56 protein-coding genes (1 of these 56 cut by a window edge) are annotated in these 54,757 nt (G+C 65.1%); 24 read left to right on the top strand and 32 right to left on the bottom strand.

The window, feature by feature from the left end:
- From AB4Y40_RS30620 to AB4Y40_RS30600, 5 genes are all read left to right on the top strand, one after another.
- Positions 1–568, top strand: partial view of an efflux transporter outer membrane subunit gene (locus tag AB4Y40_RS30620; RefSeq protein WP_368691043.1) — the 3' portion only. The gene continues 857 nt to the left of window position 1, outside the view; 568 of the gene's 1,425 nt are visible here — the last part of the coding sequence; its start codon lies beyond the left edge, outside the window; the stop codon is at positions 566–568.
- Between the two features lie 136 nt (positions 569–704).
- A complete protein-coding gene (locus AB4Y40_RS30615) occupies positions 705–905 on the top strand; it encodes a copper chaperone (protein WP_324150412.1) in 201 nt (66 codons plus the stop codon).
- A 295-nt stretch (positions 906–1,200) separates the two neighbouring features.
- The gene (gene ilvB / locus AB4Y40_RS30610) at positions 1,201–3,066 is read left to right on the top strand and encodes a biosynthetic-type acetolactate synthase large subunit (protein WP_368691042.1); all 1,866 of its coding nucleotides are present in this window, start codon (positions 1,201–1,203) and stop codon (positions 3,064–3,066) included.
- Positions 3,067–3,253: 187 nt separating this feature from the next.
- Complete coding sequence (locus AB4Y40_RS30605) at positions 3,254–3,895, top strand: DsbA family protein (RefSeq protein ID WP_368691041.1); 642 nt, start codon at positions 3,254–3,256, stop codon at positions 3,893–3,895.
- A gap of 101 nt (positions 3,896–3,996) precedes the next feature.
- Complete coding sequence (locus AB4Y40_RS30600) at positions 3,997–4,359, top strand: nuclear transport factor 2 family protein (protein WP_368691040.1); 363 nt, start codon at positions 3,997–3,999, stop codon at positions 4,357–4,359.
- 66 nt (positions 4,360–4,425) lie between these two features.
- Here the strand turns inward: AB4Y40_RS30600 and AB4Y40_RS30595 are convergent, their stop codons facing one another.
- A complete protein-coding gene (locus tag AB4Y40_RS30595; protein WP_368691039.1) occupies positions 4,426–5,133 on the bottom strand; it encodes an SDR family NAD(P)-dependent oxidoreductase in 708 nt (235 codons plus the stop codon).
- A 627-nt stretch (positions 5,134–5,760) separates the two neighbouring features.
- Positions 5,761–7,176 carry a PLP-dependent aminotransferase family protein gene (locus tag AB4Y40_RS30590; protein ID WP_368691168.1) on the bottom strand — a complete coding sequence of 472 codons (1,416 nt, stop codon included), beginning with the start codon at positions 7,174–7,176 and terminating at the stop codon, positions 5,761–5,763.
- 433 nt (positions 7,177–7,609) lie between these two features.
- Between AB4Y40_RS30590 and AB4Y40_RS30585 the strand changes: the two genes are divergently transcribed.
- The 6 genes from AB4Y40_RS30585 (at position 7,610) to AB4Y40_RS30560 (ending at position 11,950) form a co-directional block, all read left to right on the top strand.
- Positions 7,610–7,813, top strand: coding sequence for a DUF2970 domain-containing protein (locus AB4Y40_RS30585; RefSeq protein WP_368691167.1), 204 nt, complete (start codon positions 7,610–7,612; stop codon positions 7,811–7,813).
- Between the two features lie 187 nt (positions 7,814–8,000).
- A complete protein-coding gene (locus tag AB4Y40_RS30580; RefSeq protein ID WP_368691038.1) occupies positions 8,001–8,165 on the top strand; it encodes a hypothetical protein in 165 nt (54 codons plus the stop codon).
- A 184-nt stretch (positions 8,166–8,349) separates the two neighbouring features.
- Positions 8,350–8,661, top strand: coding sequence for a DUF485 domain-containing protein (locus AB4Y40_RS30575; protein ID WP_368691037.1), 312 nt, complete (start codon positions 8,350–8,352; stop codon positions 8,659–8,661).
- A complete protein-coding gene (gene actP, locus AB4Y40_RS30570; RefSeq protein WP_368691036.1) occupies positions 8,658–10,331 on the top strand; it encodes a cation/acetate symporter ActP in 1,674 nt (557 codons plus the stop codon). Before AB4Y40_RS30575 ends, actP begins: the two co-directional genes overlap by 4 nt.
- Positions 10,332–10,354: 23 nt before the next feature.
- Entirely contained in the window at positions 10,355–10,909 is a 555-nt protein-coding gene (locus tag AB4Y40_RS30565) for a cytochrome b (RefSeq protein WP_368691035.1), read from the top strand.
- 3 nt (positions 10,910–10,912) lie between these two features.
- Positions 10,913–11,950: an NAD(P)H-dependent flavin oxidoreductase gene (locus tag AB4Y40_RS30560; RefSeq protein WP_368691034.1), complete on the top strand. Its 1,038-nt coding sequence runs from the start codon at positions 10,913–10,915 to the stop codon at positions 11,948–11,950.
- 24 nt (positions 11,951–11,974) lie between these two features.
- On the opposite strand, the gene AB4Y40_RS30555 is transcribed toward AB4Y40_RS30560, so the two are convergent.
- Positions 11,975–12,925: a LysR family transcriptional regulator gene (locus AB4Y40_RS30555; protein WP_368691033.1), complete on the bottom strand. Its 951-nt coding sequence runs from the start codon at positions 12,923–12,925 to the stop codon at positions 11,975–11,977.
- A 101-nt stretch (positions 12,926–13,026) separates the two neighbouring features.
- Between AB4Y40_RS30555 and AB4Y40_RS30550 the strand changes: the two genes are divergently transcribed.
- From AB4Y40_RS30550 to AB4Y40_RS30540, 3 genes are all read left to right on the top strand, one after another.
- Positions 13,027–13,704 (top strand): MOSC domain-containing protein, encoded by a 678-nt coding sequence (locus AB4Y40_RS30550; RefSeq protein WP_368691032.1) that lies wholly within the window; start codon positions 13,027–13,029, stop codon positions 13,702–13,704.
- An 82-nt stretch (positions 13,705–13,786) separates the two neighbouring features.
- Positions 13,787–14,239 (top strand): MarR family winged helix-turn-helix transcriptional regulator, encoded by a 453-nt coding sequence (locus AB4Y40_RS30545; protein ID WP_368691031.1) that lies wholly within the window; start codon positions 13,787–13,789, stop codon positions 14,237–14,239.
- Between the two features lie 14 nt (positions 14,240–14,253).
- Positions 14,254–15,477, top strand: coding sequence for an MFS transporter (locus tag AB4Y40_RS30540; protein ID WP_368691030.1), 1,224 nt, complete (start codon positions 14,254–14,256; stop codon positions 15,475–15,477).
- Between the two features lie 22 nt (positions 15,478–15,499).
- Here the strand turns inward: AB4Y40_RS30540 and AB4Y40_RS30535 are convergent, their stop codons facing one another.
- Positions 15,500–16,849, bottom strand: a complete 1,350-nt coding sequence (locus tag AB4Y40_RS30535) for an MFS transporter (RefSeq protein WP_368691029.1) — start codon at positions 16,847–16,849, stop codon at positions 15,500–15,502.
- Positions 16,850–17,267: 418 nt separating this feature from the next.
- Between AB4Y40_RS30535 and AB4Y40_RS30530 the strand changes: the two genes are divergently transcribed.
- Both AB4Y40_RS30530 and AB4Y40_RS30525 read left to right on the top strand, forming a co-directional pair.
- A complete protein-coding gene (locus AB4Y40_RS30530) occupies positions 17,268–18,827 on the top strand; it encodes a methyl-accepting chemotaxis protein (protein ID WP_368691028.1) in 1,560 nt (519 codons plus the stop codon).
- A 53-nt stretch (positions 18,828–18,880) separates the two neighbouring features.
- Positions 18,881–19,978 (top strand): lactonase family protein, encoded by a 1,098-nt coding sequence (locus AB4Y40_RS30525; RefSeq protein WP_368691027.1) that lies wholly within the window; start codon positions 18,881–18,883, stop codon positions 19,976–19,978.
- Between the two features lie 25 nt (positions 19,979–20,003).
- Here the strand turns inward: AB4Y40_RS30525 and AB4Y40_RS30520 are convergent, their stop codons facing one another.
- The 4 genes from AB4Y40_RS30520 to AB4Y40_RS30505 form a co-directional block, all read right to left on the bottom strand.
- On the bottom strand, positions 20,004–21,296 hold the full coding sequence (locus tag AB4Y40_RS30520; protein WP_368691026.1) for an MFS transporter: 1,293 nt from the start codon (positions 21,294–21,296) through the stop codon (positions 20,004–20,006).
- A 134-nt stretch (positions 21,297–21,430) separates the two neighbouring features.
- Positions 21,431–22,645, bottom strand: a complete 1,215-nt coding sequence (locus AB4Y40_RS30515) for an MFS transporter (protein ID WP_368691025.1) — start codon at positions 22,643–22,645, stop codon at positions 21,431–21,433.
- Positions 22,642–23,433: a DeoR/GlpR family DNA-binding transcription regulator gene (locus AB4Y40_RS30510; protein WP_368691024.1), complete on the bottom strand. Its 792-nt coding sequence runs from the start codon at positions 23,431–23,433 to the stop codon at positions 22,642–22,644. The genes AB4Y40_RS30515 and AB4Y40_RS30510 overlap by 4 nt, the downstream gene beginning before the upstream one ends.
- A gap of 127 nt (positions 23,434–23,560) precedes the next feature.
- A complete protein-coding gene (locus AB4Y40_RS30505; RefSeq protein WP_368691023.1) occupies positions 23,561–24,595 on the bottom strand; it encodes a LacI family DNA-binding transcriptional regulator in 1,035 nt (344 codons plus the stop codon).
- A gap of 250 nt (positions 24,596–24,845) precedes the next feature.
- On the opposite strand from AB4Y40_RS30505, the gene AB4Y40_RS30500 reads away from it, so the two are divergent.
- The 4 genes from AB4Y40_RS30500 to AB4Y40_RS30485 all read left to right on the top strand — a co-directional run bounded on the left by AB4Y40_RS30500 (position 24,846) and on the right by AB4Y40_RS30485 (position 28,638).
- A complete protein-coding gene (locus AB4Y40_RS30500; RefSeq protein WP_368691022.1) occupies positions 24,846–25,904 on the top strand; it encodes a fatty acid desaturase in 1,059 nt (352 codons plus the stop codon).
- 55 nt (positions 25,905–25,959) lie between these two features.
- Positions 25,960–26,283 carry a non-heme iron oxygenase ferredoxin subunit gene (locus AB4Y40_RS30495; protein ID WP_368691021.1) on the top strand — a complete coding sequence of 108 codons (324 nt, stop codon included), beginning with the start codon at positions 25,960–25,962 and terminating at the stop codon, positions 26,281–26,283.
- A 112-nt stretch (positions 26,284–26,395) separates the two neighbouring features.
- Positions 26,396–27,373 carry a sugar ABC transporter substrate-binding protein gene (locus AB4Y40_RS30490; protein ID WP_368691166.1) on the top strand — a complete coding sequence of 326 codons (978 nt, stop codon included), beginning with the start codon at positions 26,396–26,398 and terminating at the stop codon, positions 27,371–27,373.
- Positions 27,374–27,390: 17 nt separating this feature from the next.
- Positions 27,391–28,638 (top strand): NAD(P)/FAD-dependent oxidoreductase, encoded by a 1,248-nt coding sequence (locus tag AB4Y40_RS30485; protein WP_368691020.1) that lies wholly within the window; start codon positions 27,391–27,393, stop codon positions 28,636–28,638.
- 101 nt (positions 28,639–28,739) lie between these two features.
- On the opposite strand, the gene AB4Y40_RS30480 is transcribed toward AB4Y40_RS30485, so the two are convergent.
- The 10 genes from AB4Y40_RS30480 to AB4Y40_RS30435 form a co-directional block, all read right to left on the bottom strand.
- Entirely contained in the window at positions 28,740–29,870 is a 1,131-nt protein-coding gene (locus AB4Y40_RS30480; protein ID WP_368691019.1) for a patatin-like phospholipase family protein, read from the bottom strand.
- Positions 29,871–30,013: 143 nt separating this feature from the next.
- Positions 30,014–30,727, bottom strand: coding sequence for a GGDEF domain-containing protein (locus AB4Y40_RS30475; RefSeq protein WP_368691018.1), 714 nt, complete (start codon positions 30,725–30,727; stop codon positions 30,014–30,016).
- Between the two features lie 49 nt (positions 30,728–30,776).
- A complete protein-coding gene (locus tag AB4Y40_RS30470; protein ID WP_368691017.1) occupies positions 30,777–31,163 on the bottom strand; it encodes a DUF1987 domain-containing protein in 387 nt (128 codons plus the stop codon).
- Between the two features lie 18 nt (positions 31,164–31,181).
- A complete protein-coding gene (locus AB4Y40_RS30465) occupies positions 31,182–31,745 on the bottom strand; it encodes a SiaB family protein kinase (RefSeq protein WP_133179389.1) in 564 nt (187 codons plus the stop codon).
- A 14-nt stretch (positions 31,746–31,759) separates the two neighbouring features.
- On the bottom strand, positions 31,760–32,992 hold the full coding sequence (locus tag AB4Y40_RS30460) for a SpoIIE family protein phosphatase (RefSeq protein WP_368691016.1): 1,233 nt from the start codon (positions 32,990–32,992) through the stop codon (positions 31,760–31,762).
- 177 nt (positions 32,993–33,169) lie between these two features.
- A complete protein-coding gene (locus AB4Y40_RS30455) occupies positions 33,170–33,478 on the bottom strand; it encodes a non-heme iron oxygenase ferredoxin subunit (protein WP_133179390.1) in 309 nt (102 codons plus the stop codon).
- 43 nt (positions 33,479–33,521) lie between these two features.
- Complete coding sequence (locus tag AB4Y40_RS30450) at positions 33,522–34,592, bottom strand: fatty acid desaturase family protein (RefSeq protein ID WP_368691015.1); 1,071 nt, start codon at positions 34,590–34,592, stop codon at positions 33,522–33,524.
- 130 nt (positions 34,593–34,722) lie between these two features.
- Positions 34,723–35,844, bottom strand: coding sequence for an alanine racemase (gene alr / locus AB4Y40_RS30445; RefSeq protein ID WP_368691014.1), 1,122 nt, complete (start codon positions 35,842–35,844; stop codon positions 34,723–34,725).
- 134 nt (positions 35,845–35,978) lie between these two features.
- Positions 35,979–36,581, bottom strand: a complete 603-nt coding sequence (locus AB4Y40_RS30440) for an alpha/beta fold hydrolase (protein WP_368691013.1) — start codon at positions 36,579–36,581, stop codon at positions 35,979–35,981.
- A gap of 37 nt (positions 36,582–36,618) precedes the next feature.
- A complete protein-coding gene (locus AB4Y40_RS30435) occupies positions 36,619–37,512 on the bottom strand; it encodes a LysR family transcriptional regulator (RefSeq protein ID WP_368691012.1) in 894 nt (297 codons plus the stop codon).
- A gap of 102 nt (positions 37,513–37,614) precedes the next feature.
- Between AB4Y40_RS30435 and AB4Y40_RS30430 the strand changes: the two genes are divergently transcribed.
- Complete coding sequence (locus AB4Y40_RS30430) at positions 37,615–38,040, top strand: VOC family protein (RefSeq protein ID WP_342921987.1); 426 nt, start codon at positions 37,615–37,617, stop codon at positions 38,038–38,040.
- A gap of 21 nt (positions 38,041–38,061) precedes the next feature.
- Here AB4Y40_RS30430 and AB4Y40_RS30425 read toward each other — a convergent pair whose 3' ends face one another.
- Both AB4Y40_RS30425 and AB4Y40_RS30420 read right to left on the bottom strand, forming a co-directional pair.
- Complete coding sequence (locus tag AB4Y40_RS30425) at positions 38,062–39,177, bottom strand: linear amide C-N hydrolase (RefSeq protein ID WP_368691011.1); 1,116 nt, start codon at positions 39,175–39,177, stop codon at positions 38,062–38,064.
- A 155-nt stretch (positions 39,178–39,332) separates the two neighbouring features.
- The gene (locus AB4Y40_RS30420; protein WP_368691010.1) at positions 39,333–39,617 is read right to left on the bottom strand and encodes a hypothetical protein; all 285 of its coding nucleotides are present in this window, start codon (positions 39,615–39,617) and stop codon (positions 39,333–39,335) included.
- Positions 39,618–39,819: 202 nt separating this feature from the next.
- On the opposite strand from AB4Y40_RS30420, the gene AB4Y40_RS30415 reads away from it, so the two are divergent.
- A complete protein-coding gene (locus AB4Y40_RS30415) occupies positions 39,820–40,302 on the top strand; it encodes a hypothetical protein (RefSeq protein ID WP_368691009.1) in 483 nt (160 codons plus the stop codon).
- Between the two features lie 113 nt (positions 40,303–40,415).
- Here AB4Y40_RS30415 and AB4Y40_RS30410 read toward each other — a convergent pair whose 3' ends face one another.
- Positions 40,416–40,721 carry a hypothetical protein gene (locus AB4Y40_RS30410; RefSeq protein ID WP_368691008.1) on the bottom strand — a complete coding sequence of 102 codons (306 nt, stop codon included), beginning with the start codon at positions 40,719–40,721 and terminating at the stop codon, positions 40,416–40,418.
- Positions 40,722–41,073: 352 nt separating this feature from the next.
- Between AB4Y40_RS30410 and AB4Y40_RS30405 the strand changes: the two genes are divergently transcribed.
- Positions 41,074–43,284 carry a TonB-dependent siderophore receptor gene (locus AB4Y40_RS30405; RefSeq protein ID WP_368691007.1) on the top strand — a complete coding sequence of 737 codons (2,211 nt, stop codon included), beginning with the start codon at positions 41,074–41,076 and terminating at the stop codon, positions 43,282–43,284.
- A gap of 62 nt (positions 43,285–43,346) precedes the next feature.
- Here the strand turns inward: AB4Y40_RS30405 and AB4Y40_RS30400 are convergent, their stop codons facing one another.
- From AB4Y40_RS30400 to AB4Y40_RS30355, 10 genes are all read right to left on the bottom strand, one after another.
- Positions 43,347–44,012, bottom strand: a complete 666-nt coding sequence (locus AB4Y40_RS30400) for a DUF2278 family protein (RefSeq protein ID WP_368691006.1) — start codon at positions 44,010–44,012, stop codon at positions 43,347–43,349.
- Positions 44,013–44,171: 159 nt separating this feature from the next.
- The gene (locus AB4Y40_RS30395; protein WP_368691005.1) at positions 44,172–44,525 is read right to left on the bottom strand and encodes a RidA family protein; all 354 of its coding nucleotides are present in this window, start codon (positions 44,523–44,525) and stop codon (positions 44,172–44,174) included.
- A 55-nt stretch (positions 44,526–44,580) separates the two neighbouring features.
- The gene (locus tag AB4Y40_RS30390; RefSeq protein ID WP_368691004.1) at positions 44,581–45,762 is read right to left on the bottom strand and encodes an NAD(P)/FAD-dependent oxidoreductase; all 1,182 of its coding nucleotides are present in this window, start codon (positions 45,760–45,762) and stop codon (positions 44,581–44,583) included.
- Positions 45,755–47,185, bottom strand: a complete 1,431-nt coding sequence (locus AB4Y40_RS30385; RefSeq protein ID WP_368691003.1) for an FAD-dependent oxidoreductase — start codon at positions 47,183–47,185, stop codon at positions 45,755–45,757. The genes AB4Y40_RS30390 and AB4Y40_RS30385 overlap by 8 nt, the downstream gene beginning before the upstream one ends.
- Entirely contained in the window at positions 47,175–47,549 is a 375-nt protein-coding gene (locus AB4Y40_RS30380; protein WP_368691002.1) for a (2Fe-2S)-binding protein, read from the bottom strand. The genes AB4Y40_RS30385 and AB4Y40_RS30380 overlap by 11 nt, the downstream gene beginning before the upstream one ends.
- Before the next feature lie 7 nt (positions 47,550–47,556).
- The gene (locus AB4Y40_RS30375; RefSeq protein ID WP_368691001.1) at positions 47,557–48,699 is read right to left on the bottom strand and encodes an NAD(P)/FAD-dependent oxidoreductase; all 1,143 of its coding nucleotides are present in this window, start codon (positions 48,697–48,699) and stop codon (positions 47,557–47,559) included.
- Positions 48,696–49,493 carry an ABC transporter permease gene (locus AB4Y40_RS30370; protein ID WP_368691000.1) on the bottom strand — a complete coding sequence of 266 codons (798 nt, stop codon included), beginning with the start codon at positions 49,491–49,493 and terminating at the stop codon, positions 48,696–48,698. The genes AB4Y40_RS30375 and AB4Y40_RS30370 overlap by 4 nt, the downstream gene beginning before the upstream one ends.
- A gap of 12 nt (positions 49,494–49,505) precedes the next feature.
- Positions 49,506–50,378: an ABC transporter permease gene (locus tag AB4Y40_RS30365; protein WP_368690999.1), complete on the bottom strand. Its 873-nt coding sequence runs from the start codon at positions 50,376–50,378 to the stop codon at positions 49,506–49,508.
- A complete protein-coding gene (locus AB4Y40_RS30360; RefSeq protein WP_368690998.1) occupies positions 50,365–51,435 on the bottom strand; it encodes an ABC transporter ATP-binding protein in 1,071 nt (356 codons plus the stop codon). The genes AB4Y40_RS30365 and AB4Y40_RS30360 overlap by 14 nt, the downstream gene beginning before the upstream one ends.
- A 49-nt stretch (positions 51,436–51,484) precedes the next feature.
- Complete coding sequence (locus AB4Y40_RS30355) at positions 51,485–52,552, bottom strand: ABC transporter substrate-binding protein (protein WP_368690997.1); 1,068 nt, start codon at positions 52,550–52,552, stop codon at positions 51,485–51,487.
- A gap of 191 nt (positions 52,553–52,743) precedes the next feature.
- Between AB4Y40_RS30355 and AB4Y40_RS30350 the strand changes: the two genes are divergently transcribed.
- Positions 52,744–53,691 (top strand): LysR substrate-binding domain-containing protein, encoded by a 948-nt coding sequence (locus AB4Y40_RS30350; RefSeq protein ID WP_368690996.1) that lies wholly within the window; start codon positions 52,744–52,746, stop codon positions 53,689–53,691.
- Positions 53,692–53,700: 9 nt separating this feature from the next.
- Here the strand turns inward: AB4Y40_RS30350 and AB4Y40_RS30345 are convergent, their stop codons facing one another.
- The gene (locus AB4Y40_RS30345) at positions 53,701–54,630 is read right to left on the bottom strand and encodes a LysR family transcriptional regulator (RefSeq protein ID WP_368690995.1); all 930 of its coding nucleotides are present in this window, start codon (positions 54,628–54,630) and stop codon (positions 53,701–53,703) included.
- Between the last annotated feature and the right edge of the window lie 127 nt (positions 54,631–54,757).

Genomic DNA, 54,757 nt, shown 5'->3' with positions numbered 1-54,757 from the left:
AAGGCGGCCTGACGTCGCCGCAGCCGAGCGGCGCATCGCGGCGGCCAATTCAAAAATTGGTGTGGCGCGCGCGGCGTACTTCCCGACGCTCACGCTCAGCGCGCAAGGCGGCGTGCAAAGCTCGGTGCTCGGCAATCTGCTCAGCCTGTCCAGTTCGTACTGGGCGATCGGTCCGTCGCTGGCGGTGTATCTGCTGGACGGCGGCAAGCGCCACGCGCAGCTGGATTCGGCGAAGGAGGCCACGGCGGAGGCCGGCGCACGCTATCGCAGCGTGGTGCTGGCGTCGTTCCTGCAGGTGGAGGACAACCTCACGTTGCTCGACGATCTGGGCACCGCGACGAATCAGCAGCAGGACGCTGCCCGTGCCGCCCAGACCGCGCTCAACCTGGCGCTCGCGCGCTATCAGCGCGGCGCGGTGAGTTACCTCGATGTGGTCGAGGCGCAATCGGCCGAGCTGGAAGCGCAACGCAGCGTCATCGCGCTGCGCACGCGGCAACTCGATGCGAATGTCGACCTCATTCACGCGCTCGGCGGCGGCTGGACCACGGATGACCTGAAGGCCGGTTGAATTCCTTGAATGACCGCCTCGTGCCGCCGGTTTGGGTTACGCGATGTAAAGAGTGAATTGAGGCGAACCTGGTTGGTGGCATGGGGCGTTGATCCTATAGTTATCGAGACTGGTTCTCCAGACAGAGAGGTGAAAAATGAAGTTCGCGATGAAAACTGAAATCCGCACGGACGATCTCGCGACGATCGTGCATGCGATGAAGTCCGTGGACGCCGACGCGAAGGTCGATGTCGATGTGGGCGCACAAACCGTGAGCGTCGATTCGTGGTTGATGCCCGAAGAGTTTCTCGTCGCGTTCTACGACGAGGACATGGACGTGGGCATTGCCGAATGGTAGGAACGGTCAGCCGTCAGCCGTGGTGGCCCGGAAGCGACGCATCCTGGCCCATGAACAACCGTATTGCTGACGCGCGCCGCTTCAATCGTTGTCAGAATCCTTGGAACCCTTTCTCACGGTATTTCCAGGCGCACGTCAAAAGAGTGCCGGGTGGACTGTGGCTCATGCGGAGAACCCGCTGAAGCCGTCGTCCACGCGCTGGTAGGGGACATACGCTGTTCTTGAGTCGGAAGGGAAATGATCCGTTGTGTTTGGCCGCTGATCGCATCAGCGCCCGTTTCCGTGCGAGTCAGGTATGACCCAGAACCCGAACATTGCTCCAGAAAGCTCCCAGAAAGCGCCGCTTCCCGGCGAACCGATGTCGGGCGCCGACATCATCTTGCGCGTACTTAGCGAACAGGGTGTCGATACCGTGTTCGGCTATAGCGGCGGCGCGATCCTGCCGACCTACGACGCGGTGTTCCGTTTCAACGAACTGCACGCCGACGAGCCCGAGCGTCAGATCAACCTCGTCGTACCCGCCAACGAACAGACCGCTGGCTTCATGGCCGCGGGGTATGCGCGCGCGAGCGGAAAGGTCGGCGTGTTCATGGTCACGTCGGGTCCCGGCGCGACCAATGCGGTGACGCCGATTGCCGATTGCAATGGCGACTCGGTCCCGGTGGTTCTCATCTGCGGGCAGGTGCCGCGTGCCGCTATTGGCAGTGACGCTTTCCAGGAGGCGCCGGTGTTCAACATCATGTCGGCGTGCGCCAAGCAGGTGTTTCTCGTGACCGACCCGGACAAGCTCGAACAGACGCTGCGCACGGCGTTCGAAGTCGCGCGCACCGGTCGTCCCGGCCCGGTCGTGGTGGATGTGCCCAAAGACATCCAGAACTGGACCGGCACCTGGCAGGGGCACGGCACACTCGCGTTTCGCGGCTACTCCGACCGCCTGCGCAAGGTGGCGAAGGGCGCACGCCTCGAAGAGCGCAAGCGCGACGAATTCTTCGCTCTGCTGGCGCAAAGCAAGCGCCCGCTGCTGTATGCGGGCGGGGGCATCATCACAGCCGGCGCCACGGCGGAATTACGTCAGTTCGCCGAGCGCTACCGCATTCCCGTGGTGAACACGTTGATGGGGCTCGGCACGATATCGGTGAAGCACGAGCTGGGGCTCGGCATGCTCGGCATGCACGGCGCGGCCTGCGCGAACTACGCGGTGGAAGACTGCGACTTCCTGATTGCCGTGGGCGCGCGATTCGACGATCGCGTCGCCGGCGGCCGCCCGCATGCATTCGCGCCGCGAGCGCGCCATGTCGCGCATATCGATATCGACGAAGCGGAGATCAACAAGGTGAAGCGCGCGCATTGGACTCACGTGGGCGACGCGAAGGACGCTCTGCTTTCGCTGATGCAACACGAAACGCACGTGCAGGCGCCGTTGGCGTGGCTCGACCACATCAGGGAGCTGAAGCAGCGCTACGGCATGAACTATGACCGCGCGAGTCCGCTCATTCAGCCGCAGTTCGTGGTGGAAAAGTTGAGCGAGATTACCGGCGGCCGGGCCATCGTCACCACGGGCGTGGGCCAGCACCAGATGTGGGCCGCGCAGTTCTTCGACTTCGTCGAGCCGCGCAGCTTTCTCACGTCGGGCAGCATGGGGACGATGGGCTTTGGCCTGCCCGCTGCGATCGGCGCCCAGATGGGACGCCCCGATGCCCTCGTGATCGACATCGACGGCGACGGCAGCATGCGCATGAATATCGGCGATCTGGAGACCGCGACCACCTATGGCGTGCCGGTCAAGGTGCTGCTGTTCAACAACGTCGGTGACGGGATGATCCGACAGTGGCAGCGTCTCTTCTACGACGGGCGCCTGTGCGTGAGCGACAAGTCGCTGCATCGCAAGGACTTCGTCATGGCTGCGCGCGCCGACGGGTTCGAGTTCGCGCAGCGCGTCGAGGTCCTGAGCGAGGTCGAGGAAAAGCTCCGGGCTTTCGTGGCGTTCGACGGTCCCGCTTTCCTCGAAATCATGATCGATCAGGATGCCGATGTGTTTCCGATGGTCGGGCCTGGCATGAGCTATGCGGAGATGATCACCGGTCCGTTCATCCCGTCGAGGGATGGCGAGGAGTCGGGGAGCACGCGTGCGGGTCCTCAAAGCGCTTCGGACATGTTCTAGTCCGGCACAACCGCGCCAGTCGGCTCGTGCGGTCGCATTTCGTCTTTCCGCCATGTAACAAAAGAAGTTCTGGCGACGGCGTTTATCGAGTCCGGCCTCAACCCTATAGTGACTCTGATGGCTGGGAGCGATGCGGGGCATGGGGTCCTGCTGGCCCCGCGTTGTCTCTTCATGTGAGCGAGCAGGAATGAAACTGATCTATGTTGGCGACCCGATGTGTTCGTGGTGCTATGGCTTTGGCAAGGAGCTTTCGGCGCTCGTCGCGCGCGTGCCGGACCTGAAACTGGAAATCGTGGTCGGCGGCATTCGCGCGGGCGCGACCGATGTGCTCGACACGGCCGGCAAGCGTTTCCGGCTGCAGCACTGGCAGCGCGTGGAAGCGCTGAGCGGCTTGCCGTTCAATCGCGAAGCGTTCATGGCGCGCGAGGGGTTCGTCTACGATACCGAGCCCGTGTGCCGCGCCGTCGTGGCGGCGCGCCGCTTCGCCAGTGGCGACGCGTTGCTTGCGGTGTTCCGTACGCTGCAGAACGGCTTCTATGTGGAAGGGCTGGATACGACCGACGGACGCGTGCTGAGCGAGATCGCCGCGGCGGCGCTGGATGCCGTGGGCGTTCAGGTGAGCGCCGACGCGTTTTACCAGGCATGGGCAGCAGCCGAAACGAAAGAAGAGACGCAGCGCGATTTCGCCCGCGCGCGAGCGCTTGGCGTCGCATCGTTTCCGACCTTGCTGCTCGAAGAACAAGGCCGGACGTACGCCGTGCATTCGGGCTATGCGAGCGTCAACGCGCTCGAAGAACGGCTCAACGAGATCGAGGGACCACTTGCCTGATCGTGATTGATCCGGATTGTGCGAAGCGGGCTGCGCGAGCGATTGCGCAGCCCGCTTCGACTTGCCGGAGCGAGGCTTGAATCAATAAGGAGTGTGATGCAATGAACGATAGCAACGAAATCGTCGAACTCGTCCAGCGCTATTTCGACGCCACCTGGCGAGGCGATGTGGAGCAGTTGAGAACCGTGTTCGATGCGCGCGCGATCGTGGCCGGGGAAGTGAACGGCGAGCCCTACTACAAGACGATCGACGAGTACCTTGCGGGTATCGCAAACAGGAAATCGCCGGCCGAACTGGGCGAGGCCGTCGATACGGAACTGCTGATGCTCGATGTTCAGAAAAACATCGCGACGGCGAAACTGCATGTGCGCATGCTGGGCTTCAATTACTACAATTATTTTTCGATCGTGCGCCAGCGTGACAGATGGCTCGTCATCACCAAGACGCTGACCAACGTGGCATAAGCCGCCGCCCCGCGCCCGCGCCCCGACGAACCATCGAGTCCGGGGGCGCGGGCGAGGCTCGAGCGCTTAGTGACCGGCGCTCTGGCCGCCGTCGACGTGCAGGATCTCGCCCGTCACGAACGGTGCCGAGTCGAGATAGAGGATCGCATTGACGATATCGCTCATTTCGCCCATGTGGCCGACCGGATGCATCGCGCCGAGCGCGGCGTGCGTTTCGGCAGCATGCATCGGCGACTTGATGATCCCAGGCGAAACCGCGTTGGCACGAATGCCCGCGCGAGCATATTCGATTGCGAGCGAGCGCGTTGCAGCGTTCAAACCACCCTTGGTGAGCGACGCAAGAACGGACGGGACTTTGCTGTTCGCCTTGTCGGCAAGCGTGGTGGTGACGTTGACCACGTGGCCGCTCCCGTGTTTCTGCATCGCTTCGATCGCATATTGCGTGATGTGGAAGAAGCCGTTCAGGTTGACGTTCAGGATTGCGGCGTAGTCGTCGGCGGTGTACTGCGTGAAGGGCTTCGCAATGAAAATGCCCGCGTTGTTGACGAGCGTGTCGACACGGCCGAAGTGCTCGATGGCGGCGTTCACCACGCGGCGAGCCGTGGCGGCGTCGCCGATGTCGCCGGCCACGGCAACGTAGTCGGCCTCGGCGGCCGGCGTGATGGAACGGGCCGTGGCGACCACGCGATGGCCCTGCGCGCGGAAGGCCTTGACGGTTTCCGCGCCGATGCCTTGCGATGCTCCGGTGACGATGACGACCTTGGAAGTGCTCATTGTGTGTCTCATAGTATGGGTAAGTCGGCCGGGTGGCCGTTCGAATCGACGGATCCGATGGAGATGCACTGTAGGCGCATCCGTTGCGCGTGCGAACACACATCATGGACAAAGAGTCTTGCGCCGCGAGAACAAATCTCGACACGTACGTCTACCGCCGCGCGGGGGATTTGAGCCGTGTTTGCCTGCTGCGATTTTTCGCGCGTTCTACGCAGCGAGCCGACTTCCCGAGACTCCCAAAAAGCGGAAGGATCATTCCCGAGACTGCGGGATTCTCTTGCATGGTGAAAGTGATTAATCTGGCCAGGCTGTTTCCCCGGAGGCGTCGCCTCCATCACCTTGCTAGAGAGAGATTGAAATGAAATTGCTTACTGCTGTCCTTTTTGCCTGTTCGCTGTCGGCCAGCTTCGCTGTCCACGCCGAATCCCTCGCTCCCGCGCATACGGATGCTCAACAAACGGCCCAGGCGAATACGTCCCGGGCGAATACGTATCAGGCGCCACAGCGTCCGGCCAGGACGCCGGCACGGGACGCCAATACCTGTGTGGGCCCGGTGAGTTTCTGCAACCTGTTCTTTGGCAGTTAAGGTCGCTATGGGCTGGCGCCGCGCGCATCGATCGATCGCGATCAAGCACACACATCGGGATGAACGAGCAGTTCGCCCAGTGTGCGGATCGCCTCATCGATGCGCGCCGACCATGGATGCCCGTAATTGAGCCGTATGCAGTTTTCGAATGCACGTGACGCGGAAAAGAGCGGGCCGGGCGCAACACTAATCCCGCGTTCGATCGCGAGACGATGGAGCGCCATGGCGTCGATGCGCTCGCGGAACGTGAGCCACAGAAAATAGCCACCCTCGGGCCGCGTGTATTGCGTGCCTTCAGGCAGCCATCGGCGGATCGCCTCGATCATCGCATCGCGCTGCGTCTGCATGGCGAGCCGGATCTTCTTCAAATGACGCTCGTAGCCGCCATGCTCCAGGTAGTCGGCAATGCCGGCCTGGGCGGGAATGCTGGCCGAGATCGTCGTCATGAGCTTCAGGCGCTGCACGCGCTCTGCGAAGCGCCCGGCGCTTGCCCAGCCTACGCGATAACCGGGCGCCAGGTTCTTCGAAAACGAGCCGCAGTGCATGACGAGGCCGCGCCGGTCGAACGCGATGGCGGGCGGCGGATAGTTCGGCGCGTAGTGCAACTCGCCGTACACATCGTCTTCGATGAGCGGGACCTCGTGCTGCGCGAGCAGTTCGACGAGCGCTTCCTTCTTCTGAGCCGACAACGTGACGCCCGTGGGGTTCTGGAAATTCGTCATGAACCAGCAGGCGCGGATGGGGTGCTTGTCCAGCGCTTGCGCCAGCGCCTCGAGGTCGAGCCCGGTGGCGGTATCGACGGGAATTTCGACCGCGCGCAGGCCAAGCCGTTCGATCGCCTGAAGCGCTGCGTAAAAGCCCGGCGACTCCACGGCGACGATATCGCCGGGCTGCGTGACCGCCATCAGGCAAAGATTGAGCGCTTCCAGCGCGCCGTTGGTGATGATGATGTCCTCGGCCGGCTGTGAGATGCCAACCCGCATGTAGCGCAGCGCAATTTGCCGCCGCAGGTTCTCGTTGCCGGGCGGCAGATCGACCACGGTGCTCCACGGGCTCACGCTGCGTGCGGCCTGGCCGAGCGATTTCGCCAGGCGCGACAGCGGAAACAGCAGCGGAGAAGGGAAGGCGGAGCCGAGCGGCACGATGCCGGGGCGCTTGGCGGCGTCGAGCACCGAGAACACCAGTTCGCTGATATCGACGGTGGCGGACTCGCCCGTCGTTGCGCGCGAATCCGTCTTGCCGGGCTTCGAGAGCGGCGCGACGTAGTAGCCCGAACGCTCTTCGGCGCGCACGAGGCCCCACTGTTCGAGCACGTAGTAAGCACGCGCCGCCGTGGACTGGCTCACGCCGTGCTGCGCAATGATCTGCCGCAGCGAGGGCATGCGCGAGCCCGGCTTCAGGTTGCCGGAGCGAATCTCGGCGGCCATGCTCTGCGCGAGGCGTTCGTAGCGTGTCATGCGTCCGGGTTCTTCCAGAGAGGTCATGGGTGGACTCGTGCTTCGAGCGATTTTCTCATGGCGCGCGACCGCGAAGCCGATCTGCTACGGTCAATTATGCGTCGACTGCTTCTATACGTGTTTCCCGCGCGGGCGGATCATTGCGGGCAGTGCGCATCGCCGTCCGGGTCTGTTCTCCCGGGATGCGCCGGGATAACTGCGCGAGTGCCTGGATCATCACCTAAACCCGCAGAGCTTGCGGCTCTTTTTGCCTGTAGCGTGGCAAGCCTTTCGCCCCGGTGCGCGAGTACCGGGGCGTTTCTTTGTCGGGTTCTACCGCCGCGTGAATCGGCTGCATCGCTCAAATCGTTCGTAACTGCTGCTTTTTTTGGCAACGCGCAAGGTTGAAGATCAGGCTATCCGATCGACCTGATCGACGTAACCGGAGTCAATGATGGAACTCGTTCACATGATGCGCATGGTTCTGTGGAGCTTTTTCGGCGTGCGTAAAAGCGCGTCGCACGAAGCCGATTTGGCCAGCGTGAACTTCAAGTGGCTGCCGTTCGTGGCGGTCGTGCTGGCCGCGATGATCGGGGCTTGCATACTGGGTGTCGTGCTGCTGGTCGCGCATTCTACGGGAACCGCACAAGGCTTCTGAGCATGCGGTGTTGCCGAAAACTGGGGCGCCCGCGAAGCACCGTGAGACGCGAGATTGTTCGGCGTTTCATAACGGTGATTTCGTCCGCGCCGCGTTGATCTTTGTGGTGCCGCGCGTAATCTGACTATCAGGAAGCGCTGCATTTCACGCAAAGCGATTCATCCAGTTTTCAGGCAAGGAGTATGAGATGGATATCCTCAATCTCGCCCGACAATCCGGGATGACGGTCGTGCTCGACGCACGCATCGGCCAGCAGGAATACCACTCCGTTCACAGCAGCGTGGCCGCGCTGGAACGGTTCGCCGCGCTGCTCGAGGCGCAACGGCAAGCCGAATCCGGCAAGCGCGTTTGATTGAATCGTGACGGCAAGCGCCACGCTTCACTCAAACAGATTGAAGCCATCACGAAACATCATTTGAAGAGATTTTTGGTTCGACCTATTGTGAAGTTCACGAGAAGCGGCAGCCCCCGGTGGATCGACGGCGATATCACGGGCCAGGGCATGCCGGACACCTTCCATGGACGGAGACAATCGGATGAACCCCACGACCCTGCATGGGATTCGTAGCAATCCCCTGTTCGCCACGCTGGTCAAACGCCGGCGCAGATACATTGCCTGCCTGACCGCCATCACGCTGATTCCCTATTGCGGCTTCATCGTGCTGGTCGGATTCGCCCCCGCTTTGCTGGCCATCCGGCTTTCCGCAGACAGTATCGTCAATATCGGCTGGCCGATCGGCGTCGCGCTGATCGTCGGCAGCTGGTGCCTCACGGGCTTGTACGTTCGCCGCGCCAATGGCGAATTCGACGCGCTCACCGCCCAGATCCTGGCGGGAGCGAAACCATGAAGCGCGCCGCTCTTGCTCTCGTCTTCCCGCTGCTGCTGCTGGGTGTCGCGGCTCGCGCAGCGGCCGCGGAGGTCCTGCACGGCGTCGAACAGCGTCCCCTCAATCTCACGGCGATCGCGATGTTCCTGGTGTTCGCCGTGGCGACGCTCGGCATTACGTACTGGGCGGCGTCGCGCACCCGTTCGATGGACGACTTCTACACCGCCGGGGGCGGCATCACCGGATTCCAGAACGGCATGGCGCTGGCCGGCGACTATATGTCGGCGGCGGCGTTGCTGGGCGTGACCAGCATGATCTTTTTCCACGGCTACGACGGCGTGATCTACGCGATCAGCTTTTTCGTCGCGTGGCCGCTGCTGCTGTTCCTGTTCGCGGAGCGCATCCGGAATCTGGGGCGTGTGACGATTGCCGACATCGCATCGTACCGGCTCGACCAGAACCGGATCCGGACGATGACCGCCTTCGGTTCATTGACCGTCGTCTGCTTTTACCTGGTTGTCCAGATGGTCGGTGCGGGGCAGCTGATCCAGTTGCTGTTCGGTCTTCCCTATAACGACGCGATCATCGTGGTCGGCCTGCTGATGGTGGTCTATGTGACCTTCGGCGGCATGGTGGCCACCACGTGGGTGCAGATCATCAAGGCCGCGCTGATGCTGTTCGGCGGCACATTGCTAGCCGTTCTCGCACTGTCCCGGTTTGGCTTTTCGCTGAACGCACTGTTCGAGCAGGCGGTCGCCGCGCACAGGAACGGCGTGCATATTCTGCTGCCGAGCAAGCTGGTGTCCGATCCCATCGCGCTGATTTCGCTCGCGATTGGACTGGTGTTCGGCACCGCGGGGCTGCCGCATATCCTCATGCGCTTTTTCACCGTGCCGGATGCGAAAGAAGCGCGCAAGTCGGTGTTCGTTGCTACCGGCTTCATCGGTTTCTTCTATCTGGTCATCATGGTGCTCGGCGTGGCGGCGATCGCGATTGTCGGCAGCAACCCGTCGTTCTACGTGGGTGGCCTGACCGGAGGCAAGCTGATCGGCGGCAGCAACATGCCGGTCATGCATCTCGCCCAGGCGCTCGGCGGCAATCTGCTGCTGGGTTTCCTCTCGGCCGTGGCGTTCGCGACCATCCTTGCCGTCGTGTCCGGGCTCACGATGGCGGGCACATCAGCCATCTCGCACGACCTCTACGTGATGGTGCTCAAGAAGAACCGGGCCGATCCCGCGAGCGAGCGGCGGGTCTCCAGGATCGCGTCGGTGTGCATAGGCGTGGTGGCGGTGCTGCTGGGCATCGTGTTCAAGGATCAGAACATCGCGTTTCTCGTCGCACTGACGTTCGGCGTCGCCGCCTCGGTGAATTTTCCGGTTCTCGCGCTTTCGATGTACTGGAAGGGGCTGACGACGCGCGGCGCGCTCACCGGCGGTATCGCGGGCCTGGTGAGCGCCGTCACGCTCGTCATTCTGTCGCCCGCCATCTGGGTCACGGTGCTGGGCCATGCGAAGGCGATCTTCCCCTACGACTATCCGGCCATCGTGTCGATGAGCATCGCCTTCCTGTTCGCGTGGCTGGGCTCCGTCACGGACCGCAGCCAGCGGGCGCAGCGCGAGCGCGACGACTTCGGCGAGCAGGCCGTCCGCGCGCAGACCGGCTTCGGCGCGTCCGGAGCCGTCGGTCACTAGTCAACGCCAACAAGGAGACAATCATGCAAATGCGTGACAACGGTCTGGGCTTTTCGCCCATCACGATCGCGCTGCACTGGATCGTCGCAGCACTGCTGCTGTCGATCGCCGGATGCGGCATCGGGCTCATGTTTAGCGCGGACGACGTCCAACGACTGAACCTCGTGCGTACGCAGAATCTGCTGGGCGCCGTGCTGTTCGTCGTGTCAATCTATCGGCTCTGGGCACGGCTTTCTTCGTACCATCCGCTGCCCGTGGGCACGCCGAACCCCGTCGAAGTGATCGTCAGCCGCTCCGTTGCGGTGGGCCTCGCGCTCGCCATGGTGCTTCTGCCGGTTGCGGTATGGCTTTCCCGGGCGGCGGCCGGTGTCGCCGTCGAGTTGCCGGGAGGATTGGCGATCCCCACGCTCATCGAACCCAGCGTGGCAGTGCAACGGGTCGTGGATATTCTTTTCGATATCGGAGCGACGGCTTTTCTGCTGGGCCTCGCGTTGCATCTGTTCGGAGCACTGAAGAATCATTTCGCGCTGGGCAATGACGCCCTCAAGCGGATGCTTGGCAAACATGTGGAGCTTTGAGCGATGAGCGAATTCAAATCGGCTTTTAGCGGGAACGCGGTCACGCAGCTGTGTGGCGTCCGGTATCCCGTCTTTCTCGGCGGCATGGCGGCGATTTCCGGCCCGAAGCTGGTTGCCGCGGTGGCGAATGCCGGCGGCATGGGAACGCTCGGCGGGCTGCGTTTGCCGCCGCTCGCGCTGCGCAGGTGGATACGGGAAACGCGGGAGCAGACGGACAAGCCCTTCGGCGTGAATCTCGTGCCGAAGTTCGGCGGCCCGACCGTGTTCGAGGCCCAGTTCCAGGTCGTGTTGCAGGAGCGGCCGCGCATGCTCTCGTTGTTCTACGCCGAAGACTATGCGGCAGACATGATCCCTCGTGCCAAAGATGCGGGCATGATCGTCATGGTCCAGGTGGGATCGGTTGCGCTCGCGCGGCACGCGATCCGCCACGGCGCGGATATCGTCGTCGCGCAGGGCAGCGAAAGCGGCGGCCACCTCAACCGGGGGACGATCGGCGTCATGTCGCTGTTGCCCGCGATCTGCGAAGTCGCGCAGGGGCGTCCCGTGCTGGCGGCTGGAGGCATCACGACGCGCGATGATGTGCGGGCCGCGATGCTGCTTGGCGCGTCAGGGGTGCTCGTGGGCACCGCGTTCGTTGCGACCGACGAATCGAATGCGCACCCGCTCTACAAGCAAAAGATCGTCGAAGCCAGCGTGGACGACATCGAGTATCGCACCGGGTATTCGTTCGGCTGGCCGTACGGCACGCCCCATTGTGTGATTCCGAATCGCGACAAATGGAACCTGCTGCGCTTCGTTGGCGGCGGTGCACGCATGATCGACAAACCGCGCATGGCGCAGAAGCTCTCGCTCTATGCGGGGCAGGGCGTCAGCAAGATCGGCAGCGTGGTGCCGGCGGCCGCGCGCGTGGCGGAGCTGGTGGCGGGCCTGCCGGCGTCGACGGTTGCGGCGAATGCCCGGGCGATGCTCGATGGCCTGGCATACGGCGCAAGCCGTGCATTGCCGCAAGTGGAACCGGCCGAGTGCCGCGCCGCTTGCTGACCCTGACGCGGTGTTCGGCGGCGCTCAGGCCGCCGCCGTCGAACGCCGCGTGCTCTTGCGACTCGGTGTACCAGCGCGCTTCGCTTTCGTATCGTCAGTGGACAGCGCGAGCTGGTCGCGCGCGAGCGCGACAAACGCGCTCAATGCCGGTGTCGCCAGTGTGTCGTTACGGCGGATGAATACCGTCTTGACGTTGGCGAACTCGCGCGGGAGCGCGTGAAGGGCGATGGCCTGGCGCGCTGCATAGTTTTGCGCAACGGCCTTTGGCAGCAGCGTCACGCCCATGCCCGCGGCCACGCATGAGAGGATGCCGTCGAGCGTGCCCAGTTCGAGCACCTGGTTGGGCACGAGTCCGACCTGATAGAACCAGTGTTCGAGCGTGGAGCGATAGAAGCAGCCCGTGCGGAAGACCAGCACCGTCTGCTGTGGCATGACCTGGATGAGTTCGCCGAGCGAGGCGAACTCGCAGCTGCTCACGAGGACGAGTTCCTCCTGAAAGACCTCGTCTTGCGCGAGCACCGGATTCTGGTGCAGACCGCCGACGAATGCGCCGTCGAGGCGATGGCTCTCGACGGCCTTGATCAGCTCGGCGGTCGTGCCGGTGAGCAGCGACAACTGGACCTGAGGATACTTCTCGCGGTATCTGGCCAGTACCTGGGGCAGGCGGATTGCCGCCGTCGTCTCCATCGAGCCGAGCCTCAACGTGCCTGCCGGCGTGGCGGTATCGAGCAGCGCGTTGCGGCTCTCTTCGGTGAGCTGGAGGATGCGCTGGGCGTAGCCCAGAAAGGTTTGCCCGGCCGAAGTGAGCACCACGCCGCTCTTTTGCCGGATAAACAATGGCTGACCGAGCTCGGCTTCGAGTTCCTTGACGCGCATCGTGACGTTGGACTGCACGGTGTGCACCTTCTCGGCCGCCGCGGTGAAGCTGCCGTGCTCCGCCACCGCACAGAAAATCTTCAGCTGACGCATCTCCATGGCGAATTCCAAGAATCACAAATAATGATGGATTTCATCATTTGCCATCACTTTACTGGATTGAACGGCGCGAGCACAGTGTCGTAAACGCGAACGGGAGGATGCATGTGGTGATGACGTCGACTACGAACATTGAGTGCCTCTTCGCCGGGGGAATGGGTTATCTGGACCCCGAAGGGCAGCGCAGCGGCATTTTCAAGCGGCGCATCGCCGGGCCGGTTCGCGTGGAGGCACAGGGGATCGTCGGCGACGAGCATGGCGACCCGCGCATCCACGGCGGCCCGGAAAAGGCCGTTCATCACTACGCGGCGGAGCATTACGCTTGCATTGCGCAGGCGTTCGCGGAGTGCGCCGAGGCACTGGTGCCCGGCAGTCTCGGCGAGAACATCTCGGCCTCGGGGCTGACCGAACGTAACGTGCACATCGGCGATATCTACGAGGCCGGCAGCACCATGCTGCAAGTCTCGCAACCGCGCAGCCCTTGCTGGAAGATCAACCATCGCTTCGGCGTCGAACGCATGTCGATGCATATTGCCAAGGGGCGCATCACCGGCTGGTATTACCGTGTCCTGCGCCCCGGCCTGATTGCGCCCGGCGACGCTATCACGCTCGTCGACCGGCAAACGGAGCGCTTTTCCATCGACGCGTTCTGGAAGGTGCAGTTGTCGCATCGTCCGTCCATCGATGCGCTGGTCGAGTTGATCGCCATTCCGGGCTTGGCTCCTGACTGGAAGCGGCGCCTGGGCGAGCGGGAGAAATGGCTGCGGGCGCGCCGGTGACGCGTTCGCTCGCACTTGCCGCCTCGCCGGATATATGAAGGTTAGCTTTGCAGTTTACCTTCATATCTCCTAGAATGCGGGGATGACCGAACGCGCCCAAACTCCCCCTCCCGACCTCGCCGCGGCGCTTGCCGGCGACCTACGCGCCCTGGTCGGCCAGCTGCGCCGCCGTTTTCGCGAGCAGGCGATCCTCGGCGACTTCACGCCTTCCCAGATGGCCGTGCTGCAGCGGCTCGAGCGCGAGGGGCCGTCCACGGTGTCGAGCCTCGCGCGCGCGGAGGGCATGCGCCCGCAGTCGATGGGCACGCTCATCGCACCGCTCGAGGCGGCGGGCCATATCAGCGGCGCACCGGACCCCAACGACGGGCGCCAAACGCTCTGGTCGCTCACCGACACTTTTCGCGAGTGGCTCAAGGAAGGGCGGGCGGCGCGTCAGGACTGGCTCTCGCGCAGGATCGACACGCGCCTTTCGGCCCCGGAGCAACAGCAGCTAGCCGCGGCAGTCGAACTGCTCAAGCGGCTCGTGGCCGACTAAGGCGAGGCCGTCACATGGGCGCTCCAGCTTCCGGGTTCTTTCGTTCGCTCAGGACTTACAACTATCGCGTGTGGTCGGCGGGCGCGCTCGTCTCGAACGTCGGCACGTGGATGCAGCGCACGGCGCAAGACTGGCTCGTGCTCACCGGGCTCACGCACCACAGCGCGGCGGCGGTCGGTATCGTGATGGGCCTGCAGTTCGGGCCGCAAATGCTGTTCATGCCCTGGTCGGGCTTCGCCGCCGACCACTTCGACCAGCGCAGGCTGCTCATGGTCACGCAGGCGCTGCTCGGCACGCTGGCCATTGCACTGGGCGTGCTCACGGCAACCGGGCTCGTGCAGCTTTGGCACGTGTACGTGTTCGCGTTCCTGTTCGGCTGCACGACAGCATTTGATTCGCCGGTGCGGCAAACCTTCGTCTCGGAGCTGGTGGGCGACGCCGATCTCTCCAACGCCGTCGCGCTCAATTCCACCTCGTTCAACGCCGCGCGCATGATCGGCCCGGCCGTGGCGGGGCTCGTCATCGCGTCGGTGGGCGTGGGCTGGGCCTTCCTGCTCAACGGCCTGTCGTTCGTCGCCGTGCTGATCTCGCTCACGCGTCTGCGCGTGGACGAGCTGCGTTCGGCGAGGCGTGCGCAACCCGCGAAGGGCGGCATTGCCGCGGGGTTCCACTACGTGTGGGCGCGACCGGACCTGCGGGCCATTCTCGTCATGCTGTTCCTGATCGGCACCTTCGGGCTGAATTTTCCGATCTTCATCTCGACGATGGCCGTGAACGTCTTTCACGCCGACGCGGGACGCTACGGACTCCTGTCTTCAATGATGGCGGTGGGGACCATGAGCGGCGCCTTCTTCGGCGCGGGGCGCAGCCATCCGCGCTTCATCTCGCTGCTGTTCGCGGCTACGGCGTTCGGGGTGGGGTGCCTGCTGGCTTCGGTTGCGCCGGGCTACTGGTGGTTCGGCGGCGCGCTCGTGATGATCGGCATCGCGGCGCTCACGTTCACCACCGAAACCAACAGCCTCATGCAGCTTTCCACCGAACCCGGCATGCGCGGCCGCGTGCTGGCGATTCGTCTGGCCGTGGCGCTGGGCGGCACGCCCATCGGCGCGCCGATCGTGGGGTGGGTGGCCGACCATTGGGGGCCGCGCTGGGCCTTGCTGGTGGGCGCGGCTTCGGGCTTCGCGGCGGCGATCGTCGCGGCCCGCGCGCTCGCGCGGCGAGCCCACGAGAAGCCATAACGCGCCGCACGATCACACGCAATCAGGCAGGCTTCAACTCCACGCGCTTGATGTCCTTCACGATCACGAGATAGCTGATCACCGTCACGAGCGCGTTGATGCCGACAAAGGCGAGCGCGCCGTTGAACGAGCCGGTTTCCGCCACGAGATAGCCGATCACGATCGGCGTGACGATGCCGGCCACATTGCCGAACATGTTGAAGATCGAGCCCGAGAGGCCGATCGCTTCGCGCGGCGCGGTATCGGCGATCACGGCCCAGCCGAGCGCGCCCAGGCCCTTGCCGAAGAACGCGAGCGACATGAGCGCGACCACGATCCAGTCGCTGTTGACGTAGTTGCAGCCGACGATGCACGACGACAGCACCATGCCGCCGACGATCGGCACCTTGCGCGCCATGGTGAGCGAGCGGCCCGAGCGGATCAGGGCGTCCGAAGCCACGCCGCCCAGCACCCCGCCCAGAAAGCCGCAGATCGCCGGCAACGAGGCGATCAGCCCCGCCTTCAGGATGGTCATGTGGCGCGCCTGCACGAGGTAGATCGGGAACCACGTGAGGAAGAAGTACGTGAGCACGTTGATGCAGTACTGCGCGAGATAGACGCCCAGCAGCATGCGGTTGCCGAGCAGCTGGCGGATGACCGCCCAGTTCGCACGCTTGCGGCGCTCGGCGCGCGCGGCGCGTTGATGCCCGTTCACGATGCCGCCGCCCGCCTCGATGTATTCGAGTTCCTGCGGGTTCACGCCCGGGTGATCGGCCGGATTCTTCATGAACCGGATCCACACGAAGGCGAGCACGAGGCCGCCCACGCCCATCACGATATAGACGTGATGCCAGCCATACGCATGCGTGAGCCACGCCATGAGCGGCGTGAACACCACGGCCGCGAAATACTGCGCCGAATTGAAAATGGCCGAGGCCGTGCCGCGCTCTTTCGCCGGGAACCAGCTCGCCACCACTTTCGCGTTGGCGGGGAAGGCGGGCGCTTCGGCCGCGCCCATCGCGAAGCGCAGTGCGAACAGGCCCGCAATCGCGGCGCCGGCGCTGCCGAGCAGGCCAATCGAGCTTTGCAGCAGCGTGAAGAGCGACCACAGGAAGATGCTGCCCGCGTACACGCGGCGCGCGCCGAAGCGGTCGAGCACCCAGCCCGCGGGCACCTGCGCGAGCACATAGGCCCAGCTGAACGCCGAGAAGATGTAGCCCATGTGGATGGCGTCGAGACCGAACTCGGTGCGCATGGCCGAACCCGTGACCGAGAGCGTGGCGCGGTCCGCGTAGTTGAGCGTGGTGATGATGAAGATCAGCGAGAGGATCAGGTAGCGCACCCTGGTGCGCCTGGCGACATCGGACTGCGTGGCGGTGCGGCTCAACGACATGTGGATCGACCTCTCTCGTGCGCGAGATTCAGGCCGATGCGGTCACGCTGCGGCCTGAATCTGCTGTCTCCGGACGGCGCGCCTAGTGCGCGCCGCATCTACTTACGCAAGAACGCGCCTGACTCGCGTCAGGCGCGTTCCGTTTGCGGACCTGATTAGCTGCTTGTTCAGCCAGTTGTCAGTAAGTTGTTTGACATCACGGCTGGTTGTCTGAGCTAATCGTACAACGCCCGGGAAGCCGAAGCAACCAGACTGTATGCCTCTTGAGTCGGTCTCAGGGTAAACTCGAATTTCAGGATTACCGCGCGATGGTGGGATGATGCGGCCAAGTTGTTGGACAACATGGCGTCTGCACCCTCAAGACTCCGGCGTTTGAGCCGTAAAGAAGAACACCATGGAAACCGGGGATTGAAGCAACATGCGCAACACGACGGTACGAGCCAGCCTCCTTGCAGTGCTGGTGATCTTTGGCGTGATGATCCTGATTGGCGGTTTCGCGGGCGTGTTCTCGCTCAGGGAGTCGAACGCCAGCGCCCAACGCCTGCATGAAATCGCGCGCCAGACCATTCTGGTCAACGACGCCTACAAAGACACCACGCGCACGCGTTCGGCGCTCGTGCGCGGCTACAGCGCGCTCAAGGAACGCAACGACACGGCCACGCGCGACTCCGCGCTGAAGAGCGCGGCCCACAGCTTCGAGCTTTCGGCGAGCGAGACCCAGGCCTTCGCCAATGCACCGGCGTTCGACGGCATGGACGCGGACCTCAAGCGCCAGTTGCTCGAGTCGGCGGCTCAACTCTCGAACACGCTCACGCGCGCCACCGACGCGCTGCGCAACGGCGACACGGCCGCCTACGTGGCGGTCAACGACACCGACATCACCGCCGCGGGCGCGGCCTATTCCGTGAACGTGGAGAAGTTCCAGAAGCTCGCCAACGCGCTCGCCGAGGCCACGCTCGACGACGGCAACGCGCGCTACACATGGATCGTTACGCTCGTGGGCGTGGGCGTGGCCATCGCGCTGGCGCTCGTCGTCTTCACGCATTTTGCCTTGCAGCGCATCGTGTCGCGGCCGCTGGCCGACGCCGCGGCGGTCCTCGACCGCATCGCTTCGAACGATCTCACCGTGCGCGTACCCGAAGCGGGCCGCAACGAAATCGGCCTGCTGTTCGCGGCCATGCGCCGGATGCAGGCGGGGCTCTCGCACACCGTGGCCGGCGTGCGCGACAGTTGCGACGCGATTCACACGGCCGCGCGCGAGATCGCGGCGGGCAATCTCGATCTGTCGAGCCGCACGGAGGAGCAGTCCGCCTCGCTCGAAGAAACCGCCGCGAGCATGGAAGAACTCACCTCCACGGTGAAGCAGAACTCCGCGAACGCCTCCGAGGCCAGCACGCTTGCCACGGGCGCGGCCGAACTTGCGCAGCGCGGCGGCGACGTGGTGGGACGCGCCGTGCAGACCATGCAGGACATCAGCGCCAGCTCGCAGAAGATTGCCGAGATCACGAGCATGATCGACAGCATCGCGTTCCAGACCAATATTCTCGCGCTCAACGCCGCCGTGGAATCGGCACGCGCGGGCGAGCAGGGACGCGGCTTCGCCGTGGTCGCGGGCGAAGTGCGCACGCTCGCGCAACGCAGCGCGGGCGCCGCACGCGAGATCAAGGAATTGATCGGCGCTTCAATGGAAGACGTGCGCAACGGCAACGCGCTCGTCGCGCAGGCCGGCGAGACGATGAACGAGATCGTCAACTCGGTGCGCAATGTCGCCACCATCATGGCCGAGATCACCACGGCCACCGCCGAACAGAGCACGGGCATTCAGCAGGTGGGCATGGCCGTGAGCCAGATGGATCAGGTCACGCAGCAGAACGCCGCGCTCGTGGAGCAGGCGGCGGCCGCCGCGAACGCGCTGGAGCACCAGGCGCAATCGATGAAGGAAGCGGTGTCGGTGTTTCGCGTTGGCGCGCTCGCGTGAAGATCGTTACGCGCAAGACCACTCAATAGAACCAACAAACCAGAAAGGACGACATGAAGAAGAAGGCAATCTTGCGCAGCGTGGCGGGCGCCGCTTTCGGGCTCGCGGCATCGGTGGCCGTGCATGCGGCTAGCTACGTGTATGTGTCGAACGCCGACAGCCAGGACATTTCGGTGTTCCGCCTCGATGCGCAAAGCGGCGCGCTGGCCGCGGTCGAGACCGTGCCGGTGGGCGGCACGGTGATGCCGATGGCGTTCTCGCCCGACCATCACCACCTGTATGCGGCGCTGCGCTCGAAGCCGTATCGCGTGGTGAGCTTCGCCGTGAATCCGCTCGACGGCCGTCTCGCCGAACTGGGCCGCGCGCCGCTCGCCGAGAGCATGGCCTATGTGTCCACCGATGGCACGGGGCGCTATCTGCTCTCCGCTTCGTACGGCGGGAATCTGCTGGCGGTGAACCCCATCGGCGAAAACGGCGTGGCGGGCGACGTGCAGCAAACCGTGAAGACGGGCCCGATGGCGCACATCATTCGCACCTCGCCGGACAACCGCTATGCGTTCGCCTCGGTGCTCGGCGCCGACACCTGGCTGCGCCTGAAGTTCGACGCCTCGACGGGCGCGCTCACCGAAGACGCGAAGCCCGCGTACTCGCTGCCCAAAGATTCGGGCCCGCGTCATTTCCAGTTTTCGCCGGACCAGCGCTTCGTCTATCTGATCGACGAACTCGACGGCAAACTGCACGTGCTCGCCTTCAACGGGGCGAACGACTCGGTCAAGCCGATCCAGACGATCTCGATCCTGCCCACGGGCTTCTCCGGCGACAAGCCGTGGGGCGCCGACGTCCACCTCACGCCCGATGGACGCCACCTGTATATCTCGGAGCGCACGTCGAGCACACTGGGCGCGTACCGCGTGAACCAGCAAACGGGCAAGCTCACGCGCATCGGCACGTACGCCACCGAGAAGCAGCCGCGCGGCTTCAATATCGATCCGTCGGGCCAGTATCTGCTTGCCGTGGGCCAGCTCTCGCCCACGCTGAGCGCGTACCGCATCGATGCGAAGAGCGGTGCGCTGCATGAGCTTGGCAAGTACCCGGTGGGCAAGGGGGCGAACTGGGTCGAAGTGGTGGATTTCGACGGTTCGAACGGCTAGGCAATGAAGGGCGGCTTCGGTCGCCTTACTCCTGCCGGTTCTCGGTCGCGAAGCGCATTGGCTTCACGTTGTGCGGCTCGGCTCGCGCTGCATCGAGGCCTTCGATCGAGCGCAGCCGCGCGGGCGCCGAGAACAGGATGATCGCGAGTTGAAGGGCGAATCCGCACGCGGCGCCTACGAGGCAACTCGTCATGCCAAGGTGCGTGCTCAGGAACGCGCCGAGCAGGGCACCGAGCGGGCGGGCGCCGAACGTCGCCATCATGATGACCGACGAGACGCGCGCGATCAGATCGCGAGGCGTGACGACCTGGCGCAACGCCGTGGTCGAGATGGTCCAGACGATCGGCCCGAAGCCGAACAGAAAGAACGCCAGGAACACGCTGGCGCGCGAATGTGTGAGGACGGTGCTCGCCATCAACAGCGAGCCAAGCGCGGCGCTCGTCGGGCCGAGCAGGATTTGCCGCCCGAAGACGAGCCGCCTGGCGATGATCTTGTAGAGAAACGCGCCGCCCACCATCCCGAAGCCATATACACCAAGCGCAACGCCCACGGCCGATGGCGCGAACGCGAGCCGGTGTATCGCGTACCAGGCGAACACGGCGAGCAGCAGATACCACGACGTATTGAAGACGAAGGCCGTCGCCACGATGGGCCGCAGATGCGTGCTGCGCGCGATGAACTGCACGCCGTCGAAGAGTTCGCGTGCGAGCGCGCGACGCGAACGCGGGCGCGGCGCCTCGGCGGGCAGGCGTGCGAGACACCACGCGCTGGCGAGCGAGAGGGCGAACGCCGCGAGAAACGCGAACACGCCCGACGCCCAGCCCGCAAAAATGCCGCCCACGGAAGGCCCCGCCGTATAGGCGATGCTGCGCGCGATTTCGAGCCGCCGGTTGGCGGCGAGCAGGTCGCCCGTTTCGACCATGGCCGCGACGAGCGAGGGCGCAGTCACGCTGAACACCACCGTGCCGGTTGCGATGGCGAAGCCCAGCGTGCCGAGCATGTAGAGCGACAGCACGCGCGCATGGAACAGCGCGAACAGCACGAAGAGGGCGGCGGCGCGCAGCAGTTCGGTCGCGATCATGAGCGGCTTGCGCCGGCTGCGATCGGCAATGAGACCGGCGGGCAACGAGAGCAGCAGGAACGGTAGGGTATTGACGGCCTGCAGCGAGGCGCTTTGCTGTGCCGTGGCGCCCAATGCCACCACGGCGACGATCGGGATGACCGCAATGGCCATCTGCTCGCTGAATTGCGCGGCGAGACTCGCGTGCGAAAGATTGACGACGACGCGCTGTGGCGTCGCACTACCAGTTGTGCTCATTGTCGATGTCCCGAAGATCGATCCGGCGCGGGCCGGATGCGGTGGTTTGAGCTTTGGGATCGAGTCTACGCAGGGCGCCTGGGTGGAGATATCCGGATCTTGTGGTGATATTCGATGCGCCGGGCGACCGCAGGTCAGTCCGCCTCGATACGATCCGCGTCGCGCGAATCTTTGCGCACTTGCACATGCGTGGCCGGTTCGCCGCGCGACGCATCGACATCGCGAACCGCACGGCTACCCGCAAAGCATACCGCGAGCGTCGCGAGCACGAGCACGCCGAGGGCGAGTTGCAATCCAACGAGCCCCGCGCCGAAGCCGATGATCGGCGGCCCCACGAGAAAGCCTGCATACCCGGTCGTCGCCGCCATCGACACGCCGGTCACGGGCGGGTCGGTCGTACGCCCGGCCGCGCTGAAAATCACCGGCACCACGTTGGCGAGCCCAATGCCGACGCAGATGAATCCCACCACCGCCGTCGCGAGCGCCGGCGCAGCGAGCACGGCGGCCAGACCCGCAGCCGAAAGCAGGCCGCCCAGCGCGACCACGCGCACCGCGCCCAGTCGCCGCACGAACGCGTCGCCCACCACGCGGCACGCCGCCATGGCGAACGCGAACGACGTATAGCCGATGCCCGCGCTATCCGCATGAGCGGGCAAGGCGGTGCGCAGGTACACGGCGCTCCAGTCGGCAATGGCGCCCTCGGTCATCATGCACAGGAACGCGAGCGCGGCGAGCTTCACGACGCCCGCCTGCGGCAACGCGAAGCCGCCGCCCGACGCAGCCTCCGGGCGCGTGCCCACGTCGCGCAGCGAGAACAAAGCCGCGCCGACGATCAGCACGGCGATGGGAATGGCGGGCAGCGCGAGACCGCTCAGCACACCGAACCCTGCTTTCTGAAGCACCGTACCAACGGCCGCACCCGCCAGACCGCCCGCGCTCCATGCCGCATGGAACGACGACATGATCGGCGCATGCCACACTTTCTCGATCGCGCTGGCATGGCCGTTCATGGAAACGTCGAGCGCGCCGTTGAGCGCGCCGAGCAGCAGCAACGCGGCACACAGCAGCGGCGCGTTGGGCGCGAGCGCGGGCAACGGAAACGCGGCGGCGAACAGCACGCCGAGCAGGGCGGTCGCGCGGCCGCTGCCGAACTTCGGCGCGAGACGCCCCGCAAGCGGCATGGCGACGATGGCGCCCAGCGCGAACGCAAAGAGCGCGACGCCGAGCAGGGAGTCGCCAAGCTGCAGATTGTCCTTCACGCGCGGCACCTCGACGGCCCACGCGCCGATGCCGAAGCCGTTCGCCAGAAAGACCGCCGTGGTGGCGTAGCGTTCGCGCAGGGGCCTCATCGCGCCACCGCCACGTCGCCGCATGCGGCTTTCAGTTGCTTCAGATGGAGTTTCGGCACGTCGGCATCGACGACCAGATAGTCGAGCGAGGCGCACGGCGCGATGACGAAGGGCGCGGATGTCATGAGCTTTTCCGTGGTGACTGCCGCCGCGATCTGGCCGCTTGCCGCGACCATCGCGCGCTTCATTTCGGCATCCTCTGCATCGAAGGCCGCGATGCCTTCGGAGGGATCGAGTGCGCAGGCGCCGAGAAAGCAGAGGTCGGCCTTGATCTGCTGAATCTGCACGAGCGCCGTGGCCCCCAGCGCGCCCGCGGCCTGCGCGCTCACGCGCCCGCCGATCAGGATGACTTCGATGCCTAGGCGCTCGAGCAGTCGCACGCAGGCCTGCGGCGACGTGGTGACGACCGTGAGGCCGGCGTTCTCGGGCAGCGCCGCCGCGATCTCGACGTTCGTGGAACCCGCGTCGAGCAGGATCACCTGGTTCGGCTTGACGAGCGCGGCGGCGGCGCGCGCAAGGCGCGCCTTGGCGGGCAGTTGCTCGCGCATGCGCACGGAGGCGGGCTTGTTGGCGGGCGAGATGAGCAGCGCGCCGCCATACACGCGCTTGCAGTGCCCCGCCTCGGCCAGGTCGCGCAAATGGCGCCGGATCGTGTGCTCCGAGGTGTCGAGCTGTGCGGCGAGTTCGGTGGCCAGCACGCGGCCCTCGGCGCGCAGTTTTTCGAGGATCAGGCGCTCGCGCTCGTCGGGGAGCAGGCCTTCACTGGCCGCCAGGCGTGTTCGTTGCATGGGTTTCGGTTCCCGCTTGCTCGTTGGCTTGCTCGTCAAATCGAGCAAAAACGAGCATAAAGTATCGTAAACGGGCAATACATGCAACCGGCCGTGCGGCGTTCGGGGCGCAGCCGCTTCAGCCGCGTCAGGGCAGGGAATAACGCGAATACGTTTCGATCGGGAGGAGCGCCTGCGCGGGCGGCGTGCCGCCGGCCGCCGCGTGGCGCATCTGTTCGACGGCCGTGCGCAGCAGCAGACCCAAATCTTGCGAAAGCAGATAGTCGATCACGTCCGTGCGCAACAGCGGCTCCGTCACGGCGTTCACCTCATGCGTCACATAGAGCGTGCGGCCCGCAAGGCCGCGCTCGCGCAGCGCCGCCGCGAGTCCTTCGTTGCCGCCCGCCACGTTGTAGATGCCGTCGAGCGCGCCGTGCATTTCCATGCAGCGCCGCGTGGCCTCGTAGGTTGCCGGACCCGAGTCCGCGCCCTTGATCACTTCGACCACGTTCACGTGGGGAAAGCGCTGGCGCAGCAGCGAGCGAAAGCCGATCTCGCGGTCTTCGTGACAGGTGTACGAGAACGTTGCGACCACAACGGCCACGGAAGGCGAGGGCCGTCCCTCGAGGTGCCGGCCGACGAGGAACGCGGCCGACTGGCCCGCGGCACGGTTGTTCACGCCCACGTAGATGTGGCGCGCATCGGTGTCGACGTCGGTGATCAGCGTCACCACGCCGAGACCCCGCGCCATGCATTCGCGCAGCGCCGACGTAATGGGCGGCGTGTTCGTGCAGACGATGCCGATGGCGTCGGCAGCGCCTTGCGCCGCATCGCGCACGCGCAGCGCAACGTCTTCGTCGCTGGCGCCCACGCAATTGACCACCTCGAGCGTCACGCCCGCCGCCGCGAACTCGGCTTCGAGGCTCGCTGCCGTGCGTGTGAGTTCCGCGGTGAAGGCGTCGCCGGCCTGCAGGAGGAGGCGCACGCGCAGCGCATGGGACGAAGTACGCGATGCCTGGGACAGCGCCTCGCCGTCGCCCGCGCCTAGTTGTCTGAGCGCGGCTTCCACGGCGCTGCGCGTGCGCGGGTGCACGCCGGGCCGGTCGTTGAGCGCCCGGTCGATGGTCGCGCGGCTTAGCTGCGTGAGTTCCATTAACTGCTTCAGCGTCGGGCGGCTCTTCATCGGGGCTCCGGAGCGAATGAGTGCGATCGCATTTTGCCTCAAAATGAGTCTTTCGATCCGAATATTTGAAATTTATCTCCACGTGGAGAACGTTTTCAGGCGCGGGTTGCTTAGGTGAAAACCCTCTGATGCTCAAGATGAGTCATTTTATCCTTTGACGATGGCTCATTTAGAGCCTGTAATTCGACTCAAGGATGAGCAAAATCAAGGCGCCTCATCGCGTTCAATGTCATCCACGGGAGTTCGACTCATGTCCGCACAGCCAGGCTCGCCACAAGTCATCACGATGGACGATTGGTACCGTTGCCCGCTCGACCGCAAGGTGCTCAAGGAGGTCACGCGGCGCAACGACAGGACTGCCCTGACGTATTTCGGCGGCTTCATGGCGCTCGTGCTCGCCACCGGCGCGCTCGCGTGGCTTTCGTTGGGCACGCTCTGGTGCATTCCGGCGTTCCTGCTGTACGGCACGATCTACGCGTTCGCCGAGGCGATGGAGCACGAGCTGCGCCACCGGACGCCGTTCAGGAGCGAGTGGCTCAACGAGTCCGTGCACTGGGTGATCTGCTTCATGACCTGGCGCGAGCAGATCTACAGCCGCTGGTCGCATGCGCAGCATCACACCTATACGCACCTCACGGCCACGGTGCCCGCCGACGCCGAAATCGCTGTCAAGCGGCCGCCCAATTACCTCAAGCTCGCCACCGACTTCCTGCGCGTCTCCCATGGCATGCATCATCTCGGCAACATCGTGCTGCATAGCCTCGGCATCGTGACGAGGAGCGCGAAGGCCGTCGTGCCGGTGGTCGAATATCGGGCGATGCGCCGCAATTCGCGGGTCATGCTCGCGCTCTACGTGGCCGTTGGCGTGTGGGCCTTCGCAGTGCATAGCTGGCTGCCCGTGGTGTTCCTGCTGCTGCCCCGCGCCTACGGCGCCTGGCTGCATGAACTGCTGGCCATTACGCAGCACACCGGTTTGCGCGAGAACGAACTCGATCACCGCTTCTCCACCCGCACGCTGCGCCTGAACCCCGTGCTGCAGTTTCTCTACTGGAACATGAACTATCACGTCGAGCACCACATGTTCCCCAACGTGCCGTTTCATGCGCTGCCCAAACTGCGCAAAGCGATCGAGGCCGACTTGCCGCCCGCTTATGACGGTCTGTTCGACGCGTGGGCCGAGATCGTGCACGTGTTGCGCATGCAGCGCCACGACCCGGACTACATGATCACGCCGCAGGTGCCCGGCAAGACGGCGGGTGTCACGCGCGAGGCCGCCGCTGCGAATGCCTTTGCCGCCGATACGCAATGACGCCTGGACGCTACCTGTAGACCCTTTTCGAAAGATGACGATGGAGGAGACGACCATGAACATTCTTCAATGGCACGAGGTATGCGCGAGCGACGCACTCGAAGAAGGGGACGTGATGGAGTTCGAGCACGAAGGCGAGCTGTACGCGATCTATCACACGCCCACGGGCTACTACGCGTCCGCAGGGGTCTGCACGCACGAAACGGCGCGCCTCGCGCAAGGTCTCGTGTTCGGCGACATCATCGAATGTCCGATGCATATGGGGCGTTTTCACATTCCCTCGGGCGCGGCCAAGGGGGCGCCGGTTTGCGTGAACCTCGCCACGCACCCGGTCAAGGTGGAAGGCGGCACGATCTATCTCGGGCTCGCCGCGGATTGATTCGGCATACGAATCTTTGAAGCACCACGATAACGATGCAACTTAGGAGGCAGCCGTGAATGTTCCTTTCGTGAAGGTCTTGCCGCTGGCGGCGACGGTGCTGGTACTCGCAATGAGTCCCGTAGCGCACGCGGACCCCGTGGCGCATTTCGACTTCATTTCGCACGCGCCCGATTCGGATGCGTGGTGGAATACCGTCAAGAACGGCATCAAGCAGGCCGATCAGGACTTCAATGTACAGACCGATTACCGTAATCCGCCCAATGGCGATATCGCCGACATGGTGCAGCTCGTGAATCAGGCGGCCGCGCGCAATTACGACGGCGTGGTCACGACCATTGCGGATTTCGATCTGCTCAAGGGCGCCGTGGCGCGCCTGAAAGCGAAGAACATTCCCTTCATCACCGCGAATACGGGCACCGAGCAACAGAGCGCCGAGCTTGGCGCGCTCATGCACGTGGGCCAGCCCGAGTATCTCGCGGGCAAGGAGGCGGGCTTGCGCGCAAAGGCGGACGGCGTGAAGACGTTCCTGTGCGTGAATCATTACGCCACGAATCCGCTTTCGTTCGAACGCTGTCGCGGCTTTGCCGACGCCATCGGCGCGAACATGAAAACCTCGGTGCTCGATGCGGGCACCGATCCCACGGGCATAGAATCGAAGGTGAGTGCGTATCTGCGCAACCACCCGGACACCCAGGCCGTGCTCACGCTCGGTCCGACCTCGGCCGATCCGACGATACGCGCGGTGAAGAGCCTCGGGCTGGCGGGCAAGATCTGGTTTGCGACTTTCGATATCGATTCGGACGTCGCGAAGGGCATCAAGGACGGCACGATCAAGTTCTGCACCGACCAGCAACCGTATTTGCAGGGATATATTCCGGTGGCCCTGCTGGCGATCATGCGTCAGAACCACAACAACGACGTGCTGCAGGCGCGCACCGCGCTCGAGCAGAACCCGAAGTTCCAGCAGCGGTTGAAGGACTATGGGCTCAAGCCCGTGTACGAGGCGCGCAATATCAGCTCCGGGCCGGGCTTCATCACGCCGCAGAACATTCAGCAGGTGTCTGCGCTCGCGGGCCAGTATCGTTGAGCGTGCAAGGAGTCAGCATGAGTGCGGGCGATGCCATGGTGGTGATCGGCGGCGGCCAGTGCGGTGCACGCGCCGTGCAGGTGCTGCGCGAAGGCGGCTGGCAAGGCGCGATCGCGCTGATCGCCGATGAAGCCGCGCAACCGTACGAACGGCCGCCGCTTTCCAAGGCGGTGCTGCTGGGCGAGCGCACGCCGGAACAGGGCGCGATACACCGCGAGGCGTTCTATCGCGAGCACGGTGTCGATCTGCGCAGCGGCTGCGGCGCGAGCGCGATCGATCGCGCTGCGCACACGGTAACGCTCGAGAACGGCGAGACGCTTGCCTACCGTCGCCTGCTGATCGCGACCGGTGCCGAGCCTCGCCGCATGAGCGTGCCCGGCGCGGATCTCGCGGGCGTGCACGTGTTGCGCAATGCCGGCGACGCGCTCGCCATCGCGGGCGAACTCGGGTCAGGGCGCCGCATTGCCGTGGTAGGCGCGGGCTTCATCGGGCTCGAAGTCGCGTCCTCGGCCGCGCAGCGCGGATGCGAAGTCGTCGTGTTCGAAGCCGCGCCGCGCGCGTTGATGCGCGCGGTGCCCGCGGAGGTGGCGCAGTGCCTCGTGGTCCTTCATCGCCAGCGAGGCGTTGATGTGCGCTTCGACGTGCAGGTGCAGCGCGTCGAGGGCGACGGGCGCGTCAATGCTGTCGTGCTCGGCGACGGAACCGTCGTGCCTTGCGATGCCGTCGTGATCGGCATTGGCGTTGTACCGCGTGTGGCGCTCGCGCAGGAAGCGGGTCTCGCGATCGACAACGGCATTGCCGTCGATGCCATGCTGCGGACCAGCGACCCCGATATCTACGCCGCGGGCGACGCGTGTTCGTTCGTGCATCCGCTATACGGGCGGCGCATTCGTCTCGAATGCTGGCGCAACGCCGAGGATCAGGCGCGCGTGGCGGCGCTCAACATGCTCGGCCGCGACGAGGCGCACAGCGCCGTGCCGTGGTTCTGGTCCGATCAATACGACATGACGATCCAGATCGCGGGCTTGCCCGCGTTCGGCTCGACGAAGGCCGTGCGCGCGACGGGCACGGCATCGAAGGTGTTCTTCGCGTTCGACGAAGCAGGCGTGCTGGTGGGCGCGAGCGGCGTGGGACAAACGGGCGAAATCGCCCGCGACGTACGGATTGCGCAGGAACTGATTGCGCGCCGTGCGCGCATCGAACCCGAGCGTCTTGCCGACAGCGCGACCAAACTCAAATCGCTGCTCGCCGCTGCCATGCACTGAACGACCTGACCGATCTGCCCGGCCGGTGGCTCCACCCGCCGGCTTTTTTTCCACTGCGGTTCGAGTGGGGCGATAGGGGCTTCGTGCCCTATCGCTTTCTTTTATTCTTCGTCCGCGCTGTAGACGCTGAGGCCTTCAATCGGGTCCATCGGGGCTTCCCAGGGCCTGGCTTCGATCGCGAGCATGGCGGCCTCGTAGCCCGCGCGTCGGCGCGCGGCGATGCCGGACGGCGTGAAGTCGATGTCCTTCAACTGGTCGTCGCCGTCGAGTCGCGGCGCCGCCAGCTTGATGAGCCGCATGGTGGTCTCGCAGCCCCATGCCGCCAACTCCTTCACATCGAGTGCGTCGCGTTCGGCCTCGGGCACGCGCTTCGCCAGTTCGCGGATCACATGGCGCAAGCGGTGGATCTGCTGTTGACGCGCGATATGGCTTTCCGTGCGGCTCGCGTATTGAATGTCTTTTTGCCGCTCTGCGATCTGCCAGATGCTTTGCGGCTCCGGGCCCGCCGGATTCCACACCTGCACCGAAAAGATGACCGAACTGTGGCGCGGCTTGTCGTCCAGCACCACCTCGACCGGTGTATTGGAATAGATGCCGCCGTCCCAGTACGGCTCGCCGTCGATGCGCACCGCCGGGAACGCGGGCGGCAGCGCGCCCGAACTCATGATGTGTTCGACATTCAGGCGCTGGTCGCGCGAATCGAAATAGCGCATTGCGCCCGTGCGGGCGTTCACCGCGCCCACGGTGAGGCGCGGGTGCCCGGCGTTGAGCAATTCGAAGTCGACCAGGGAAACGAGCGTGTCGTGCAGCGGGGCGATCCTGTAGTAGGACGCGCGATCGACGCCGAGGTGCGCGAGCGGACCGAACCACGATGCAGGGTTGGGCTGAAAGAACCCCGCAATGCCGCCGCCGATGATCATCAGCTTTGCAAACGTTTTGTCCCAGCCGGGCGCGAAGCCAGGCCACGCGGCAGCCACGTCGAGGCGGGTGCGGTCGGTCACGCGGTGCCAGAATTCGTCCAGACGCGCGAAGCGGTGCTCCGGTGCGTTGCCGGCGATCAACGCAGCGTTGATGGCGCCAATGGAGGTGCCGATCACCCAGTCCACCTGGATGCCGGCTTCGTGCAGCGCCTCATAGACGCCGAGTTGATAGGCGCCCAACGCGCCGCCGCCCTGCAACACGAGTACGACTTGCCCTGGCAATGCCAGGCTTGCCGGCTGCTTCGCTGTCATCGATCGCCTCGCTGTTTTGCTCTACCGGCGCGCGCTTTCGTGACCTGCATTCTTCAGACGCGTCGCCGTTTTCTCCGCACCATTGTAGTGGCGTTCGGAAAAGACGAGCGTTGCGTGGCAACGGCCCGGATGGCCGCCGTCGCTCAACCCGCCGAAGCGATCTGCCCTTCGAACGTCACGCAGTTGCGGCCGCCGCGCTTGGCGGTGTACAGCGCGGAATCGGCGAGTCCGTACGCCGTATCGAAATCGGTGCCGGCCGGATTGTCGCTGACGCCGAAGCTGGCGGTGATGGGGCGGCACACCGGCGCGGCGAACGCGTGATTCGCAATGGCTGCGCGCATGCGCTCGGCGAGTTGCAAGGCATCGGCGATGTCGAAGCCCGGCAAGACGACGGTGAACTCTTCGCCGCCCACGCGTCCGATGATGCCGGTCTCGCCGAGAATGCGCCGCAGGCAGTTCACGATGCCCGAGATCACGCTGTCGCCGGCCGGGTGCCCGAAGTCGTCGTTGACCTTCTTGAAGTCGTCGATGTCGAGCAGGATCATCACCGCCCGATTCGCGCGCAGCGCCTTCACCGTGCGTTCGATCACGGCGCTGCGATTGAGCACCCCGGTCAGCGCGTCGTGCGTCGCGCGATATTGCAGTTGCTGCGTGAGCGCCTGCATTTCGCGCTCGGCACGATCGCTGCGTCCGATCAGGCGGCGCGTTTCGCGCATCAGGCGCTCGTAGTGCTGGATCAGCTCGATGAGCGCCTCGCGATGACTGTGCGCGTACGCCTCCGGAGCCTCGGCAATCATCCGGGCCCGCTCCAGCGCCTCGCTTTCGCTGCGGAACAGGTCGAGGTAATGATCCTTCATTGCGTCCCGCAAGCCAGTCGTTTCCACGCGCGTCGTCCTCAAGGCATCCTCACGTTGCAACCGGGCAATCATTGAACTTGATTGCCGTGAAGTCGGTTTGCAGTTCCTCGCCGAATTCGAGGATCGTTTCGTCTTCTTCGTCGCGATACCAGTTCACCTGCACCTGGTTGCCCGCCGCGGCGGCGCGATCGAGGGCGTCGAACACGCTGAACAGCATTTTCGTGCTCGAGCTGTTGAAGTAGGTGAGCGTGACCTCGACCGTGATCGTGGCGTTTTCGCAAGCCTTGAGCCAGAGATTGAGCCGCTCGATGATCGGCGCATAAAACGCGGCAGCATGCTCGGGATACGATTCGCCTCGCAGAGACAGCACGTTTTCGTCGAAGCGGAAGTCGATCTCCGGCGACGTTGCCGTGGCGGCGATAAAAAGGTTTTCCATTTTGTACGCGTGCCCTGGTCAGATGATGGTCTTGAGGCAAAACAGTGTGGTGCCCGTATCGTCTTCGCGTGGATGAAACGCGAATTCGAGCGGCGCACTGGCGTCGCGCGCCATCGTCAGAAAACCCAGTCCCGCGCCTTTGCTGTCGGCAGGCGTGTCGGCGCGCAGCGACATCTTGTAGGCCTGCTTGATTTCTTCGATCGACATGTTGCGCAGCGGCTCCAGCTTCTCGCGCAAATCGTCCACGGCCGCCGTCGCGATGGGATTCACGCATACCATGAGGTGGCGCTCGCCTTCGGCGGAAATGCACATCGCGCCTTCGCGTATTGCGCCGCCCTGGCCTTGATCTTCCGAGAGCGCGTCGCACGAGTAGTGCACGATATTGTGCGAAAGCTCGATGAATGACGAGAAGATCCTTCTGCGCGTGGACGAACTCAGTCCCGCCACTTCCAGTTGCAGCTTGACGACCTCGCTCATCGCCGCGACGATGCTGTGCGAGAAATAGCCTTTGTGATAGAAGAGCAAACTGCGCTTCTGAGCGATTTCGAAGAAGCAGCAGTTTTGATCCAGAATTCCAGACATATTGGTGAACTACCTCAAGCTCGTGCGAAGAAAAGCGTGACGTCGTCGCGACGCGCCTGGGAGCCTTGCCATTCGGCGAAGGTTTCGAGCAAGCGTGTGCAGATGAATGAAGAAGCGTGCTCGCGCTCGGCGAGAATCCGGTCGAGAGTGCGGCGTTTGCCGAAGGCGATCTTGCGCGGGCCGCCGATCTGATCGGTCAGGCCGTCGGTGGAAACGAACAGGAGGCTGCCGTGCGGCACAGCTACAGCGTGCTGGCTCCACGTGTAATCGGCGAGGCTGTCGACATAGCCCACGCCCATGCGGTCGCCGGCAATGCTGTCGAACTCTTGCGCGTCCGCACGCAAGACATGCAGCGCGACCCGTGCACCCGCAAAGTGCAGCACCTGGCTAGCGGCGTCGAACCAGAAAAACGCGGCGTCGAGACCGTCGTTGGACTGCGGGGCGTCGCCAGCGCCATTGATTTGCCCGAGCAAGCCCTTCACATTGCGATTGACGGCTGCCAGCAGAGCGGAGGGGTTGCGCGGGCCGATCTGTTCGAGCGCCTGCGAGAGCGACGCCGAGGCGAGTAAGGTCATGAACGCACCGGGTACGCCGTGCCCCGTGCAATCGGCCACCGCGCCGAACCAGCCGTCGGCGAACGCAGCGAAATGGTAGAAGTCGCCGCCCACCACGTCGCGCGGTTCCCAGACGAGCGCGGCATCGGGCAGCATGGTCGCGAGCGTTTCGCGCGAGGCGCGCAGCATGGCTTGCTGGATCACGCTCGCATACTCGATGCTCTGCATGATCTGCCGATTCTTTTCCGCCTGCATTTCCGCGACGATGGACAGCAGGCGCAAGCCGTTGCCTACGCCGGCGAAGCGGCCGTCGCGCGTCACGATGAAACCGTCGACCAGCGCCTTTTCGCCGACTTCAACCGTTTTGAACGTGAGCGCCTCGATGCTCATGGCCGCATCGACGATCAATGGCTCTTTGTCCATGAATGCGATGCAGCTCTTCTTGTCGTACAGCTCGCGGTGAAACGGCTTGCTCATTTGCGACAGAAAAATATCGCGGTTGATGAGCCCGATGGGGCGATCGTTTTCGATCACCGCGAGACTGGCCATGTCGCGCCTCGAATAGAAAATCTCCATGACGAGAGAGTTCGAATCCGAAGCGTCGATGGCCGGCACTTCCAGAGCCAATTCTCCGGCGCTGCGCGGGCCTACGGGAAGACCCGGACGACGAAACTGCGCGAGCGCGGGGTGCATGACTATCCATTCCGATTAATATGGAGAATCAGCACGCTAATGGCTATTTATGTCATTCTCGTTACATGGGCGAGAGTAAGCGCTCGAGTTCGCTTGTTTAATACACCGTATTGATCGTCGAATGCCACGCTAACGTTTGCGCGTTTTTTTCGCTTCCCTTTGCAAGGTTTTGGTGCGTCACACTTCAATATAGATTCGTCCGCCTTCGACCCTGGCCGGATACGTGGCGAGCTTCTCACATACCGGTGCACAAAGCGGCTTGCCGTCACGTACGTCGAAGCGGCCATTGTGCTTCGGACATTCGATCACATGACCCATGACGAGGCCGTCGCTCAGGTGCACGTGCTCGTGCGTGCAGAGCCCGTCGCTCGCGTAGACCTGGTCTTCCACGCGGTAGATTGCGAAGGTGCGTCCGCCGTGGTCGAAGCGCATGACGTCTTCGTCTTCGATATCGTCGAGTGCGGCAGCGTCGATCCATTGGGTCATTGGGTGTCTCCAGATTGATATTGAAGGTTGCGCGCGCAACGGATCAGGCTTCGGCGTGACCCGGCACCGGGCGCGCCACGTGATAGTAGGGATCGCGTGTTTGCCGCACGAGCGCGGGAATGATTTCCGCGTAGGCGGCAAGGCTGCTGCGATAGGGCGGCGGCATATCCATTTTCACGACTTCGTGCAGGCGCGGCAGCGCGTGAAAAGGAACCATCGGAAACATGTGATGCTCGACGTGATAATTCATGTTCCAGTAGAGAAAGCGGAACACGGGATTCATCATCACCGTGCGGCAGTTGCGCCGGTGGTCGAGCACGTTCTCGGGCATGCCCGCGTGCTGCGTGAGGCCGAAGTAGAGATAAAGCCACGCGCCGTAGAGGCTCGGCAGGCCGATATAGAGCAGCGGCAGGACGCTGCGAAAGCCGATGCACGCGCCGATCACCATCGCGTAGACGAGCAGGCTCAGGCGCGCTTCGCGAATGGCCTTGGGCCATTCGGAGGCGGGCACGAAGCTTCGTTCTTCCGCGCCCAGGCGTCCGCACGCAGCGGAGATCATGCGCGGCAGCTCGCGCGAGGCGTGCTTGAGCGCGAAGATGTTGAGGGCGAGCGAGAGCCAGTCGGTGGGGCGCGGTGCGGCGATCTCGGGATCGCGGCCCACCACGAGCGTGTCGGTGTGATGGCGCGCGTGGCTCCAGCGCCAGATCGTTGCGCAGCGGAACACCTGGAACGACGCGATCTGATAGAGCACGTCGTTCAGCCAGCGCGTCTTGAATGCGGTGCCGTGCCCCGCTTCGTGCCAGCGCGAATCGGCGGGGCTGCAATAGAGCGTGCCGTAGAGCAGGAACGTGGGCACGGCCCACCACGAGTGCGCATGCCAGAGGAACCCGGCGAGCACGCCGCTCGCGACGATGGCCGCATACCAGATCACGGTGTCGCGGATGGCGCGCGCGTCGCTGCGCTGCATCAGCTGCTTCATCACGGGGCGCGGCACGGCGCACCGGTACCAGTCCGCGTTGACGAGGCCCGCTGCGCGCGCGCGTTCGCCTGCACCGCCGATGAGCCGGTAGTCCGCGTGATGCGGCGCGTAGGCGTGAGTCTCCTGGTCGGCCACGAGTGTCTCCTTGAAGTGTTGGCGGCGCGCGGCGTGCGATGCGCCGCGCGTTTCAACACAAAATAGGTGACGCAAGGCCGGGGCTCAACCGGAAGTTTGACGAAATTTCGTCAGCGAGCTTTCGGCGTCGTCAGGCTGCCACGCGCTCGCCGTGTATTTGCGCGGCGCGGGCCGTATCCGCACCGTCGGCCACGACCACCGGCACGCGCGGCGCGAGTGCGCACATCAGCTCGTAGCCAATCGTGCCCGACGCTTCGGCCACTTCGTCCACGCGCACCTGGTCGCCCCACAGCTCGACGCTCGAACCGATGCCCGCCTGCGGGCACGGCGTGAGATCGACCGTGAGCATGTCCATCGAGACGCGCCCGACCACGCGCGTGCGCACGCCGTCCACGGCAATCGGCGTGCCGGTGGGCGCGTGGCGCGGATAACCGTCCGCATAGCCGCACGCCACCACGCCGATGCGCATGGGCCGGTCGACCTCGAAGGTGCGGCCGTAGCCGATGGTTTCCTGCGGCGCGAGCGTCTGCACGCCGATGATGCGGCTCGTGAGCGTCATGGCCGAACGCAGCCCGAAGCCTTCCAGATGCCGCGCCACGCCCGTGGGCGACGCGCCATAGAGGATCGTGCCGGGGCGCACCCAGTCGCGATGCGCGCGCGGGTGCCAGAGCACGCCCGCCGAATTCGACACCGACTGCTCGCCGGGAATACCCTGCACCGCCGCGTCGAAGGTGTCGAGCTGCCAGTCGATGTGGCCGTCGTCGGCGTTCGCGAAGTGTGTCATGAGGCCGATCGCGCCGATCGACGCAATGCCGCGTGCGCGTTCCCACGCGGCGCGATACGCATGGGGACGGAAACCCAGGCGGTTCATGCCCGAGTTCATCTTCAGCTGGATATCGATGGGCTGCTGCGGCTTCGCTGCCGCGAGCAGATCGAGCTGCTCGTCGCAATGCACGGCCACGGTGAGCCGGTGCGCTGCGGCCAGCTCGATGTCGGCGGGTTCGAACACGCCTTCGAGCAGCAGCAGCGGTTTGGTCCAGCCCAGTTCGCGCACGCGCACGGCTTCATCGAGGTCGAGCAGGGCGATGCCGTCGGCGCCCGCGAGCGCCGGATAGATGCGCTCGATGCCGTGACCGTACGCGTTGGCCTTGATCACGGCGAAGGCGCGCGAGCCGGCCGCGATCTGCTTTACGAGCTGCAGGTTGTGACGGATGGCGTCGGGTTGAATGCGGGCGACGATGGGGCGCGGCATAGGCGTTCCTGTGGGTTGGATGGCGACGGTCTAGTGGTTTGTACAATCGTATTGATTTTCGTCCAGTTATTTTTAATGTATTTTTCGGCGAATTTGGTCGAAACGACTGTCGCTGCGTCCCGCAGGGCAACGGGTCAGCCCGCCATCAGATGCGCCTCCACGAGCGGCGCCAGCGCCTGGGCGTGGACGCTCGCGAGATCGTGCTCGCCGCCGCGCACCACGTGCAGCGTGGATTTCGCGAGCAGCGCGTTGAGCCGCTCGCCGACCGCGACGGGACTCAAGGGATCGTTGTCGCCCCAAAGCAGCAGGGCCGGCTGGGTGATGCGTGATATCTGGTTCGAAAGGTCCGCATGGAACGAGACGAACCACTCGGGGAACGCGCTCGTGTCGCCCGCGCGCCAGTTCTGCGCGCCGAGCGCCGCGGTGTCGATGCCGCCCGACGTGACCGAGAGCACCAGATGCGTGACGAACTGCGGCTTCTCGAGCGCCGCGCACACGGCGATGACGCCGCCCATCGACTGGGCGATCAACGCCGTGGGCCGATCCAGCATGGCCAGCACGCGCTGGACGATGGCGTCGATGCTGGCGACCGCCGGGTCCGGCGGTTCGCCGCCAAAACCCGGATAGCCGACGAAGCGGCGCGCTGCCGGCGTGACGAGCCGATCGGACAGCGGTTGCCAGAAGGCCTTGTTGCCGGAGGCGCCGGGCAGGAAAAGCAATTGTTCGGGAGTGCTCACGTGTGTTTCTCCGGGGGGCGTGCAAGGCATGACGGGTTCATGGCGCCTCGTCCGCCGGCTGTTGCTCACGGGCGCGCGATTCGAGCAGCTGGATCAGCAGGCGCGCAGGCTCGCTCAGCGTACCGGGCGCGCGATGCACGAGGCCGACGTCGCGGTGGAACGTGTGCTGCCCGAGATCGATTGCGCGCACTTTGGCGGGCCAGCGCCGCCACGCCGACGTTTGCGGCACGAGCGCGACGCCCACGCCGTTCGCGACGAGCCCGACGATGGCCTCCAGTTCGTCGAGCTCGCTCAGGTCCTGCACGGTGTAGTGCATGCGGCGCAGGAAGCGGTCGACCTGGCGCCCGCCGAACGATGCCCGATCGTAGCGGATGAAGGGTTGCGTCGCCAGCAGCTCGGCCCAGTCGTGGCCTTTCACGTGACGCGGCACGATGAGCCGGAACGGCTCGCGCGCGAGCGTGGTCCAGCGCAAGTCGCTTTGCAGTGCGAAGGGTGGCCGGATGATGGCCGCCATGTCGATTTCGCCCGCATCCACGAGATTGTGAAGCTCCATCGAAACGCCGGGGATCACCCGCGTGCGGCAGCCGGCACAACGGCGGTGGAATTCGGCGAGCGCCTCGGGCACCAGCGCGCGCTGCACGGAAGCGATTGCGCCGAGCGTGACGCGCCCGGTCGCCGCGGGACCGGCCGCGCTCGAACTGAGGTTTTCATAGAGCCGGATGACTTCGTGCGCCTGGGCGAGGATCTGCTGGCCCATCGCGTTCAGGCGCGCGGCGCGCCCCTCGCGGTCGAACAGCGCGAAACCCAGCGCCGCCTCGAGTCGCTGCATTTGCGCGCTCACGGCGGCCTGGGTCAGGCCGATCTTCTGTCCCGCCGCGGCGAACGTGCCTTCTCTCGCCACGGCCACGAGGGTTCTGAGTTCGCGTATCATTCATCAAGAATATTTGTATATCAGAAAATTATATATTGATTTTGTTTTTGATTCGGCCTGTCTACCATGGCGGGATCGCTTTCGAAGACAGTGGAGACACGCATGTCGCTTTCCCCCTTTCACCTCGCCATTCCCGTTTATGACCTCGCAGCCGCGCGCGACTTCTACGGCCGCGTGTTCGGCCTCGCGGAAGGGCGCTCCAGCGCGCAGTGGGTCGACTTCGACTTCTTCGGCCATCAGCTCGTGATTCACGAGCACCCGAAAACGGCCTCGCAGGACCACGCGCACACCAACCCCGTGGACGGCCACGACGTGCCGGTGCCGCACTTCGGCGTCGTGCTGGGCTGGGGCGACTGGGAGGCGCTGGCCGAGCGCCTCAAGACCTTCGGCGTGAAGTTCGTGATCGAACCCTACGTACGCTTCAAGGGGCAGGTGGGCGAGCAAGCCACGATGTTCTTGCTCGACCCGTGCGGCAATGCGCTTGAATTCAAGGCGTTCAAGGACATCGGCCAGCTGTTCGCCAAATAAGCGCGACTCGCCGCAAGGTGGTCAAGGCGCGGGCGCAGGCATGAACCTGAACGACGGCGTCGCCACGAAATTGCCCGACACCTCGCCCGAATACACCTGGCCCGAATCGATCGTGAGCTTCATCACGGGCGCGCCGGGCTTGAGGTCGAGCTTGCTCAGCGAGATCCAGAAGGTGTCGGGGCGCGTGGCGGAATCGAAGTAATAGACGCGGTTCGTCTGGTCCGCGACCGTGCGCCAGATCGTCGACGAGAGATTCGGCAGGTTGGGCGTGGTGATGCCGAGCGGCACGCTCACCGAGCGCATGAGGCTCATCACGCTCGCCACGGCCTGATAGTTGGGGTTCTGCTGCGGCACGCCCGCCATATAGGCCGGATCGGGCTTCTTCGGAATGGCATCGAGCAGAAACGAGGTGCGCACGAATCGATCCGCCGCGCGATTCGTGCCGGGCAGAAAGGCGAGCCCGCCCACGCCTTTCCAGTACGTGTCGAGCGCGAGCTGTTCGGGGTAGATCGGCGAATTCGTCATCACCTTGTACGCCTTGTCGTGCATGATCACGAGCTTGCCGTCGATATATTCGAGGATCGCCGAGTCGCCTTGCGAATCGGAAAGCGCGAGGTGAATCGTGATCGGCTTGCCGTCGGGCAGCGGCGGTGCAATGATCTGGAACGGCTCGTGTCCAAGCGCATTCACGGCCTCGCCGACGGTGGCGAAATTGTCGAGCACGTATTGCGCCCACAGGCTGATGGCGAGCGGCGGCCGCCCCGAGTTGGGCTTGCCATAATCGGTTTCGGCCAGATAGAGCGCGTTGGCCGAGAGGCCGCGCTCGTTCATGCCGTCCACACTGCCGATGTCGTAGCCCGAGACCACCACGCTGCCGTATTTCGAGCGCCAGTGCGGCGAGCGCGGGCCCGCGTTGCCGTCGCGTTCGATCCCGGCCGGAAAGACCCAGAGGTTCGAGCGCATGTCCTCGGACCAGTCCATCGAACGTCCCGTGATGACGAGGCCGCTGTCGCCCACGTAGAGCGCGCGCGTGCAGGCTTGTGCGGAATCGATGACGAGCGGCGCAGCCAGCAAGGCGAGCGAAGCGGCAAGCACGCGGGCTTTCAGGCGCAGACGCGAACCAACCTGACGGGACATGATGGCGTTCCAGTTGCAGGACGCGCCGATCATGTCATGGAACGCGCTTTGAGCCGTTCCAACTTGGCCGAAGCACAGGCATGCCCTCGCGCGCGCTATGCGGCGCGGATAGCCTGGTGCGGTTGTCGCTGGCCGGTTGGCCGTTTATCGGCGGCTCAGTGGTGCAGATACAGCACGGCGCGCGAATGCGAGTGCGTGCCCATGCCCGACTGCGATGTGGCGCCCGGCACGCCGCCCACGCCCCAGAGCGTGGCATCGTCGGCGCCGCTGCGCGTCGCGACGCGGGCTTCGGCGGCGTGCACGTCGGCGGGAAGCTGCGCATGCGCCGCGGGGCCGCTGTTCAAATCGAGCTGGGTGTAGGCGTGGCCGCTTTGCGCGAAGGCAGCGGCCGGCAAGAGCAGCGCCGCAACGAGCGCGGTTGAATAGATTCCGGTTTTCATGATCCGACCTCCATCGTGTTCGCCGCGATGCCACCGGCGAAGGGCCTGGCGGCTCGCAAATCGAGCATAGGAGCGGATTCTTAACGGTGGATTAATGCCAATGCGCAGACGCGTTTTAAGCGATTTTTAAGTCTTGCTCGACATAGTAGAAAACGCCTCCCGGCGCAAACCGCGCGTGGAGACTCGAACAATGGAGGATGAGATGCGTTTTCGCACTGCTATGGCGGCGGCCGCACTGGTGTGCGCACCGGCCCTCGCATTGGCGGCCCAGCCGCTTTTCGTCAACGTCGACGGCCACCTCGTTCCGGCTCAGGGCGACACCCATGTGGTCCAGACCTCGGCAGGCCCGCTCAAGATCAGTACGTGGAGCTGGCATAGCCCGAACGGCGCCAGCAGCATTCAGGTTCAGAGCAGCAGCGGCGGACCGCCGCCCGCGTGGGCGCTGCAGCAGATGCGCGCAATGACCACGCAGATGTGGGCCATGCAGGCCCAGATGCAGCAGCTCCAGCAGGCGGCATTCAACGGTGCGTTCGCGATGCCCACACCGATGCCGGTGCTGTTCGCGGTGCCCGCGTGGGCGATGCCGGGGCCGGTGATCGTCGTCTATCCGGGGCATGCGCTGGCGCCTGCATCGGGACAACCGCCCGCGATCGCACCGCCGCATGCGCCGGCAGTGAAAGCGTAAGCGCGCAACGCAGTGAGGGCCGGGCCGCCAGTTGATGCTGGCGGCCGTCGACGATAATCAGGAAAACTGATGATTGTACGCGCGCAGGCGTGCAGGCGTGCAGCGTGTGAGTGCTAGGGCTGCTGCCAGTGGAAACGATCGCCGCGCAGGGGCGCGCCTTCGTCGTCGAGCTTCTTATCGTCGCCCGGGAGCGCTTCGAAATACGTCTTGTCGTCTTTCTGAGTCCCCGTATGCAACGCGGCGCGCGAAATGCCCGGCGGGATGGACGAGGGGGAGGCGGGAGGCCAATGGAGCGTGGCAGGTGCCGCGCTCTGGGGAGAGGGCAGATCCGTGTTTTCGTTCGCCGCGGCGAGGCCCATGGCCCATGCGGCCGGGACCGAAGCCAGAACGATCAGCACGGGGAACGTAGCGTGTCTCATACTCGGTCACCACGTGAATGCACTGACTGGGCCTGTATTTTATGTCGCGGCTTAGCGAATTTCCAGGCGCTGGCATCACGCAAAGCAGCAAACCGGGCACGGGTGCGCCACCTTTCGTCCAGCTGTCCAATTCAGACGATTTCCGGAAATCATTGCGTGAAATAGACACTATCTGGCCGCTTTGAGTCCGTTTTGAGCAGTATTTCGAGGGAATTCATCAAAACTGACGAATGAGCCGCGGGTTCTAGGAAAAGTCGTAAGGGTTTGTTAATATCGCCCGCCAGTGAAAATGAGAATGCTTCTCATTGAAGTATCCTGGCAAGCACTGGCGAGACGACCCTTCCAAAACGACATGAACAACCGAGAACACGCGCGGCAAGCGCGACGCACGCTGCCGCGGCCGTTGCATATTGCGGCCTGGCTTACTTTCGCGGCGGCTCAAGCCGCTGTAGCCCAAACGTCGACGCAGGACAGCGCCGCGACGAGCGCAACCCAGAAGGCGCCGCCTCAGGCTGCCGCCACCGGTACGACCGGCACGGACCAGGCGCTGCCCGCCGTGAAGGTGAGTGCGAGCCAGGTCGCCGATTCGCCGCTGAACCTGAGCAAGCCGGTGAACAGCGGCGCGCTCGGCACGCGCTCGCAGCTCGACACGCCGTTCTCGACCACCGTCGTGACGGGCGAGAATCTGGCCGAGCGCCAGGTCTACAAGCTCGGCGATGTGTTTGCCGGCGACGCCTCGGTCACCAACAACAGCAACGCCTATAACGCGTGGGCCACCTACATCACGATTCGCGGCCTGCCCGTGGACTGGCAGAACGGCTTTCGCATCGACGGCAATCCGTTCATTTCGTACGGCATTACCATGCCCTACGAGCAACTCGAGCGCGTGGAACTGCTCAAGGGCCTGGGCGGCTTCATGTACGGCTTCGCGCAGCCGGGCGGCCTCGTCAACTACGTGACGAAGCGGCCGGAGAAGGACCCCGTCACGAGCCTCGACGTGGGCTATCGCATGGACGGCGTGCTGAGCACGCACGTCGACCTGAGCCGCCGCTTCGGCCCGGACGACATGTTCGGCGCGCGCCTGAACTACACGAAGGAAGCGGGCAAGACCTATAACGCCGGCGATATCAACCGCAACTCGGTTTCGCTCGCGCTCGACGGCCAGCTCACGCGCGACCTGCAGGTGTGGTTCAACGCGCTCTACCAGACCATCCGTTCCAGCGGCCAGACGCCCGCGATCTACACGGGCAGCTACTCGGCGTCGAGCCTGCCCGCGGTGATCAGCGGCGGCAGCAACCTGCTGGGCGGCACCGACCAGCACATCAACACCAACTTGCAGCTCTATACGGCGGGTGTGCGTTACCAGCTCACGCCCGACTGGTCGTTCACGACCTCGGGTAGCTACAGCAAGTCGGCGCGCGACCGCAACGAGAGCACGCTCACGCTGCTCAACCAGCAAGGCGACTACACCGACGCGCGCTGGAACGGCGACGAAGGCCACCAGGACATCTACTGGCAGGGCATGTTCGAGGGCAAGGTGAAGACCGGGCCGTTCACGCATCAACTCGTGATTGGCGGCGCGTACCAGCACCAGACCAACAACTACGCGTCGAACTCCATTTACACGGTGCTCGGCAACGGCAATCTGTATCAGCCCAACCCGTGGCGCTTCTATTCGGGCGGCGGGCTCGAAACCTACCGCGCAAGCGATATCACGCAGGCCTCGGCGTTCGTGAGCGACACGATGCAGATCACGAGCCGCTGGTCGGTGCTCGCGGGCCTGCGTTACACGAACTATAGTCAGAACAACTACGCAACCACGGGCGAAAAGACCTCCCAGTACAGCCAGAACGGCGTGCTCACGCCGACCTTCGCGCTCATGTACAAGCTCGAGCCGAACACGACGCTGTACGCGAGCTACGTCGAGGCGCTGGAGCAGGGCGCGATCGTGGACAGCATCTACGCGAACGGCGGGGCGATGCTGCGTCCGCTGCGCTCGCGCCAGTACGAGATCGGCATCAAGAGCGAACACGAGCGCTGGAGCGCGACGGCAGCGCTGTTCCGCATCGAGCGCGGCGCGGCCTATGCGAATGCCGACAACGTCTACGTGCAGGACGGCAATTCGATCTACGAAGGCGTCGAGGCGGCCGGCAGCGTACGGCTGGGCCGAAGCTGGCAGGTGGCCGGCAGCGTCACGCTGCTCGATACGTGGTATGCGAAGGGCCAGTCGTACAACGGCAATCGCGTAGCCGGCGCGCCGACCTTCGTCGCCGCGGGCCGCGTGACTTACGACGTGCCTTACGTGCAGGGCCTGCAGCTGGCCGCGGATGCGAAGTTCACGGGCAGCACCCAGGTGCGTCCGGCAAACAATCTGGAAACGGGCGGCTATATGCTCGTGAACGTGGGCGCGAACTACTTCACGCGCATTGGCGGCCACGACGTGACGCTGCGCGCGGCCATCGACAACATCACGAATCGCCGTTACTGGATGTTCCAGTACTCCGATTACATCGCGCCGGGCGACCCGCGCACGGTCAGCCTCAACGCGAAGATCGACTTCTAAACGTTCGATCCGCTTCAACGAGCGGGCGCATGGCGGGATTCCGGCATGCGCCCGCGCGCCGTTTACGAAATCGGCTGCGAATCCGGCGTGGGGTTGCCGAGATTGTCGGTGGGCACGTATTGCTGATCGAACGCCGCCACATACAAGGCCCATTCGGGGTCGCCCAGATCCACGAGCAGCGCGCCGTCCTGCCAGATGTCGTTGTGGTCGTTCGCGTCGTTGCCGGCCTTATGGATGAACTCGCCCTTCGAGCCCTGGTTCATGTGGACGTCGTGGATGCCGTCGCCTTCGCTGTAGAAACGGCCGAACACGTAGACGTCGAGCGACGATTGTTGCGCGCGCAACAGCAGGCGCTGCAGCGAGGCGACGGGTTCCACCTGGTCGGAGCCGTCCATCACGTCGCTGTTGCGCCATGCGCCCGTATTGGCGAGGAAGTCGCTGCGCTCGAAGTCGATGGCCGGCAGCGCGTCGGTGCCCGTGAGATCGGTCGAGCCTTCGGCCGCGCCCTCGAGCGTGGAGAGCACGTTGTGGTTGAAGTCGAACACGAGCTTGTACTTGAGCAGGTCGTCCGCGTCCGTGGTGCCCACGTTCACAGCGATGTCCCAGCGCGCGCCGTTGACCGTCACGCCGAAGTGCAGGTGATACTGGACTTCGTGTGGCCGCCGCGTGGCCTTCAACTGCGGCGCGGAAACAATTTTCGCCTTGACGTAGCCGTAAGGAAGGGCCATCGCGCGCTCCTCTAAGTTCGGGTGGACTCGCCATTGTGCCGCGCGAACGTGAACTTGCGCTTACAGCGTGCGCGCGATGCCGAGTCGTCGCTTTACGGTTGCTCGACTGTGGCTGTCGACGCGCTTTCATGGCGGCGCCGGCAGCCTCATGCGCGGCGCTTAACCCAGCGCCACGACCGCGATTTCCACGAGCAGTTGCGGCGACGCCAGCTGCGCCTGCACGGTCGCGCGCGTGGGCGCGCAACCTTCGGGCACCCACGCGTCCCACACTTCGTTCATGCCCGCAAAGTCGCGCGCGATATCAGCGAGCCAGACCTGCGCGGAGACGAGCCGGGTCTTGTCGATGCCGGCCTTGGCGAGAAAGCCGTCGATTTTCGCGATCACGGCGGCGGTCTGGATCTTCACGTCGGGCGACGGATCGGCCGACGTCTGGCCGCCCACGAACACGAGTCCCGCGGCCTTCACGACGCGGCTCATGCGCTGACTGGTTTCGATACGAACGATATCGTTCATGTGTCTGCAAGCTCCTTCGCCGCAAGGGCGAGACAGGGTGAGGGAATCGATGGCGTCAATGCGCGGCAACGCCGGCCAGCGGCGCCTGCACTGCGGCGCGCTCGAAGCGGTCGATCGCGAACGCATCGAGCGAAAGCGAAGGCGCGCCGTCGAGCACGAGTTCGGAAACGAGGCGCCCGCACGCGGGCCCGAGTTGAAAGCCGCTGCCGCAATAGCCGAACGAGTAGTAGAGATTCGCGGCGCGCCGGCTTGCCGAGATGATCGGCAGCGAGTCGGCCGTGAACGCTTCCACACCGGCCCATGCGCGATTCACGCCCAGATGGCGCAGATGCGGAAACAGATCGACGACGGTCTGCGCGCTTTTCACGAGCCGCATGAAATCGACTTCGCCGTGGCGCCCCGGCAGATCCGCGATGCCGATCAGCTTGCCGCCGATCACCACCGTGCCGTTGTCGAACTGCTTGAACGAGAGCGGCCGGCCCGTTGCGCCGAGCGTCGCGCGGCAGAAGGGCGCCACGCGGTGCGTGACCATCAGCATGAGCCCTTCGGGGTGCACGGGCACCGGCTCGCCCGCCTGGCGCGCCAGCTCGCCCGCCCACGCGCCCGCCGTGACGAGCAGCTTGCGCGCGGCAAAGGTGCCGCGCGGGGTTTGCGCGATCCAGCGCTCGCCGCGCGGCTCGATGCGCGTGACCGCCGTGCCTTCGTGAAAGCGCGCGCCGTGCTTTTGCGCGGCGAGGCGAAACGCCGTGGTGGTGCGAAAGGGCAGCGCATAACCGTCGCGCTCGACCCAGATGCCGCCCGTCACGTGCTTCGCCAGTGCCGGTTCGAGTTCGAGCACCGTCTCGCGGTCGATCAGCTTTTCGTGCGTGAAGCCGTGCGATTCGAGCAGCGCGACGCGCTCGCGGCACTCATCCAGTTCGGCCTCGGTCTCGGCAATCTTCAGTTGTCCGGAGGGCACGAAACCGCCGTCGTCGCCGATGGTGTCGGGCAGCGCGTGCCAGATTTCGCGCGACATGAGGGCAAGCGGAATCTCGGGGAGCGGGCGGCCGAGCGTGCGCACGCCGCCCGCGTTCACGCCCGACGAATGTCGGCCCACGTAGTCGGCTTCGAGAACGATCACGCTCGCGCCGCGCCGCGCCATGTGAAAAGCGCTGCTGGAACCGTGCAGGCCGCCGCCGATTACGAGTACGTCCGCTTCCTGCACGGCGCTCGCAGGGAGAGTTCGGGCGTCATTCACCGGCGAGTTCTCCGAGCGTGAGCGGCTTGATGGGCGGGCGGATGCGGTAGTAGCCCACCTCGGCTGGCGGCACCTTGCGCGCCTCGGCGATCACTTCGGTCACGGTGAGGCCGCACAGGCGGCCCTGGCACGGACCCATGCCGCAGCGGCCGAACGACTTCGCCTGATTCGGGCCGAGGCAGCCCAGGCCGACGAAGCCGCGCAACTCGCCCGCCGTGACTTCTTCGCAGCGGCAGACAATGGTGCTGTCGGCGGGGATGCGGTTCGCATCGCGCGGGCGGTAGAGGCTGTCGAGGAATGGACGGATGCGCATCACGCGCTCGAGTTCCGCGCGATGCGGACCCGCCTCGCGATCGCGCGTGGCTGCATCGATCGAGCCTAGCTGTGCGGCGGCGGCGAGCGCGGCGAGCACGCCCTGTTGCGCCGCGGCCTGGGCGCCGCCGATGCCCGCGCCGTCGCCGGCCACGAAGATGCCGGGCACGTCCAGTTCGCCCCATGCATCCGTTTGCGGTGTGAAGCAAAGCTGTCCGTTGTCCCAGCGATGCGTGGCGCGCAGCGCCTGGGTGAACTGCGTGTTGGGCACCACGCCCTGGTGCAGCAGGATCACATCGGCTTCGATACGGTGTGCGCGGCCTTGCGACGTGAACGTGAGCGCGGCTGCGCGCTGCACGCCGTCACTGCCCTGGCGGCCTTCCACGGCGAGATCGTCGGCGGCTTCGAAAATGGGGACCCTGGCCTCGCGCAGCGTGCGGATCAGATGCAGGCCTTTGCTCAGGAACGGCCACGAGCGGAGCGCGGCAAGCAGGTGGCGTTTCGCGCGCCAGCGGTCTTCATGGCGCGTGGTGTCGACGAGTGCGCGAATCGGCACGCCTGCCCGTACGTATTGCCAGCCGAGCAGGTAGAGCAGCGGCCCGCAGCCCGCGAGCACGGGTGGCGAGGCGGGCACTTCGCCCGCACTTTTCAGCAGGATTTGCGCGGCGCCCGCCGTGAGCACGCCGGGCAGGGTCCAGCCCGGGATGGGAAACGGCCGCTCCATCGCGCCGCTCGCGAGAATCACGCGCTTAGCCTGGAAGCTGCCCACCTTGCCGTCCTTGAGGTAGTGAACGGCATGTTCGCGCGTGACCTGCCATACGCTGGCATGGGCGACATGGCGCGCGCCGGAATGCGCGAACGCCTGGGCGATGGCGTCGCCCGCCGCGTAGTCGGGGCCGAGTATCGCCTTGCGGCGCGCGTCGGCGCGGCCTATCGCGCGATAGATCTGTCCGCCCACGGCGTCCTGCTCATCGATCAGGACCACTGAGAGTCCGGCACGCGCCGAACGGGTGGCCGCGCTCATCCCGGCGGGACCCGCGCCGACCACGACGACATCGACGGCTTGCGCATTGAAATCGGCTTTGGCATCGCCTTGATAATCACCGGGCATGAGCGTTCTCCTTGAGCGTGTCGGCATGCGTGCCGGATTCGGGCGGCAGGTCGCGCGCGCCTTCCTGTGAGCGGACCTGCATGCCCGCACGCACGGGCACCATGCAGCTCTGGCGGCTCGGTACGCCGTCGATCTCCACGAGGCATTCGAAACACGCGCCCATCATGCAGAACGGCGCGCGCGGCGCACCCGAAACGGGCGTCGCGCGAAAGCGCGATACGCCCGCGGCGAGCAGCGCGGCGGCGACGGAGCGGTCGGCGGGCACGGACAGCGGCTGGCCGTTGAATGAGATATCGACGCGCGCTTCGGCGTCGGAGAGCGTCTTGAACAGCGGCGCGGGCGCCTGGGTAGATTGAGCTGTCATGGCGGGATTAGTGAGCGAGGATCGGTTCGGCAGCCGCATCGGTTGCGAAGCGGCGCGCGGAGAAAGCGGGCAGTTCGGCGGGCATCGGGCCGCCCGCGATCCACGGCGCGATGCGCAGCGCGTGGGCCGCGGCGAGCGTCACGCCGCTATGGCAGGTGACGACGAAGGCACCCGGATGCGCCTCGGACTGGTCGTAGATCGGAAAACCGTCGGGGCTGTACACGCGCAGCGCGGCCCACATGCGCACGAGCCGCACATGGGCGAGCATCGGGAACGCGCGCACGCCGCGCGCCGCGATCTGGCGCAGGATAGGCGTGGTGGTGAAGTCGTCGAAGCCGGCTTCTTCCATCGAGTCGCCGAACTGCACCGTGCCTTCGTCGGTCTGCCGCACGTTGATGGTCGGGTAGCCCAGAAACGGCGCGACGCGCTCGCTCACGAGCACCTGGCCGCGATTGGGCGCGACGGGCGCGTTCAGGCCCACGTGTGGGGCGAGCACGCGATTGCCGAGGCCGGCCGCGAGCACGACGCGCGCAGCGTGATACACGCCGCGCCGGCCTTGCACGCTGAACCCGTCCGGCCCCGCGACGATACGCTCGGCGCGTTCGCCCGAGACGAGCCGTACGCCGCGCCGCTGCATCGCGACATGCAGCGCGCGCAGCAGTTTGAGCGGGTTGACGTGGCCGTCCATCGGCGTATAGCTCGCGCCGACGACCGCGGGTCCGATGCCGGGAAGCCGTTCGCGCAACTCTGCATGATTTAGCAGTTCGAACGGATAATCGCCGATCTCGGCCTGCAGGGTGGAGAGCCGTTTATAACGCTCGGCGAGTTCTTCATCAGAGAAGCAGATATGAAAGCCGCCGGGCTGGCGCAGCGCGACGTCCACGCGCGCCTCGTCGGCGAGGCTTTGCGCGAGTAGCGGCCAGCGCTGCGCCGAACTACGGGACCAGCGCGCGTACGGCGAAAGGCCGTAACCCTTGCCCTGAATCCAGACGAGGCCGAAGTTGCCGCGCGAGGCGCGAAAGCCGCCGTCGTCCTCGTCGAGCACGCTCACGCGCGCGCCTTCGCGGGCGAGCCCGTAGGCCACGGCGGAGCCGACGAGGCCGCCGCCGATCACGAGCACGTCGGGGCTCGCGGTGGAGTTTTGTGTCATCGGGCTTCTCCGATCAGGATGCGGTCCAGCCCGACCATGCGGTCGAGCAGCAGCATCAGCAGGATCGTGCCGACGATCAGCACCGCCGACACCGAGGTGACGAGCGGATCGATCGTCTGCGCGATCTGGTTGTACATGGCGACGGGCAGCGTGGTGGTGCCGGGCGTCGCGACGAAAATGGTCATGGTGAGCTCGTCGAAGCTCTGGATGAACGAGAGCACCCAGCCGCCTGCCACGCCCGTGCGGATCATCGGCAGCACCACGCGGCGGAATGCCGTGAAGCGGCTCGCGCCACACGAAAGCGCCGCGCGCTCGGCGTCGCGATCGAGCCCGACCGCCGAAGAAAGCGCGAGACGCAGCGCGTACGGCAGCACGATCACCACGTGCGCGGCGACAAGCGCCCAGAACGAGCCGTTCAGGTTGAGCAGCGAGAGAAAGCGCAGGAACGCGATGCCGAGCACCACGGCGGGAATCATCATCGGGGAGAGGAAGAAGCTGACCAGCGCGCTGCGGCCCGAAAAGCGGTAGCGCGCGATGGCGAGCGCCGCGGGCACCGCGAGCGCCACGCCGATGGTGGCCGCGGCGAACGCGAGGCGCACGGAGAGCCAGAACGCCGAGACGATATCGCCGTTCTGCCAGATCGCGCGGAACCAGCGCAGCGAGGCGCCGTCGAACGGCATCGAGATATAGCCCTTGTCCGTGAAGGCGACGAGCAGCACCACGACGATCGGCGCGAGCATGAAGGTCAGAAAGAGCGCGTTGAACGCGAGCCCGAGGAATCCGTTGCGTTTCATGGCGGGGCCCCCTCAGTCGAAGATGTGCTTGAAACGGCGTTCGGCGAGGCGGCTGCAGCCGATCACGATCGCCACGTTGGCGATCAGCAGCAGCACGGCAATGCTCGCGCCCAGCGGCCAGTTCAGGGTGCCGAGGAACTCGTCGTAGGCGGCCGTGGCGACGACCTTCAGGCGTCGTCCGCCGATCAGCGCGGGCGTGGCGAACGCGGAGGCCGAAAGCGCGAACACGATGATCGAGCCCGAGAGCACACCCGGCATGATCTGCGGCAGGATCACGCGGCGGAACACGCGCAGCGGCGAAGCGCCGAGCGAGCGCCCGGCCCATTCCACCTGCGGGTCGAGCTTTTGCAGCGTCGCCCAGACCGACATCACCATGAACGGCACGAGTACGTGCGTGAGGGCGATGATGGTGCCCGTCATGGTGAAGACGAGACGAATGGGCTCGTCGGTGATGTGCAGTGCCTGCAGCGCGTTGTTGAGCACGCCGTTATTGCCCAGCAGGATTTGCCAGCCGAGCGTTCGCACCACCACCGAGATCAGCAGCGGACCGAGCACGATCAGCAGGCAAACCGATTGCCAGGGCCTGCGCATGCGCGCGAGCACCAGCGTTTCGGGCACGCCGAGCACGATGGAGAGCAGCGTGACGGCGAATGCGAGTCCCGCCGTGCGCAGGAAAATTTCGCCGTAGTAAGGATCGCTCAGGACCTGCAGGTAGTTGGTGGCGGTCCAGCCGCGTTGCACGCCCGCGAGGTCGCTGAACACATGGAACGACAGCACGAAGGTGAGGATGAGCGGCACCAGCAGCAGCGCGAGGAACAGCAAAAGCGCGGGCGCGGAGAGCAGCCACGGCGCGGCGCCCGCACGCGAGTCGTCAAGCGTTGCCATGAGTGCCCTCCCGCGTGAGCACGCGCAGATCGTCGTCGGTCCAGGCGAGTCCCACTTCGTGGCCTTCCTCGGGCGGCGGTGCGCCGTGGTTGGGCTGGGCGACATGCAGCTTGCCGAGCGAGGTGTCCACGGCGAGCAGCCACTGGTTGCCCACGAACACGCGTGTCGTCACGCGCCCCATGAGGCGCGCGTCGCCGTTGGCCAGGTGCACTTTTTCAGGACGGATATAGACGTTCACGGCGCCCGCCACCTCGCGGCCTTCGTGGGGCACGTGCAGCATCGTCCCGGCGACCTCGACCTCGGCGCAGCGCGGATTGCGGCGCAGCACTTCGCCCGCGAGCGTATTGGTGCGGCCAAGGAAGGTGGAGGCGAAGGGCGTGGCCGGGCGCTCGTAGGCGTCGAACGGCGTGCTCAGCTGCGCGATGGTGCCGCGGTGCATGACGGCGATGCGGTCGCTCATCGTCATCGCTTCCACCTGGTCGTGCGTGACGAGCAGGGTCGTGATGCCAAGGCGCTTCTGGATCGCGCGCAGTTCGATATGCATCTCTTCGCGCAGCTTGGCGTCGAGGTTCGACATCGGCTCGTCGAGCAGCAGGAGTTCGGGCTGCATGGCCAGCGCGCGGGCGATCGCGACGCGCTGGCGCTGGCCACCCGACAGCTCCTTCGGATAGCGCGCGTCGAGCCCGCGCAAACGCACGAGTTCCAGCGCCTCGGCAATGCGCTCCGCGCGTTGCGCGCGCTTCATCTTGCGCATCTCCAGACCGAAGCCCACGTTACCGGCCACGGTCATGTGCGGAAAGAGCGCGTAGCTTTGAAACACCACGCCGATGCCGCGCTTCTCCGGCCGCTCGTGAGTGATGTCGCGGCCGTCGAGCATGATGCGGCCCGTGCTCGGCGTGACGAAGCCCGCGATCATCTGCAGTGTCGTCGTCTTGCCGCAACCCGAGGGACCGAGCAGCGAGAGAAACTCGCCGCGCTCGACCGTGAGGTCGAGCTGCTCGATCGCCGTGAAGTCGCCGTAGCGCTTCGAGATGCCTTGCAGGGTGAGGAAGCTCATGAGCGTCGGTCCTCGCTGTGCGTTGGGTGCGGGGCGGGGAGGGCGCGCATCAGCGCTCGACCGAACGGTTCCAGCGCTCGGTCCACTCAGTGCGATGCTCGTTGATGGTGCTCCAGTCCATCGCCGTGAGCTTCGCGATCTGGTCAGGACCGTAAGGCACGCGCGCGGCCACTTCCGGCGTGAGCTTGACGGTCTTGTTGACGGGGCCGAGGCCGATGTCCGCCGCCTGCTGCGCCTGTACCTGGGGGCTCAGCAGGAACTGGATGAACTGCTGCGAGAGCTGCGGCTGTGCGTTCTGCGCAATGGAGCACGCGGCCACCTGCAGCGCCACGCCGCCTTCCTTCGGGTAGATGAACTTGAGCGGGAAGCCGGTATTCTGCAGCGCCACCGCGCGGCCGCTGCCATAAGGCGCGATGATCACGTCGCCGGACTGCATGAGGCCGTCCATTTCGCCGGGCGTGGGCGCCCACGAAAGCACGTTCGGCGCCACCTGCTTCGTCATCGCCTTGAAGCCGGGGTCGATGTCTTTCTCGCCGCCGCCGTTCAGGCGCGCGAGCATCACGAGCGTATGCAGGCCGTAGGTGTTGGTGATGGGCGGCACGCCGAGCTTGCCCTTCACGCGTGCGTCTTCGAGCGACTTCCACGAATCGGGCGCGGGCAGGCCGAGCTTCTTGAACGCCTGTTCGTTATAGCCGATGCCGGTCGCGACCATCCCCACGCCAACGGCGGTCGGGCCAACGTGCGCGAGCGGATAGAGGTCCTTCATGACCGGGGCGTCGTCGAGCTTGCCGCACAGGCCGAGCTGCATCGCCTGATACATCGGGCCGTCGTCCATTACGGCGACGTTGATCTGCTCGTGGCCTTTTTGCGCCTGGAGCTTGGCGAGCGTGTCGCTCGAATTGCCCGCTACGTAGACGATCTTGACGTCATGCGCCTTTTCGAACGCCGGGATGATCTTCTGACGATAGAGCTGCTCGTTGGAGCCGCCGACGTTGGCGACGTACAGCGTGGTTTCGGCCTGGGCGTGCGAGGCTGCAGCGAGCGAGCCGGCGACGGCGAGTGCGACGAATAACGCTTTGTGGGGGATGGTTGAACGACGGCGCATCGCGGCTTTCATGACGACGATCTCCATTCGAGTGTGGGGAACGGCGAACCGGACAGTGCGCCGATGCATCGCAGTCTGTGCCGGGCTGACCATATCGTCCAATACGAATAAAATGCCAACCTATACGGGAATGATATGGACCAGGGTTAGGCCCTGGCGCAAGGACCAGGCTCAAATCAGGGTTAAGCCCAGGAGAAGTCACCTTGAATCTGAAGCACGTCGAAGCGTTTCGCGCGGTGATGGTGTCGGGCTCGATGACGGCCGCGGCGAAGGCGCTCTTCACCTCACAGCCCAACGTGAGCCGCCTGATCGGGCAACTGGAGCGCGAGACCGGCCTCACGCTGTTTCAGCGTGTGGGCATCCGCCTGATTCCTACGAGCGAGGGCAATGCGTTTTTTCGCGAAGTCGAGCGCGCGTACGTGGGCCTGCAAGGCCTCAGCACCGCCGCCGCGCAAATCCGCAATCTCGGCAGCGGGCGTCTGCGCATTGCCGCCATGCCTTCCGCGGGGCTCACGCTCGTGCCGCATGCCATCGACAAGTTCCGCCGCCTCTTTCCGGGCGTGACGGTCTCGCTGCACGTGAATACGTCGGGCACGGTGAACCACTGGACCGGTTCACAGTTCTGCGACCTGGGCGTGGCGGTGTACATCAGCGAAGCGTCGAACTGCGAGGTCGAACTGCTTTCGAAGGTGGCGGCCGTCTGCGTGATGCCGGCCTCGCACCCGCTCGCGAAAAAGGCCATGATCCGGCCTGCCGATCTGGAAGGAGAATCGTTCATCTCGCTGTGTCACGGCGACGGCACGCGCACGCAAATGGACGAAGTGTTCCAGCGTGCGGGCGTGGAGCGCGTGCTCGCCATCGAGGCGCAGTACACGGCGATCTGCTGCGAGATGGTCCGCTGCGGCATGGGCGTGACGCTCGCGCATCCCATCGTCGCGCGCGATTTCGCGGGGCCGGACATTGCGATCCGGCCGTTCTCGCCGGCGGTGCTGTTCCCCACGTACCTGCTGTTTCCGCCGAACCGGCCGCGCGAGCGTCTCGTGGCCGAATTCGTCGAGGTGCTGCGCGAACACCACGACGGTTTGATTGCGCAGATGAAAACCGCCGATCGCGAGCCCGCGCGCAAACGCGCGAAGAAAGCGGCGGCTTGAGGCGCGCGATCAGGCGTCGCTTTTCGCGCCGCGCTTTTTCTGCGCCGCGCGCTCCACGAGATGCTCGACCATACGCTGCGCCGCTGGCTGAAGCGTGTCGAACGCACGAAAGCAGACGATGAAACGCCGCCGCGCCCAGGCGTCGGTGAGGGGGATGGTTTGTACGTCCAGGATGCGCCGGTAGGTGTTGCTCACCTCCTGGGGCACGACGCTGATGCCGAGGTTGGCGGCCACCACGCGAAACGCCGCATCGAGCGTCGATACGACCGCGCGATAGGCGACCGTACGCCCGCTGCGCGCCGCCGACTGCCGCAGCATCGTATGCACGGCCGTGGAGGTCGGCAGGCCCACGTGCTCGTAATCGAGCGTCTCCTCGAAGGCGATGGTGCGGCGTTTCGCGAGCGGGTGCTCGGGATGCACGGCGAGCACGAGCCGGTCTTCGCGCCAGGGGCGCGATTGCAGTCCCCCGAGTTCCACGTTGTCCCAGCACACGCCTAGCGAGGCCGCGCCGTCGCGCACGCGCTCCACGAGTTCGTGCGAGGTGCGCTCTTCCACGTTCACGCGAATGTTCTGATACGCGGGCAGGCGCATGAACGACGCGAGATCGTCGAGCAGGGCCTCGGCGATCGCGGAGGCCGAGGCGCACACGCTCACGCTGCCCGAGAGGCCGCTGCCGAGCGCGGCGACGTCGCTGGCCGCGCGCTCGAGCGTGAAGATCACGCTGCGCGCGTGCTCGAGCAGCGCCAGGCCCGCCGCGGTGGGCTGCACGCCACGGCGCGAACGTGTGAGCAGCGGCACGCCGAATTCGCTTTCGAGCTGGGCGATGCGTTTGCTGATGGCGGAGGGCTCGATGTGCTCCTCGCGCGCCGCGCGCCCCATGTTGCCGTGCTCGCACACGCTCACGAGAAGGCGCAGGGTCTTGAGGTCGATGTCGTGCACGGTGTCTTATATGGACGCCTCCCGGTTTGCCAGGTGATATTCGATGTGTGACTGATAGGACGAGGCTGCAGACTTATATCCGGCCTGTGGTGCGGATCAAGATGATCCGCTGGCCCTGATGGAATCT

The organism is Paraburkholderia sp. EG287B (assembly GCF_040965595.1).
GTDB lineage: Bacteria > Pseudomonadota > Gammaproteobacteria > Burkholderiales > Burkholderiaceae > Paraburkholderia.
This window is presented reverse-complemented; position numbering and strand designations above follow the sequence as displayed.

What these genes read in the sequence shown, in the direction of transcription:
- AB4Y40_RS30615 (WP_324150412.1), top strand. Translation starts at nt 705, where the DNA reads ATGAAGTTCGCGATGAAAACTGAAATCCGCACGGACGATCTCGCGACG.
- ilvB (WP_368691042.1), top strand. Translation starts at nt 1,201, where the DNA reads ATGACCCAGAACCCGAACATTGCTCCAGAAAGCTCCCAGAAAGCGCCG.
- AB4Y40_RS30605 (WP_368691041.1), top strand. Translation starts at nt 3,254, where the DNA reads ATGAAACTGATCTATGTTGGCGACCCGATGTGTTCGTGGTGCTATGGC.
- AB4Y40_RS30600 (WP_368691040.1), top strand. Translation starts at nt 3,997, where the DNA reads ATGAACGATAGCAACGAAATCGTCGAACTCGTCCAGCGCTATTTCGAC.
- AB4Y40_RS30595 (WP_368691039.1), bottom strand. Translation starts at nt 5,133, where the DNA reads ATGAGCACTTCCAAGGTCGTCATCGTCACCGGAGCATCGCAAGGCATC.
- AB4Y40_RS30590 (WP_368691168.1), bottom strand. Translation starts at nt 7,176, where the DNA reads ATGACACGCTACGAACGCCTCGCGCAGAGCATGGCCGCCGAGATTCGC.
- AB4Y40_RS30585 (WP_368691167.1), top strand. Translation starts at nt 7,610, where the DNA reads ATGGAACTCGTTCACATGATGCGCATGGTTCTGTGGAGCTTTTTCGGC.
- AB4Y40_RS30580 (WP_368691038.1), top strand. Translation starts at nt 8,001, where the DNA reads ATGGATATCCTCAATCTCGCCCGACAATCCGGGATGACGGTCGTGCTC.
- AB4Y40_RS30575 (WP_368691037.1), top strand. Translation starts at nt 8,350, where the DNA reads ATGAACCCCACGACCCTGCATGGGATTCGTAGCAATCCCCTGTTCGCC.
- actP (WP_368691036.1), top strand. Translation starts at nt 8,658, where the DNA reads ATGAAGCGCGCCGCTCTTGCTCTCGTCTTCCCGCTGCTGCTGCTGGGT.
- AB4Y40_RS30565 (WP_368691035.1), top strand. Translation starts at nt 10,355, where the DNA reads ATGCAAATGCGTGACAACGGTCTGGGCTTTTCGCCCATCACGATCGCG.
- AB4Y40_RS30560 (WP_368691034.1), top strand. Translation starts at nt 10,913, where the DNA reads ATGAGCGAATTCAAATCGGCTTTTAGCGGGAACGCGGTCACGCAGCTG.
- AB4Y40_RS30555 (WP_368691033.1), bottom strand. Translation starts at nt 12,925, where the DNA reads ATGGAGATGCGTCAGCTGAAGATTTTCTGTGCGGTGGCGGAGCACGGC.
- AB4Y40_RS30550 (WP_368691032.1), top strand. Translation starts at nt 13,027, where the DNA reads ATGCATGTGGTGATGACGTCGACTACGAACATTGAGTGCCTCTTCGCC.
- AB4Y40_RS30545 (WP_368691031.1), top strand. Translation starts at nt 13,787, where the DNA reads ATGACCGAACGCGCCCAAACTCCCCCTCCCGACCTCGCCGCGGCGCTT.
- AB4Y40_RS30540 (WP_368691030.1), top strand. Translation starts at nt 14,254, where the DNA reads ATGGGCGCTCCAGCTTCCGGGTTCTTTCGTTCGCTCAGGACTTACAAC.
- AB4Y40_RS30535 (WP_368691029.1), bottom strand. Translation starts at nt 16,849, where the DNA reads ATGTCGTTGAGCCGCACCGCCACGCAGTCCGATGTCGCCAGGCGCACC.
- AB4Y40_RS30530 (WP_368691028.1), top strand. Translation starts at nt 17,268, where the DNA reads ATGCGCAACACGACGGTACGAGCCAGCCTCCTTGCAGTGCTGGTGATC.
- AB4Y40_RS30525 (WP_368691027.1), top strand. Translation starts at nt 18,881, where the DNA reads ATGAAGAAGAAGGCAATCTTGCGCAGCGTGGCGGGCGCCGCTTTCGGG.
- AB4Y40_RS30520 (WP_368691026.1), bottom strand. Translation starts at nt 21,296, where the DNA reads ATGAGCACAACTGGTAGTGCGACGCCACAGCGCGTCGTCGTCAATCTT.
- AB4Y40_RS30515 (WP_368691025.1), bottom strand. Translation starts at nt 22,645, where the DNA reads ATGAGGCCCCTGCGCGAACGCTACGCCACCACGGCGGTCTTTCTGGCG.
- AB4Y40_RS30510 (WP_368691024.1), bottom strand. Translation starts at nt 23,433, where the DNA reads ATGCAACGAACACGCCTGGCGGCCAGTGAAGGCCTGCTCCCCGACGAG.
- AB4Y40_RS30505 (WP_368691023.1), bottom strand. Translation starts at nt 24,595, where the DNA reads ATGAAGAGCCGCCCGACGCTGAAGCAGTTAATGGAACTCACGCAGCTA.
- AB4Y40_RS30500 (WP_368691022.1), top strand. Translation starts at nt 24,846, where the DNA reads ATGTCCGCACAGCCAGGCTCGCCACAAGTCATCACGATGGACGATTGG.
- AB4Y40_RS30495 (WP_368691021.1), top strand. Translation starts at nt 25,960, where the DNA reads ATGAACATTCTTCAATGGCACGAGGTATGCGCGAGCGACGCACTCGAA.
- AB4Y40_RS30490 (WP_368691166.1), top strand. Translation starts at nt 26,396, where the DNA reads ATGAGTCCCGTAGCGCACGCGGACCCCGTGGCGCATTTCGACTTCATT.
- AB4Y40_RS30485 (WP_368691020.1), top strand. Translation starts at nt 27,391, where the DNA reads ATGAGTGCGGGCGATGCCATGGTGGTGATCGGCGGCGGCCAGTGCGGT.
- AB4Y40_RS30480 (WP_368691019.1), bottom strand. Translation starts at nt 29,870, where the DNA reads ATGACAGCGAAGCAGCCGGCAAGCCTGGCATTGCCAGGGCAAGTCGTA.
- AB4Y40_RS30475 (WP_368691018.1), bottom strand. Translation starts at nt 30,727, where the DNA reads ATGAAGGATCATTACCTCGACCTGTTCCGCAGCGAAAGCGAGGCGCTG.
- AB4Y40_RS30470 (WP_368691017.1), bottom strand. Translation starts at nt 31,163, where the DNA reads ATGGAAAACCTTTTTATCGCCGCCACGGCAACGTCGCCGGAGATCGAC.
- AB4Y40_RS30465 (WP_133179389.1), bottom strand. Translation starts at nt 31,745, where the DNA reads ATGTCTGGAATTCTGGATCAAAACTGCTGCTTCTTCGAAATCGCTCAG.
- AB4Y40_RS30460 (WP_368691016.1), bottom strand. Translation starts at nt 32,992, where the DNA reads ATGCACCCCGCGCTCGCGCAGTTTCGTCGTCCGGGTCTTCCCGTAGGC.
- AB4Y40_RS30455 (WP_133179390.1), bottom strand. Translation starts at nt 33,478, where the DNA reads ATGACCCAATGGATCGACGCTGCCGCACTCGACGATATCGAAGACGAA.
- alr (WP_368691014.1), bottom strand. Translation starts at nt 35,844, where the DNA reads ATGCCGCGCCCCATCGTCGCCCGCATTCAACCCGACGCCATCCGTCAC.
- AB4Y40_RS30435 (WP_368691012.1), bottom strand. Translation starts at nt 37,512, where the DNA reads ATGATACGCGAACTCAGAACCCTCGTGGCCGTGGCGAGAGAAGGCACG.
- AB4Y40_RS30430 (WP_342921987.1), top strand. Translation starts at nt 37,615, where the DNA reads ATGTCGCTTTCCCCCTTTCACCTCGCCATTCCCGTTTATGACCTCGCA.
- AB4Y40_RS30425 (WP_368691011.1), bottom strand. Translation starts at nt 39,177, where the DNA reads ATGTCCCGTCAGGTTGGTTCGCGTCTGCGCCTGAAAGCCCGCGTGCTT.
- AB4Y40_RS30420 (WP_368691010.1), bottom strand. Translation starts at nt 39,617, where the DNA reads ATGAAAACCGGAATCTATTCAACCGCGCTCGTTGCGGCGCTGCTCTTG.
- AB4Y40_RS30415 (WP_368691009.1), top strand. Translation starts at nt 39,820, where the DNA reads ATGCGTTTTCGCACTGCTATGGCGGCGGCCGCACTGGTGTGCGCACCG.
- AB4Y40_RS30410 (WP_368691008.1), bottom strand. Translation starts at nt 40,721, where the DNA reads ATGAGACACGCTACGTTCCCCGTGCTGATCGTTCTGGCTTCGGTCCCG.
- AB4Y40_RS30405 (WP_368691007.1), top strand. Translation starts at nt 41,074, where the DNA reads ATGAACAACCGAGAACACGCGCGGCAAGCGCGACGCACGCTGCCGCGG.
- AB4Y40_RS30400 (WP_368691006.1), bottom strand. Translation starts at nt 44,012, where the DNA reads ATGGCCCTTCCTTACGGCTACGTCAAGGCGAAAATTGTTTCCGCGCCG.
- AB4Y40_RS30395 (WP_368691005.1), bottom strand. Translation starts at nt 44,525, where the DNA reads ATGAACGATATCGTTCGTATCGAAACCAGTCAGCGCATGAGCCGCGTC.
- AB4Y40_RS30385 (WP_368691003.1), bottom strand. Translation starts at nt 47,185, where the DNA reads ATGCCCGGTGATTATCAAGGCGATGCCAAAGCCGATTTCAATGCGCAA.
- AB4Y40_RS30380 (WP_368691002.1), bottom strand. Translation starts at nt 47,549, where the DNA reads ATGACAGCTCAATCTACCCAGGCGCCCGCGCCGCTGTTCAAGACGCTC.
- AB4Y40_RS30375 (WP_368691001.1), bottom strand. Translation starts at nt 48,699, where the DNA reads ATGACACAAAACTCCACCGCGAGCCCCGACGTGCTCGTGATCGGCGGC.
- AB4Y40_RS30370 (WP_368691000.1), bottom strand. Translation starts at nt 49,493, where the DNA reads ATGAAACGCAACGGATTCCTCGGGCTCGCGTTCAACGCGCTCTTTCTG.
- AB4Y40_RS30365 (WP_368690999.1), bottom strand. Translation starts at nt 50,378, where the DNA reads ATGGCAACGCTTGACGACTCGCGTGCGGGCGCCGCGCCGTGGCTGCTC.
- AB4Y40_RS30360 (WP_368690998.1), bottom strand. Translation starts at nt 51,435, where the DNA reads ATGAGCTTCCTCACCCTGCAAGGCATCTCGAAGCGCTACGGCGACTTC.
- AB4Y40_RS30355 (WP_368690997.1), bottom strand. Translation starts at nt 52,552, where the DNA reads ATGAAAGCCGCGATGCGCCGTCGTTCAACCATCCCCCACAAAGCGTTA.